At 74.5% G+C, this 57,497-nt stretch carries 46 protein-coding genes and 1 pseudogene (2 of these 47 only partly in view); 24 read left to right on the top strand and 23 right to left on the bottom strand.

Annotated features, from left to right (window positions below; genetic code table 11):
* Positions 1-931 carry the 5' portion of an acyl-CoA desaturase gene (locus tag ACIQWA_RS10645; protein ID WP_402480779.1) on the bottom strand. Its footprint begins 209 nt before the window's first position, so the window shows 931 of its 1,140 coding nt (coding positions 1-931); the start codon lies at positions 929-931; the stop codon falls past the left edge of the window.
* 387 nt (positions 932-1,318) lie between these two features.
* On the opposite strand from ACIQWA_RS10645, the gene ACIQWA_RS10640 reads away from it, so the two are divergent.
* Positions 1,319-2,449: a hypothetical protein gene (locus ACIQWA_RS10640; protein ID WP_402480777.1), complete on the top strand. Its 1,131-nt coding sequence runs from the start codon at positions 1,319-1,321 to the stop codon at positions 2,447-2,449.
* Between the two features lie 146 nt (positions 2,450-2,595).
* Here the strand turns inward: ACIQWA_RS10640 and ACIQWA_RS10635 are convergent, their stop codons facing one another.
* From ACIQWA_RS10635 to ACIQWA_RS10620, 4 genes are all read right to left on the bottom strand, one after another.
* Positions 2,596-5,247 (bottom strand): TIM-barrel domain-containing protein, encoded by a 2,652-nt coding sequence (locus ACIQWA_RS10635; RefSeq protein ID WP_402480774.1) that lies wholly within the window; start codon positions 5,245-5,247, stop codon positions 2,596-2,598.
* A 75-nt stretch (positions 5,248-5,322) separates the two neighbouring features.
* Positions 5,323-6,153 (bottom strand): carbohydrate ABC transporter permease, encoded by an 831-nt coding sequence (locus ACIQWA_RS10630; RefSeq protein WP_402480771.1) that lies wholly within the window; start codon positions 6,151-6,153, stop codon positions 5,323-5,325.
* Positions 6,153-7,025, bottom strand: a complete 873-nt coding sequence (locus ACIQWA_RS10625) for a carbohydrate ABC transporter permease (RefSeq protein ID WP_402480768.1) — start codon at positions 7,023-7,025, stop codon at positions 6,153-6,155. Before ACIQWA_RS10625 ends, ACIQWA_RS10630 begins: the two co-directional genes overlap by 1 nt.
* Positions 7,026-7,164: 139 nt before the next feature.
* Positions 7,165-8,445, bottom strand: a complete 1,281-nt coding sequence (locus tag ACIQWA_RS10620; RefSeq protein WP_402480765.1) for an extracellular solute-binding protein — start codon at positions 8,443-8,445, stop codon at positions 7,165-7,167.
* A gap of 372 nt (positions 8,446-8,817) precedes the next feature.
* Between ACIQWA_RS10620 and ACIQWA_RS10615 the strand changes: the two genes are divergently transcribed.
* The 5 genes from ACIQWA_RS10615 (at position 8,818) to ACIQWA_RS10595 (ending at position 18,913) form a co-directional block, all read left to right on the top strand.
* Positions 8,818-9,264 carry a CU044_2847 family protein gene (locus ACIQWA_RS10615; protein ID WP_402480764.1) on the top strand — a complete coding sequence of 149 codons (447 nt, stop codon included), beginning with the start codon at positions 8,818-8,820 and terminating at the stop codon, positions 9,262-9,264.
* Entirely contained in the window at positions 9,261-10,217 is a 957-nt protein-coding gene (locus ACIQWA_RS10610; protein ID WP_402480761.1) for a trypsin-like peptidase domain-containing protein, read from the top strand. The genes ACIQWA_RS10615 and ACIQWA_RS10610 overlap by 4 nt, the downstream gene beginning before the upstream one ends.
* 4 nt (positions 10,218-10,221) lie before the next feature.
* Positions 10,222-11,751: a hypothetical protein gene (locus ACIQWA_RS10605; RefSeq protein WP_402480758.1), complete on the top strand. Its 1,530-nt coding sequence runs from the start codon at positions 10,222-10,224 to the stop codon at positions 11,749-11,751.
* Positions 11,752-11,867: 116 nt separating this feature from the next.
* Positions 11,868-12,905 (top strand): AAA family ATPase, encoded by a 1,038-nt coding sequence (locus ACIQWA_RS10600; RefSeq protein WP_402480755.1) that lies wholly within the window; start codon positions 11,868-11,870, stop codon positions 12,903-12,905.
* 56 nt (positions 12,906-12,961) lie between these two features.
* The gene (locus tag ACIQWA_RS10595) at positions 12,962-18,913 is read left to right on the top strand and encodes an SAV_2336 N-terminal domain-related protein (protein ID WP_402480754.1); all 5,952 of its coding nucleotides are present in this window, start codon (positions 12,962-12,964) and stop codon (positions 18,911-18,913) included.
* Positions 18,914-18,952: 39 nt separating this feature from the next.
* Here ACIQWA_RS10595 and ACIQWA_RS10590 read toward each other — a convergent pair whose 3' ends face one another.
* The 6 genes from ACIQWA_RS10590 to ACIQWA_RS10565 form a co-directional block, all read right to left on the bottom strand.
* Positions 18,953-19,966: a class I SAM-dependent methyltransferase gene (locus ACIQWA_RS10590; RefSeq protein WP_402480751.1), complete on the bottom strand. Its 1,014-nt coding sequence runs from the start codon at positions 19,964-19,966 to the stop codon at positions 18,953-18,955.
* Positions 19,963-20,604: a cysteine hydrolase family protein gene (locus tag ACIQWA_RS10585; RefSeq protein ID WP_402480749.1), complete on the bottom strand. Its 642-nt coding sequence runs from the start codon at positions 20,602-20,604 to the stop codon at positions 19,963-19,965. The genes ACIQWA_RS10590 and ACIQWA_RS10585 overlap by 4 nt, the downstream gene beginning before the upstream one ends.
* A gap of 93 nt (positions 20,605-20,697) precedes the next feature.
* A complete protein-coding gene (locus ACIQWA_RS10580) occupies positions 20,698-20,943 on the bottom strand; it encodes a hypothetical protein (protein ID WP_402480747.1) in 246 nt (81 codons plus the stop codon).
* A gap of 248 nt (positions 20,944-21,191) precedes the next feature.
* Positions 21,192-21,971, bottom strand: a complete 780-nt coding sequence (locus ACIQWA_RS10575; RefSeq protein ID WP_402480745.1) for an FAD:protein FMN transferase — start codon at positions 21,969-21,971, stop codon at positions 21,192-21,194.
* A gap of 6 nt (positions 21,972-21,977) precedes the next feature.
* Positions 21,978-22,454 carry an FMN-binding protein gene (locus ACIQWA_RS10570; RefSeq protein ID WP_402480742.1) on the bottom strand — a complete coding sequence of 159 codons (477 nt, stop codon included), beginning with the start codon at positions 22,452-22,454 and terminating at the stop codon, positions 21,978-21,980.
* 78 nt (positions 22,455-22,532) lie between these two features.
* A complete protein-coding gene (locus ACIQWA_RS10565) occupies positions 22,533-23,900 on the bottom strand; it encodes a ferric reductase-like transmembrane domain-containing protein (protein WP_402480740.1) in 1,368 nt (455 codons plus the stop codon).
* Positions 23,901-24,284: 384 nt separating this feature from the next.
* Here ACIQWA_RS10565 and ACIQWA_RS10560 point away from each other — a divergent pair, with 384 nt between their 5' ends.
* Positions 24,285-25,457: a macrolide family glycosyltransferase gene (locus ACIQWA_RS10560; RefSeq protein WP_402480737.1), complete on the top strand. Its 1,173-nt coding sequence runs from the start codon at positions 24,285-24,287 to the stop codon at positions 25,455-25,457.
* A 62-nt stretch (positions 25,458-25,519) separates the two neighbouring features.
* Here the strand turns inward: ACIQWA_RS10560 and ACIQWA_RS10555 are convergent, their stop codons facing one another.
* On the bottom strand, positions 25,520-26,509 hold the full coding sequence (locus tag ACIQWA_RS10555; RefSeq protein WP_402480735.1) for an ArsR/SmtB family transcription factor: 990 nt from the start codon (positions 26,507-26,509) through the stop codon (positions 25,520-25,522).
* A 264-nt stretch (positions 26,510-26,773) separates the two neighbouring features.
* Positions 26,774-27,397, bottom strand: coding sequence for an isochorismatase family protein (locus tag ACIQWA_RS10550; RefSeq protein ID WP_402480733.1), 624 nt, complete (start codon positions 27,395-27,397; stop codon positions 26,774-26,776).
* Between the two features lie 236 nt (positions 27,398-27,633).
* Between ACIQWA_RS10550 and ACIQWA_RS10545 the strand changes: the two genes are divergently transcribed.
* On the top strand, positions 27,634-28,740 hold the full coding sequence (locus ACIQWA_RS10545; protein WP_402480731.1) for a GlxA family transcriptional regulator: 1,107 nt from the start codon (positions 27,634-27,636) through the stop codon (positions 28,738-28,740).
* Here the strand turns inward: ACIQWA_RS10545 and ACIQWA_RS10540 are convergent.
* The 3 genes from ACIQWA_RS10540 to ACIQWA_RS10530 all read right to left on the bottom strand — a co-directional run bounded on the left by ACIQWA_RS10540 (position 28,688) and on the right by ACIQWA_RS10530 (position 32,511).
* Positions 28,688-30,172, bottom strand: coding sequence for a sensor histidine kinase (locus tag ACIQWA_RS10540; protein ID WP_402480729.1), 1,485 nt, complete (start codon positions 30,170-30,172; stop codon positions 28,688-28,690). The two genes, ACIQWA_RS10545 and ACIQWA_RS10540, sit on opposite strands and share 53 nt — an antisense overlap.
* Before the next feature lie 20 nt (positions 30,173-30,192).
* Positions 30,193-30,936 (bottom strand): response regulator transcription factor, encoded by a 744-nt coding sequence (locus ACIQWA_RS10535; RefSeq protein ID WP_402480726.1) that lies wholly within the window; start codon positions 30,934-30,936, stop codon positions 30,193-30,195.
* Between the two features lie 222 nt (positions 30,937-31,158).
* Positions 31,159-32,511, bottom strand: coding sequence for a citrate synthase (locus ACIQWA_RS10530; protein ID WP_402480723.1), 1,353 nt, complete (start codon positions 32,509-32,511; stop codon positions 31,159-31,161).
* 158 nt (positions 32,512-32,669) lie between these two features.
* Here ACIQWA_RS10530 and ACIQWA_RS10525 point away from each other — a divergent pair, with 158 nt between their 5' ends.
* Positions 32,670-33,821 carry a citrate/2-methylcitrate synthase gene (locus ACIQWA_RS10525; RefSeq protein WP_402480721.1) on the top strand — a complete coding sequence of 384 codons (1,152 nt, stop codon included), beginning with the start codon at positions 32,670-32,672 and terminating at the stop codon, positions 33,819-33,821.
* Between the two features lie 163 nt (positions 33,822-33,984).
* Here the strand turns inward: ACIQWA_RS10525 and ACIQWA_RS10520 are convergent, their stop codons facing one another.
* Positions 33,985-34,836: an alpha/beta hydrolase gene (locus ACIQWA_RS10520; RefSeq protein ID WP_402480718.1), complete on the bottom strand. Its 852-nt coding sequence runs from the start codon at positions 34,834-34,836 to the stop codon at positions 33,985-33,987.
* A gap of 225 nt (positions 34,837-35,061) precedes the next feature.
* On the opposite strand from ACIQWA_RS10520, the gene ACIQWA_RS10515 reads away from it, so the two are divergent.
* Positions 35,062-35,868 (top strand): mechanosensitive ion channel family protein, encoded by an 807-nt coding sequence (locus ACIQWA_RS10515; RefSeq protein ID WP_360234447.1) that lies wholly within the window; start codon positions 35,062-35,064, stop codon positions 35,866-35,868.
* Positions 35,869-36,335: 467 nt separating this feature from the next.
* On the opposite strand, the gene ACIQWA_RS10510 is transcribed toward ACIQWA_RS10515, so the two are convergent.
* The gene (locus tag ACIQWA_RS10510) at positions 36,336-36,689 is read right to left on the bottom strand and encodes a DUF6401 family natural product biosynthesis protein (protein ID WP_360234444.1); all 354 of its coding nucleotides are present in this window, start codon (positions 36,687-36,689) and stop codon (positions 36,336-36,338) included.
* A gap of 142 nt (positions 36,690-36,831) precedes the next feature.
* On the opposite strand from ACIQWA_RS10510, the gene ACIQWA_RS10505 reads away from it, so the two are divergent.
* On the top strand, positions 36,832-37,758 hold the full coding sequence (locus tag ACIQWA_RS10505) for an LLM class F420-dependent oxidoreductase (RefSeq protein ID WP_360234441.1): 927 nt from the start codon (positions 36,832-36,834) through the stop codon (positions 37,756-37,758).
* A gap of 239 nt (positions 37,759-37,997) precedes the next feature.
* On the opposite strand, the gene ACIQWA_RS10500 is transcribed toward ACIQWA_RS10505, so the two are convergent.
* On the bottom strand, positions 37,998-38,465 hold the full coding sequence (locus ACIQWA_RS10500) for a HEAT repeat domain-containing protein (RefSeq protein ID WP_402480715.1): 468 nt from the start codon (positions 38,463-38,465) through the stop codon (positions 37,998-38,000).
* 278 nt (positions 38,466-38,743) lie between these two features.
* Here ACIQWA_RS10500 and ACIQWA_RS10495 point away from each other — a divergent pair, with 278 nt between their 5' ends.
* The 4 genes from ACIQWA_RS10495 (at position 38,744) to ACIQWA_RS10480 (ending at position 41,996) form a co-directional block, all read left to right on the top strand.
* Positions 38,744-39,346: an AAA family ATPase gene (locus tag ACIQWA_RS10495; protein ID WP_402480712.1), complete on the top strand. Its 603-nt coding sequence runs from the start codon at positions 38,744-38,746 to the stop codon at positions 39,344-39,346.
* 114 nt (positions 39,347-39,460) lie between these two features.
* Entirely contained in the window at positions 39,461-40,480 is a 1,020-nt protein-coding gene (locus ACIQWA_RS10490; RefSeq protein WP_402480710.1) for a zinc metalloprotease, read from the top strand.
* A 146-nt stretch (positions 40,481-40,626) separates the two neighbouring features.
* On the top strand, positions 40,627-41,079 hold the full coding sequence (locus ACIQWA_RS10485) for a universal stress protein (protein WP_360234429.1): 453 nt from the start codon (positions 40,627-40,629) through the stop codon (positions 41,077-41,079).
* Positions 41,080-41,141: 62 nt separating this feature from the next.
* Positions 41,142-41,996, top strand: coding sequence for a DNA-formamidopyrimidine glycosylase family protein (locus ACIQWA_RS10480; protein ID WP_402480709.1), 855 nt, complete (start codon positions 41,142-41,144; stop codon positions 41,994-41,996).
* A 14-nt stretch (positions 41,997-42,010) separates the two neighbouring features.
* Here the strand turns inward: ACIQWA_RS10480 and ACIQWA_RS10475 are convergent, their stop codons facing one another.
* Together ACIQWA_RS10475 and ACIQWA_RS10470 are read right to left on the bottom strand one after the other, a co-directional pair.
* Positions 42,011-42,646, bottom strand: coding sequence for a uridine kinase (locus ACIQWA_RS10475; RefSeq protein WP_402480707.1), 636 nt, complete (start codon positions 42,644-42,646; stop codon positions 42,011-42,013).
* A gap of 41 nt (positions 42,647-42,687) precedes the next feature.
* Positions 42,688-44,013, bottom strand: coding sequence for a PQQ-binding-like beta-propeller repeat protein (locus tag ACIQWA_RS10470; protein WP_402480704.1), 1,326 nt, complete (start codon positions 44,011-44,013; stop codon positions 42,688-42,690).
* 148 nt (positions 44,014-44,161) lie between these two features.
* Here ACIQWA_RS10470 and ACIQWA_RS10465 point away from each other — a divergent pair.
* From ACIQWA_RS10465 to ACIQWA_RS10430, 8 genes and pseudogenes are all read left to right on the top strand, one after another.
* Positions 44,162-44,697 (top strand): annotated as a pseudogene (locus ACIQWA_RS10465) (Uma2 family endonuclease).
* 134 nt (positions 44,698-44,831) lie between these two features.
* The gene (locus ACIQWA_RS10460) at positions 44,832-47,441 is read left to right on the top strand and encodes a SpoIIE family protein phosphatase (RefSeq protein ID WP_402480701.1); all 2,610 of its coding nucleotides are present in this window, start codon (positions 44,832-44,834) and stop codon (positions 47,439-47,441) included.
* Between the two features lie 36 nt (positions 47,442-47,477).
* Complete coding sequence (locus tag ACIQWA_RS10455) at positions 47,478-49,145, top strand: sensor histidine kinase (RefSeq protein WP_402480699.1); 1,668 nt, start codon at positions 47,478-47,480, stop codon at positions 49,143-49,145.
* A gap of 172 nt (positions 49,146-49,317) precedes the next feature.
* The gene (locus tag ACIQWA_RS10450) at positions 49,318-49,986 is read left to right on the top strand and encodes a response regulator transcription factor (RefSeq protein WP_360234489.1); all 669 of its coding nucleotides are present in this window, start codon (positions 49,318-49,320) and stop codon (positions 49,984-49,986) included.
* Positions 49,987-50,540: 554 nt separating this feature from the next.
* On the top strand, positions 50,541-51,314 hold the full coding sequence (locus ACIQWA_RS10445) for a transglycosylase family protein (protein WP_402480696.1): 774 nt from the start codon (positions 50,541-50,543) through the stop codon (positions 51,312-51,314).
* A 147-nt stretch (positions 51,315-51,461) separates the two neighbouring features.
* Positions 51,462-52,190, top strand: a complete 729-nt coding sequence (locus ACIQWA_RS10440; RefSeq protein WP_402480694.1) for a methyltransferase domain-containing protein — start codon at positions 51,462-51,464, stop codon at positions 52,188-52,190.
* 144 nt (positions 52,191-52,334) lie between these two features.
* A complete protein-coding gene (locus tag ACIQWA_RS10435; protein ID WP_402480691.1) occupies positions 52,335-53,090 on the top strand; it encodes an SDR family NAD(P)-dependent oxidoreductase in 756 nt (251 codons plus the stop codon).
* A gap of 117 nt (positions 53,091-53,207) precedes the next feature.
* Entirely contained in the window at positions 53,208-53,831 is a 624-nt protein-coding gene (locus ACIQWA_RS10430; RefSeq protein WP_402480689.1) for a TIGR03086 family metal-binding protein, read from the top strand.
* 27 nt (positions 53,832-53,858) lie between these two features.
* Here ACIQWA_RS10430 and ACIQWA_RS10425 read toward each other — a convergent pair whose 3' ends face one another.
* Positions 53,859-54,323: a (2Fe-2S)-binding protein gene (locus ACIQWA_RS10425; RefSeq protein ID WP_402480686.1), complete on the bottom strand. Its 465-nt coding sequence runs from the start codon at positions 54,321-54,323 to the stop codon at positions 53,859-53,861.
* A 15-nt stretch (positions 54,324-54,338) separates the two neighbouring features.
* Positions 54,339-56,591 (bottom strand): molybdopterin cofactor-binding domain-containing protein, encoded by a 2,253-nt coding sequence (locus ACIQWA_RS10420; protein WP_402480683.1) that lies wholly within the window; start codon positions 56,589-56,591, stop codon positions 54,339-54,341.
* A 622-nt stretch (positions 56,592-57,213) separates the two neighbouring features.
* Here ACIQWA_RS10420 and ACIQWA_RS10415 point away from each other — a divergent pair.
* On the top strand, positions 57,214-57,497 hold the 5' end (the start) of the coding sequence (locus ACIQWA_RS10415; protein WP_402480680.1) for an MFS transporter. Its footprint extends 1,003 nt past the window's final position; only the first 284 of its 1,287 coding nucleotides appear in the window; its start codon is at positions 57,214-57,216; its stop codon lies off the right edge, out of view.

Here is a 57,497-nt window from a genome sequence, read left to right as displayed (position 1 = left end):
CGCAGTAGGCGCGCACGATCCGCGAGGCCGGGCGCAGCGCCGGTACGGGCATGGCCGGGAAGAGGTGGTGCTCGATCTGGTAGCCGAGGCCGCCGAAGAGGAAGTGGGTGAACCGCCCGGCGCGGAGGTTGCGGGTGGGCAGCACCTGGCGCCGGAGGTAGTCCGCGGGCTGCTCGTCCGGTCCGGTCATCGGCATGCCCTTGTGGTTGGGCGCGAAGATGCAGCCCAGGTAGACGCCGAGCACGGCGCCGCACAGCACGGCGAAGGCGAGCGCCTGGAGCGGGGTGAGGACGGCCAGCAGCAGGCCCGCCGCGAGGGCGTAGTGCAGGACGGCGAGCGTCCGTTCCAGCACCGGGTGGCGCAGCCGGCCCCGGGTCAGCGTCAACGCGGTGGCGACGACCAGGCCGAGGGCCTGGAGCGAGAGCAGCGGGAAGAACAGCTCCGCCTGGTACTTGGCGACCGTCCTCCGCAACCCCCTGGTGCGGACGGCCTGTTCGGCGGTGCGGACGAAGAGCATGGCGTTGGCGGCCGGGTCGCGGCCTTCGCGGTTCGGGTGGGCGTGGTGGCGGTTGTGGTCGCTGACCCACCAGCCGTAGCTCATCCCGACCACCAGGTTGCCGAGCAGGATGCCCGCGAGGTCGGTGCTCCGCCGCCCGGAGAACACCGCGTGGTGCGCGACGTCGTGGCCGAGCAGCGCCAACTGGCCCAGGACGAGGGCGAGTACGGGCGCCAGCGCGAGCTGCCACCAGCTCGCGCCGACGGCGGCGAACCCGGCCAGCCACAGGGCGAGGGCGGCCAGCAGGGCGGTGGCCCGGCAGCCGTAGTACAGCGGGCGCTTGCGGAGCAGTCCGGCCTCGCCGACGCGTCGGCGCAGCTCGGCGAAGTCCCCGTGCGGGGTGGGTCCGGCGGTCGGGGTGTCCTGAGGGGTCATGCCACCATCCCGGTCTCGGGTCGCTCCGGCCGGTCGTGGCCGCAAAGCCACCCGTCCCGGGGCCACGTGCGGTGGCCCCGGGACGGGCGGCGGCCTCACCCTTCCGTACCCGACCGGCCGGTGTGCCCCGGCGGGCCCGTGTCGCGGTCGGAATGGGCTCGAACGGGCGGGTGGCGGCGGGGGTTGTTCCGTCGGGTATCCGAAGGTCGAGCGTTCTTGCGAGGCTTCCGGCCGGTCCCCGGCGGGATCCACCCGGTGGTCCATCCGGTGGTCCACCCGGGGTCCGCTCGGGGACCACCCGACCTCGGGTCGGGGCGGCCGGTCCGGTGCTCTAGCCTTTGGCCAATGACCGGGACGACCGATGTACACGCTGCCGATGTGCCAGACGTGCGCTCTGTGCACGATGTGCCCGACGGGGTCTGGACCAGGCTGACCGCGGCCACCGACCTCGATCGGGCGGTAGCCCGCTCCTGGCTCTTCGGGCTCGGTTTCAACCGCGCGGCGCCCGTCGACGTGCTCCTGAGCCTCCTGGATGCCGGGGAGGCCGGCTTCCTCTGGCGGGAGGACCTACCGCCCGAGGTGATGGACGCCGCGGTCGTCCACGAAGCCAGGCGGGTGCGTGTCATCGCCGCGGAATCCGGTCACCTCTCCGCCGCACAGTGGGACCGGCTCGTCGCCGCCACGCCGAATGCGGGGCTGCGAGGGCTCTTCACGGAGCTCGCGGCCGAGCACCTGGCCGCCCGGCGGCTCTCCCGTGGCGGCCGCGGCGTCGGCAGCGCGCCGCACGCCGACGCCACGCCGCCCGGGACGCCGGAGGAGATCGCGGTGATGGCCGCCGACGTCCCCGACATCGATCCGGAGGGCCTGACGACGGCGCTCTGGTGGATCGGCGCCCTGTACGGGGACGCCGACGCCATGCGTCAGCTCGCGGCCTCGCCGAAACTGCTGATCCGCCGCAGCGTCGCCAGAGCGCCGCGCCTGCCCGCGGACGTGGTGGCCGGGCTGGCCCGCGACCGGGACCGGGTCGTGCGGCTCTTCCTCGCCGAGTCGTGCGACGACGCTCCACCGGAGCTGCTCCTGGACGTGGCCGCGTGGTGGGACGGGAGCCTGTCCTTCCCCGGCCGACCGCACAACCACCCCAACTTCCCCCGCGAGGGCCTGCTGCGCTTCGCGACGGACCCCAACCCGCGCCTGCGGGCCCTCGCCCTCGACGACCCGGCCTCGAGCGGCGCCCTTGTCGAGCAGCTGAGCCGCGACCCCGATCCGCTCGTACGCGCGGCCGCCGGGCGGGACCGGCGCCTCTCGCCGGAATCGCTCCGAGGGCTCGTCACCGACCCGGACGGAGGCGTGCGCCGGGGGGCCCGGCTCAACCCCGCCCTGCCACCGGATCTGCTGGTGACGCTGCTGCTCGAAGCCGGCAGCGCCGAGCACGCCGTCCGTAACCCCGCCATCCCCGTCCCCGTCCTGCGCCGGATGGCCGCGCTCGGCAGACTCCGGGCCGCGACCGGAACCTCCTGAGCACCTGAGCACCTGAGCACCGGCGGAGCCGGGGCCGACGCCGGTGAGGCCCCCGGCGTGCGCCGGGGGCCTCGGTCGGTCGGTCGGCGGATCAGTGTGCCGGCCGATCAGCCAGCCGGCCGATCAGCCGGCCTCCGGACCAGTGTTCAGTGGATCAGGTGGAGCGAGAACTGGTCGTCGGTGGGGACGGACGGGGTCTTGACGTGGGTCACGCCCGTTGCCGGGTCGTGGTACCAGCCGGAGGCGGCGGTGTCGAGGTCGGCGGCCGACTCGAGTTCGGGCAGCCGCCCGCCCTGGGTGACGACCAGGCGCGGGGCGGACTGGCCGTGCACGGTGAAGCGGTACGAGCGGGCGTCCGGCTTGCCGGTGTAGCTGCCCTCGCTGGCACCGACCTCGACGGTGGTGACCGGCCCGTGGGAGTGGACCTCGACCTGCTGGGTGGCGGAGGACCCGGCGTCGTACTGGCGGGTGACGCCGTCGTCCTCGTACAGGGTGTACGAGGAGTCGCCCTGCGGGTAGAGGTCGTAGTCGAGTTCGCCGCGGTCGCGGTTCTGCCAGGACAGCGTGCCCTGCGGCCACATCGGGACGATGGCGCCGCCCTTGACGAACAGCGGCAGCGTGTCCAGCGGGGCGGAGTAGTTGTCGATGGTGGTGGGTCCCTGGTACGTGCGCCCGGTCCAGTAGTCGGTCCAGGTGCCCTCGGGCAGGTAGATGCCGTTGCGCACCGAGGTGTCGGAGTAGACCGGGGCGACCAGGAAGTCCGGCCCGGCGAGGAACTCGTACTTGGCGTTCGGGCCGAGCGCGGCCTTGTCGTGCGGGTACTCCAGGGCGAGCGGGCGGACGGCGCCGATGCCGGTGCGGGTGGCCTCGGCGGACAGGGTGTACATGTACGGCAGCAGGCGTTCCTTGAGCTGCAGGTACTTGCGGTTGATCGAGGTGTAGGGCTCGCCGTCCAGCCAGGGCTGCTGGTCGCGCTGCTCCTTGCCGGTCATGTCCTTGGCCCAGCCGTCCATGGTCATGATGGTCGGCAGGAAGGCCTTCCACTGGAGGTCGCGGGTGTACATCTTGGGGTCGCGGCGGAAGATCGAGCCGACGTCCCCGGTGTTGTAGGCGATGCCGGACATGGTGGCGCCCGCGTAGGTGGGGATCTGCCAGCGGATGTAGTCCCAGGACAGGCTCTGGTCGCCGCTCCACAGCACGCCGCAGCGCTGGGCGCCGGCCCAGGAGACCGGCAGCCAGACGAAGCCGCGGGCGTCGCTGTTGTCCTCGATGCCGGCCTTGGCCTGGTCGCAGGCGTTCAGCGCGAAGTCGTAGCCGTTGCCGACCCAGGCGACGTCGAGCTTGCGCACCCGGACCCCGGCCTTGACCTCCTCGGCCTGGTTGGGCAGGCCGTTCTGGGTCCACAGGCCGAGCTGGGCGTGGTCCTTGCGCAGGCCCTCGCCGGTCTGCGGGAGGTTCTCGTAGCCGCAGCCGTAGCCGTCGTTGACCAGCATCCAGCCGAGCGGCATCTGGTTCTGCACGTAGCCGTCGGCGACCTTGAGGGCGTCGGTGGTGTGGCGCTCGCCGCGGTTGGCGTTGTGCAGGTAGCAGTCGGAGTCGCCGGGTTCCAGGCCGTAGACCGGCGGCATGAAGGGCTTGCCGACCAGCGAGGTGTACTGGCCGATGACGGACTTGACGTCACCGGTGAAGTAGTAGGCGTCCAGGCGCCGTTCCTGCTGTCCGGTGCGCACCGGCGAGCCGAAGTCGTAGATCCCGGGGGCGAAGGTGTTGCGGAAGACGCCGTAGCCGCCGCTGGAGACGTAGAACGGCTGGGAGTTGTTGTAGCCGCCCTCGTTCCAGTTGGTGCTGTTGGCGACGTGGACGGTCTGGTCGCGGTGCGAGAAGCTGCCGTTCTGCTCGCCGCCGCCGAAGAACTGCTCGTCGGCGCCGCGGGTCAGGCTCTGCCGCAGGCCGCTGGTGGACCAGCGCAGCGGGGCGTTCTCCTGCCAGATCGCGGTGCGGTTGTCGGCCTGGTAGAGGCCGAACCGCAGCGGGTGCTTGTAGACCCGCAGGACGACGTGGCCGGACCGGACGCCGTAGTAGTCGCCGGCGTCGAACGAGGAGGTGCGGGGCTGGAGTTCGGGCTGCTTGCGGATGATGGTGCTGCCCGCCGGGTCGGTGATGGTGCCGTCCGGCGCGGCGCGCAGCCGCAGTTGGTCGTCGGCGAGGAAGTCGACCTTGGCCTTGAGGGTGCCCGCGGCGATGTCGTAGCTGCCCTTGCCGCCGCTGAACGAGGTGAGGTCGCCGGCGTCGGCGGTCTGCGGCAGGTAGGCGCGGCCGGTGAAGGAGCCGCCGTGCACGTCGTACGGGACGACCAGGACGTGGTAGGTGCCGGAGGCCTTGGGGATCACCGTCGCCTCCGGGTCGGCGGTGCCCGCGCTCTCGGCGACCTCCTTGCCGTCGGCGTCGTAGATGTACAGGTCGAAGTCGTCGGTGGGGTTCTGCCACTGGACGGAGATCGGGACGCCGCCCTCGGGGTTGTCGTCCCAGTAGCCCTTCGGGACGTTCACCGTCAGGTCGAAGCGGGCGCAGACCGCGCCGTCCGGGTCCTGGGCGACGGCGGGGCAGGAGGTGGCGCCGCCGAGGGTGCCCTTGGCGTAGGTGGGGCTCTGCCAGGTGACGCTCTGGTGGCCGTCGTCCAGGACGGCGGCGGGCGGGCCGGCGGCGTGGGCCGGTACGACGGGGCCGGTGACGGCGGCGAGGCTGGTCAGGGCCGCCGCGAGGGCGGCCCTGCGGAGCTGGGGTCGGAGCAGGCGCACGGGGGTTCTCCTGTCGACTCGGGTGCTCGGTGGCTTGTTGGAGGGGGCAGGGGCGCGACTCGGTCGTTCGGAGCGCTACTTGACGGATCCGGCGGTCAGGCCGGAGACCACGTGCCGCTCGATCACCGCGAACAGCACCACCACCGGCACGATCGCGACGACCGAGCCGGCGAACAGGTAGTTCCACTGGACGGTGTAGTTGCCGATGAAGCTGTTGATCCCGACGGTCAGCGGCTGGCTGCCCGGATCGGTGGACAGCGTCAGGCCCATGACGAACTCGTTCCAGGCGGAGATGAAGGTGAAGATCACCGCCGTGACCACGCCCGGCAGGGCCAACGGCAGCACCACCCGGCGCAGCGCCCCGATCCGGCCGAGGCCGTCGAGCATGGCGGCCTCCTCCAGCTCCACCGGGATCGAGGAGATGTACGCGGTGAGGATCCAGACCGCGAAGGCCAGGTTGAACGCGGCGTTGCAGAGGATCAGCGTCCAGACCGAGTTGAGCATGGACAGCTGGTAGAACTCCCGGTAGAGGCCCACCAGCAGGGAGGTCGGCTGGAACATCTGGGTGACCAGCACCAGCAGCAGGAACAGCCGGCGGCCCCGGTAGCGCACCCGGGCGGTGTAGTAGGCGGCGGGCAGCGCGACCAGCAGCGCCAGCAGGGTGGAGCCGCCGGCCACCAGCAGGGTGACCCGCAGGTTGTCGCCGAGCGTTGACTCCTGCCACACGCCGACGAAGTTGGACCAGGCGAAGTGCCGTGGCAGGTACGTCGCGTCGCGCAGCTCGTCGGCCGGGCGCAGCGCGGTGACCACCATCTCCAGGTACGGGAACAGGAAGACCACCGCCAGCAGCCAGGCCGCCCCGGCGAGGGCCAGGGTGCGCGGCCTCCAACGGTTCTGACGCAGCATCAGCTCTCCTCCTGGTTCCAACCGCTGACCTTGAGGAAGGCCAGCACCATCAGCACCACGAGGGCGAAGTTGACCACCGACATCGCCGCGGACTCCCCGATGTCGGTGGACTTCAACTGGTACATGAACACCGTGCTGGTGGCCGTGTCGCTGCTCGGGCCGCCCTGGGTCATGCCCCAGATCACCGGGAAGGAGTTGAAGACGTTGATCAGGTTGATCACCAGGCCGACCAGGAACGCCGGGCGCAGCAGCGGCAGGGTGATCCGCCGGTACGCCTGCCAGGCCGAGGCGCCGTCCACCCGGGCCGCCTCGTACACCTCGGCGGGGACGGTCTGCAGGCCGGCCAGCAGGGTGTAGGTGGTGAACGGGAGGGACACGAACACGGCGACGAAGACCATCCAGGGCCAGGCCGTCGACGGGTCGCCCAGCCAGTCCCGCGGGCCGTCGACCAGCCCGAGGTCGGTCAGGAGGGTGTTCAGCACGCCCGCCGTCCGGTCCAGCATCCAGCGGAAGCCGATCGCGGTCATCAGCACGGACGCCGCCCACGGGGCGATCAGCGCCCAGCGGGCGTAGCGCCGGCCCGGGAACCGCTGGTCGAACAGCTGGGCCAGGGCGAGCGACAGCAGCATGGTCAGGCCGACCACGGCGAGGGTCCAGGCGACCGTGGCCAGCAGGACGTGGCCCAGGTCCGTCTCGCCGAACAGCTTCCGGTACTTGTCCGGTCCGGCCGAGCCGCGGACGAAGCCGCTGGTGCTGACCCGCAGGAACGAGGTGCGGACCATCTCGTACACCGGCCACAGCACCACGGCGAGGATCAGCAGCACGGCCGGGGCGATCCACGGCAGCGGGCCGAACCGGCGGCCTCTGCGCACAGGGGGGTTGGGAGTCACGGGGGTGCCTTTCACGGCCTTCGACGGGAGCCGGCCGTCAACTGTCCGAGGTGGGCCGTCATTCGCGCGGGTCGGGCCGTCATGCGCTCGGAGCCGGCCGTCAACTGTTCGGGGTGGGCCGTCACTTGTTCGCGACCGCGTCCTGGGCCTTCTTCTGGAGGTCGCCGAGCACCTTGGCCGGGTCGCCCGAGACGGCGCTGCCGACCGACTTCTTGAGTTCGGCCGAGACCGCGTCCCAGGTGGTGTCGCCGAGCGGGTAGAACACGGCGTGCGGCAGCAGCGCGAAGAACGGCGCGAGGTCCTGGTGCTTGCCCCCGGTGGTGAGTTCGCCCAGCGCGCTCTGGGTGACCGGCATCAGGTTGTACGTCTCGTCGAAGGCGACCTGGTTGTCCTTGCTGTACGCGAAGTCGAGGAACTTCCGGATCTGGTCGCGGTGCCCGTTCTTCTTGAACGCCATCATCCAGTCCGCCACGCCGAGGGTGGAGGCCAGCGGGCCGTTCTTGCCGGGGATGGGCGCGACCCCGTAGTCGACCTTGCCGTCCTGCGCCATCTGGATCAGCGACGGGTGCCCGTTGAGCATGGCCGCCTTCCCGGCCGCGAAGTCCGCGAACGCGGTCTTGCGGTCGGTGGTGGCCGGGTTGGCGTAGGTCAGCCCCGGGTCGACCAGGTTGGACCTGAGCCAGCGGAAGGTGTCGATGTTGGCCTGGCTGTTCAGGGTGTACGCGCCGTCCTTGCCGGTCGGCCCGCCGTCGTCGCCCAGCTCCCAGATCATGCTCTCGCCCTGGGCCTCCTCCGGCCCCAGCGGCAGCGCGTACGGCGTGACCCCGGGCACCTTGGCCTTCACCAGCTCGGCGTCCTTGCGCAACTCGTCCCAGCTGGTGGGCGGTTGGCCGATCCCGGCCTGCTGGAACAGCGCCTTGTTGTAGAACAGCGCCCGCGCCGAGGAGACGAACGGGATGCCGTACTGCACGCCCTTGACCTGCCCGGCCCGGGCGAAGCTGTCGATCAGGTCGCCCCGGGTGTCGGGGGAGAGCACGTCCTCGGCCTTGTACAGCAGGTCGTCGGCGACCTTGTCGGCGTACCCGCCGGTCTGCAGCACGTCCGGCACGTTGCCGCTCTGGATCATCGTCTTGACCTGCTTGTCGATGTCGTTCCAGTTCACCACCTGGACGTCCACCTTGATGCCGGGGTTGGCCGCGGTGAACGCGGTGGCGACCCGGTTCCAGTAGTTCTTCGAGCTGTTGGACTCCTTGTCGCCGTAGTCGGCGGCCACCAGCTTGAGCGTCACCTTCCCGTCGGCGTCCGCCCCACCACCGCCGCTCCCGCCACCGCTGCCGCAGGAGGTGAGGGCGAGCGCCCCCAGGGCACACGCCGAGACGAGGGCCAGCACACGTTTGTCCACCGCAGATACCGCCTTCGTGCGTGCTTGATCGGATGATCCAAGATGCTTGAAGAGCACTGGTTTTGAGCAGTTTCGAAAGAGCAGCTTGCTGCTCCGGGCGGTTCATGTCAATCGTGACTGCAGTTTTGAGCAACCCGTCCCCTCGTTCTCGGCCCACCGCGACCCGCTCTGCGCAGAAACGCTCAACGCCTAAGGCCTCCTCCCCGAGCCAGGGGTGAGCACCCGTCACCCACGAAGAGGGGAGCCGCCGGACGGGCGGAAGACGATCGAGCGGGCCGCGCGGTCGCGGTATTGTGGCGCGCGCGGTCGGGGAGGCCGCAGGTGAGGACGGCGGTTCGGGCGTACGGCCCGGACGTTCGGGAGGGGAGCGGCATGGCCGGGGATGTGACGGTGGAGACGATCGACCTGGGGGACGGCACCACGGTGCGGGCCGAGGTGATCGGCGAGGTGGGCTTCGCCGCCGCCGGGGGCGAGGACGAGTTCGGCGACGTGGGGCTGCGGGACCGGGCCGCCCGGGTCGGCTCGGCGGTGGCGCTGTCGCTGGACCAGGTGCGCGGCACGGTGCAGGGCATCGGCCGCTGGGCCGCCGAGACCATCACCCAGGGCGGGGCCGGGGCTCCGGACACCTTCGAGGTCGAGTTCGGCCTCAAACTGGCCGTGAAGTCCGGGCAGTTGCTCGGGATCATCGCGGAGGCCGGGAGCGAGGCCGGGCTGACCGTCAAGCTCTCCTGGGACCTCGCGGCGCGCCGGGAGCGGGCAGGCGCGGCGCCGAGCGCAGGAGACGGCGCCGAGGCCGCCACCCCCGCCGCCGCGGAGTGACCGGCCCGCACCTCGACCGCGCCCGGGCCGAGGCGCTGCACCGCTGCGCCGTCCGGATCGAGGCCGCGGGCGCCTTCCTGGGCAGCGGCTTCCTGGTCGCCCCGGGCCTGGCCGTCACCTGCGCGCACGTGGTGCTGGACCGGCGCGGCCCGGCCGAGGCCCTGGTGGTGCGGCACGGCGCGAGCACCCACCCCGTACCGCCCGGCGCCGTCCGGGCCGAACCCGCCGGCCTGGGCACCGGCCCCTTCGAGGCGTTCCCCGACCTCGCGCTGCTCGACGTCCCGGCCGCCGCCCCCGGCCACCCGGTGGCCCCGCTGGCGGGCGCCGAGGCCGAGCCGGGCACGTGGCTGACCGCCCTCGGCCACTCCACGGCCACCCCGACACCGGGGGTCAACGAGGACACGGTGGCCCTCCAGGTCGTCGGCCGGTCCGGGGAGTTCATCGCCGTCACCGGCTTCGTGCAGCCCGGCCTCAGCGGCAGCATGCTGGTCGGAGCGGACGGGCTGGTGCGCGGCGTGCTCAAGGGCAGCCGCTCGTACAAGCAGGACCTGGGCGGCTGGTACGTGCCGCTGGCCGCGCTGCTCGCCTTCCTCGGCCCGGTGGTCCGCGCGGCCGCGCCCCAACCGCCGCCCACCGACGCGGACGTGGTGACGGCGCTGATGGCCCTCCCGTACACCGCGCGGGCCGACGGGCGGTTCGACCTGCTGGAGCGGATGGGCGAGCACCTCGGCCTGCCGCACTCCTTCGAGGTCGAGGAGCGCTCCGACCGCCGCGACCACCTGTTCCGCATCGTGCGCCGCTGCCGCGGCCACCGCGACGCCCCGGCGGCGCTGCGCGCGCTGTACACGGCACTGGAGGAACTCGCCCCCCACGACGGCGCGTTGCCGCAGCTGCGGGACGTACTGGACCGGGCCGCCGGGGACCACCCCGCCGACCGTCCGGGAAGCTGGTAGGCCGATGCACACGGGCGCGTACGGCGGCCGGCCGCCGTGGGCCGGCGGCGAACCGGGCACCCACCTCGCCGCCCCGTTCGAGGAGGCCGAGGGCCTGCTGGCCGACATCCTGTTCGGCTTCCGGGGGATGCAGCGGCGGGAGTTCCGGCAGGGAGTGCTGGAGACGATGGGCCGCTCCCCGTCGTCCAAGCACTTCCACCTGGACGTCAAGGAGGCCGACACCGCGCGCGAACACGTCCTGGAGATCCTGCGGAGCATCCGCTGCGCCCGCGACCCCCGGGCCGTACTCGGCTCGCTCCGCGAGGCGCTCAGGGACCACGACCCGTACGGCGGCGCCCTGCCCTGGCTGGAGGTGACCGTGCTCGCGCTCACCGCCGAGACCGGACTGCCGGCCGGCGTCCTGCTGCGCGCCATCACCCTGCTGCGCACCCTGGACCCGGCCCCCGGCCCGCACCGACTGCTCCTCCACGTGCCCCCGAACGCGCCCGGCCGCCACCGCGTCGACGAGCGGACCACCCTGCCCGAGGTCCTCACCCGGCTGCTGGACCACTTCGGCGGCCCCGACGCCGGTCACGCCCTGGCCTTCCTGGACAGCCTGGCCCGGGACCAGGACCTGCTGCTCCGGCACCCCCGGCTCGCCGACCTGGGCACCCTGCTGAGCAGCCTCCCGGTCGCCCGCCCCACGCCCCCGGAGAAGGCCGCCGCCCGCCTGATCGTGCAGATCCGGCTGGAACCCGAGACCCCGGAGCACATCGAGGCTGGCCGCTACCACCTCCGGGCGTCCTGCTACCGGCAGCCGCTGGCCGGCGGCCCGATCGAACGCCTCCACGACCTGGTCGCCACCGACTCGCTCGCCCTGGAGGACCTGGTCGCCGAGGGCAGCGCCCGGCTGGCCGGCTGGCAGACCCTGGTCTCCGAGCTCGGCCGGCACAAGCGCAGCCCGGTCCGGATCGAGTTCCTGCTGCCCAGGGAACTGCTCGGCCACAGCGCCGAACTGTGGTCCCCGACCCTGGACGGACGCCGGATCGGACTGCTGCACCCGGTGGTGGTCCGCTACCTGGACCGCTACATCAACCCGTGGCTGCAGACCGAGGCCTGGTACGACCGGTGGGAGCACCTGTTCGCCGACACCCTCGACTGCGAGGCCGTCGACCGGATCGGCTGGCCGCCCCTGCACCCCGAACGGGTCGCCGACCTGCCCGGCTGGCTCGACGGCCGCCCCACCGTCGCCTGCCTCGGCCTCGACACCCCGTACGACGAACTCGACCCCCGGGTGCGCGCCGCCGTGCTCGACGCCGTGGAGATCGACGGCGTCCCGGCCATGCTGTGGCGCCGCTCCCCGGGCGCCCCGACCGACGTGGTCGACGCCCTGCGCCGCGACCGCCCGCGCTCACTCGCCCACCTGCCGGAGGCCGTCCACCGGCACCGCAAGGTGACCCGGCAGGCGCCCGCCCAGGACGGCGTCACCCTCTTCTGGGACGACCCGAACTGCCTGGACCCGGATCAGGACGCCGGGTTCCCGGGGATGGTGTGAGACGGATGGCGTGAGGCGGGCGGTGTGAGGCGGACGGCGCGAGGCGGACGGCGTGAGACGGATGGTCGGCAGTGGAGCGGGAACCAACGGCAGACGATGAGGACGAGGCGGTAACCATGCCCGAGAACTGGTGGATCTACCGGGGCACCGGCGTGCCCCACGGCGGCATCGCCGCGCTCCCGCCCGCCCCCGCCTGGCGCTCCTTCGGCGACTGGGTCGACAACGACGAGGAACTCCCGCCACCCCCGGCCGAGGAAGCCGCCGGGCTGACGGCCCGCCGACTCGGCCGCGTCCAGCAGGCCACCGCCTACCAGGCCGACGAGCGCGAGATCCACCTCGTCAACCTGGCCCTCCACCTGCGCCGCCCGCTGCTGATCACCGGCAAGCCCGGCGTCGGCAAGTCCACCCTCGCCTACGCCGTCGCCCACGAGCTGGGCCTCGGCCCGGTGCTGCGCTGGCCGATCAGCAGCCGCTCCACCCTGCGCGACGGCCTCTACACCTACGACGCCATCGGCCGCCTCCACGAGGCCGGCCTGCACGCGCCACAGGACGGCACCCACCACAGGCCGCCCGCCATCGGCCGGTTCCTGCGCCTCGGCCCGCTCGGCACCGCCCTGCTGCCCTGGCGCACCCCCCGCGTCGTCCTCGTCGACGAGATCGACAAGAGCGACATCGACCTGCCCAACGACCTCCTCAACGTCTTCGAGGAGGGCGAGTTCGAGATCCCCGAACTCCAGCGCCTCGGCCCTGGCCCGCAGGAGGTCGCCGTCGCCGACCCCGGCCGGCACGCCGTCGTCCGCGGCGGCCACGTGCGCTGCGCCCACTTCCCGCTGGTCGTCCTCACCAGCAACGGCGAGCGGGAGTTCCCCTCCGCCCTGCTGCGCCGCTGCGTCCGGCTGGAGATCCAACCGCCCACCGAGGAACGGCTGGCCGCCATGGTCGCCGCCCACCTCGGCCCGGACGGCAGCCCGGACGGCGCCCAACGCGCCGAGCTGATCACCGAGTTCCTGCGCCGCCAGCGCGAGGACGGCGCCGACCTGGCCAACGACCAGCTGCTCAACGCCCTGCTGATGGCCGAGCGCGGCCTGTGGGGCAGTGGGCCGGGGCGCGACGTCATCCAGGACGTCCTGCTGCGCCCGCTCAACGAGGGCTGAGGCGGCGGCCGGTGGACGGGTTCGGTACGGGCGGGCGCGGTACGGGCGGGTCCGGCGTGGACGGGAACGGTACGAGCGGGAGTGGTACGGGCGGGCCCGGCCCGGACGGAGCGTCGGCGGCGCACACCGCGCTGCGGCAGGCGCTGGCCGCCCTCGTCGCACCCGAGGACGGCGCGTCACGGCCCCAGGACCTGGCCGACGCGCTGTGGATCTCCCGGCTGGCCGGTCTCGGCCCGCTCCCCGATGCCGACGACGATGCCGATGCCGGTGTCGACGCCGACGCCGACCCTGAGCCGCCGGGCGGCCACCCCGCGCCCCCGACCACCCCGCACCCGCACCAGCCGTCCGCCGACCCCGACCGTCCCCGACCGCCCGCCCCCACCACCCCGCGGCCCGGCCCCAAGGTCGAACTCCACCCCCGCCACGCCCCCACCGACCCCCACCACCCGGGCGGCCCCGCCCGCGGCGCCGAAGTCGTCCAGGTCACCCGGCCCCCCGCCCTGCCCGGCGCCCTCGCCATCGCCCGCGCCCTGCGGCCACTGCGCCGACCGCTCACCCCACGCCCCGGCGGCCGCCGGCCGTCCCACCTCGACGAGGAGGCGACGGCGGAGGCCACCGCCGAGGCCGGGGTGCTGTTGCCGGTCTGGCAGCGGACCCGGCCCCGCTACTCCGTCGACCTGCTGGTCGACACCGGCGCCACCATGGCCGTCTGGCACGACCTCGCCGGTGAACTCGCCACCCTGCTGGAACGCCACGGCGCCTTCGAGGAGGTGCGCACCTGGTCCCTCGACACCGACCGGCAGACCCCGCACCTCACCCCCTTCCGCCGCCGTCGCACCGCCGCCCCGCCGCCCGCCACCCCCGACCGGAACTGGTCCCGGCCGCTCACCGACCCGCACGGCCGCCGGATCCTGTTCGTCCTCACCGACGGCGTCGGACCGGCCTGGTACGGCGGCGAGTTGGTGCCCTTCCTGGCGCGCGCCGCCGCCACCGGACCGGCCGCCGCCCTCCAGGTGCTGCCCCGCCGGCTCTGGCACCGGACGGCCCTGCGCCCCGCCCCGGTCGAGGCCCGGGCGGCCACCCACGGACGGCCCGTCCCCGTACTGCGCACCGAGAGCACCCTGCCCGGCATCCCGCGCGGCCGGGCCGGCGAATCGGCCCGGGCCTCGGTCGGCTGGCTGCCCGTGCTGGAGATCGACGCCGACTGGCTCGCCCCCTGGGCCGACCTCACCGCGGGCCGCACCACCGGCTGGACCCCCATGCTCGCCGCGCCGCTCAGCGGGGTCCCGCGCCCGCCGCGCCCGCGCACCAGGGAGACGGCCGCGCGCCCGCCCGCCGACCGGGTCGCCGCCTTCCGGGCCGGCAGCTCCCCGAACGCCTACCGGCTCGCCTGCCACCTGGCGGCGGCGCCGCTCAGCCTGCCGGTGATGCGGCTGGTCCAGCGGTCGACCGTGCCGGAGTCGGGTCAGCGGGAACTGGCCGAGCTGTTCCTGTCCGGGCTGATCGAGGTGCGGGAGAAGGCCGCGGACCCGGACGAGGTGGTGTACGACTTCGTCGACGGCGTCCGGGAGGAACTGCTGGGGGAGTTGACCCGCACCGAGTCGGTCCGGGTGCTCGAGCACGTCCTCGCCAAGGTCTCCGGCCGGGTCGCCGCGACCTTCGGCGGCACCCTCGACTTCCGCGCCCTCGCCGCCGCGACGGAGGACTCCCGGCACCGGATCCCGGAGCGCAGCCGCCCGTTCGCCGAGGTCGCGGCGCGGGTGCTGGCCGGGGCGGGCGGCCAACACGTCACGATCGCCCGGCACTTGAGCAGCGCCGTCGGCGACCGGACCCTCCGGCGCGACCTGCTGACCCCACCCCCGCCGATCACCAGCCCACCCGACCCGCCCCGGATGATCGGACGGCAGGAGGAACTCGACCGGCTCGCCCAGGCCTGCGAACCGGGTGGCGTACACACCCGGCCGGTGGTGATCGAGGCAGCACCGGGCATGGGCAGGCGACGACTCGTCCAGGAGTACGTCCAGCGCCACGGCGACCGGCACTCCTTCGTTCACTGGATCAACGGGCGGACGGCGGACGGGCTGGCGACCGGGTTCGTCCAGCTGAGGTCTGCCCTCGGGGCGTGGCCTCGTGTCCCCCTGGGCGAGGCGGTCGCCGGCCACCCCGACTGGCTGATCGTCGTGGACGCCCTGCGCCCGGGATCCGGGCTCCCCCGAGAACTCGCGGCACTGCTCGCGGACACCTCGGGCAGCCTGATCGTCACCACCAACTCGCGCGAGGGGATGCGCTACCTCGACTCCGCGACCACTGTCACCCTCACCTTCCTCACCGAGGGGGAACTGCGCGAGGAGATCCGCGGCCGCCTCGGCGACGCCTACCGACGGATCGAGTACGCCCAGGAGTTCCAGTACCTGCTCGACCGGATGCCCCGCCGCCCGGACGAACTAGTGACCTGGCCCCTCGACGCCCAACTGGCCGCACTGGTCGGGCCGGAGGGGGCGGGGGACTCCTACTCCAACGTCCGCAGCTTCCGCCTGCCCAGCCCGGCCGTTGCGATTGCGACGGTGCGAAATCCAGATGGTGCTGGCCCCAACTGTGTTGCTGTCTACGGTGTAGACGGCCTACTGCGCTACATCGACCCCACGACCGGTCTTGAGGCGAGGCCTCCTCATTCCCTTCCGGTTTCGGCTGTAGAGATTGTCGCCATAGCTGAGCTGGGAGGCTACCCCTCGATTCTCTGCACTGTGGATTCTTCTGGGGCATTGCGCTATTGGGAAGGCCGTGACGGCTCCTTCGTGGCGGGTCAAGTAAGCGCCGGAGTCTCACCGACGGCTATGGCGTCCTTCATTCACGCAGATAGGACCGAGTACCTCTGGACGTCTGACCTCCAAGGTCGGATGACCTTGTGGGATCCAGGTGACGGCTCTGTAGCTTCGGACCTGCCCGGGCCTCCCGGCGGACAGCGATCCTGGGCGATGACCACCCTGCCGCAGCCGGACGGGCCCTCGTACCTGGTCGGCGTCGACCCCACCGGGCGCCTCCACCGCTGGCAGCCCGAGGACCCCACGACCGCAGAGTTCTTCGCCGCCGCGGTGGTCGACCCAGGCCGCGCGCGGACGATCGTCGGGATCTCCGGTGACGAGACCCGCTGCGTGATCGCCTCGATCGGCGACCGGGACACCCACGTCCACATCTGGGAGTTCGACGGCCGTTGGCGCCAGGACCGTCGGCGCGACGCCGAACAGCCCCTGCTCGCCCGTCGCTTCCGCCTCATCGAGCGGATCGCCCAGGGGCTGCGCAGTGAGGTCTGGCGCGCCCGGGACGACCTGCTCGGCTCGAGCGTCGCGGTCAAGACCTTCGACCGGGAGAGCCCGCCCGCCGTCCTGGAGGCGGAACCGTTCCTGGAGCAGGCAGGGAGGCTCGCACTGCTCGACCACCCCGGCGTCGTCGCCTGCCGCAGCTCTGGCATCGACGCCGAACGTGCCTATCTGGTAATGGAGTTCATTGACAACCACGATCTGCGGACCGCGTTGGAAGGGGGGCCGTTGCCCCCGTACGAGGCCGCCGCGATCGTGTACGGCGTCGCCAGGGCACTGACCTACCTGCACGGCAACGGGATCGCGCACGGCAGGATCGAGCCCGCCAACATCCTCGTCCGCCCGGACGGCACCCCGGCGCTCTGCGACTTCGGGATCGAGTTCACCGGCGACGCCCCGGCGAACCCCTCCGACGACCTTCACGCCCTCGGCAAACTCCTCCAGGAGACCGGAGCCCCCGAGACCCTGCACGGTCTCGCTTCCGAGCTGCTGCACTCCGACCCGAGCCGACGCCCGTCCGCTGCCGAGGTCGCCCTGCGGATCGAGTCCTCGGGCGCCCTGCGGCAGCCCGACCGGACGGCGGCGCCACCACTGAGGTTCACGCTGCTCGGCGAGGTGCGCGCCTGGCGCGGGGACGAGCACGTGGACCTCGGCCCGGCGGAGCGCAGGGCGGTGCTCGCAGCCCTGCTCAAGTACCGGGGCCGCCCCGTCCGGGCCGAGGTGCTGATGCAGGCGGTACGGCCGCAGCACACCTCCTCTACCCAGGAGGTCGACGAAGTCTGGCTCCACGTACAGGAGCTGGAGCGCGTACTCAACTCGTACCCGGCTCCCCGCGAGGTCCTCGAGGAACTGGCGGACGGATACACCTGGGTCCTGAACGTCGTCTCCGAGCAGATCGACGCCGTGCTCTTCGAACGGGCCGTGGAGCATGCCGAGTCGGTCCTGCTGGCCACCGACCCGGTGGCGGCCCGACGACACGTCGAGGAGGCCCTCGCCCTCTGGCAGGGGCCGCCACTGACCGGCCTGCCGGGGCCGTTGGCAGAACGGGAGCGGACCAGGCTGGAGCAGTTGCACGAGCGCGCCCAGGAGTTGCTGCGCGAAGCGGCGCCGCCGCCCGGCCCGGGCGACACCCGCCTCAGCTACCGGCTGCTCGGCCGGCTGCGCGTCCTGCGGGGCGGGGAGCCGCGGCCCGCAGGCTCACCGCAGCAGCAGGCCGTCCTGGCCGCCCTGCTGCTGCACGCCCCGGCGCCGGTGCCGATGGCGAGCCTGGTCAACGCCGTCTTCGGCGACGCCCCACCGGCCCAGGCCCTGGCTGCCGTGCGCACCTACGTCGTTCGGCTGCGCAACGTCCTGGCGGACCGCACCGGGCCGCGCGGCGCCGCCGAGATCCTCCAGTCGGTCAGCGGCGGCTACCGGCTGACCGTCGATCCGGGGTCGCTCGACGTGGCCGTCTTCGAGCAGCGCCTGGTCGAGGCCCGGCAGGCCCAGGAGGCCGGGAGCCTGTCCGAGGCGCACGCCCTGCTGCGGTCCGCACTCGACCTCTGGGAGGGGCCCGCGCTGGACGGGGTACCGGGGCCGTACGCCTCCTGGGAGCGCACCCGGCTGACCGAGCGGATGAGGGCGGCCGGCGAGGAGCTGTACGTCACGGGGCTGGCGCTCGGACGGCACCTGGAGTTCCTCACGGAGCTCGAACAGCTGGTCTCCGAGGACCCGTTGCGCGAGCGGCTGTGCGCCCTGCTGATGCTCGCCCAGTACCGCTGCGGGCTGCGGGACGACGCGATCGAGGCCTACCGGCGGCTCCAGGAGGGGCTGAGCACGGAGCTCGGCATCGAGCCCGGGCCGGCCGTGCAGCGGCTGTACCGGATGATCCAGGCGGCCGACCCCGAACTCCACCGCCTCGGTCTCGCCGAGGCGCTGGTCGTGCCGCAGGGCGGAACGGCCGCCCCCGCCGGGGTGGACGTCGACCGCCTCCCGCGCGGCGACGACCCGCGGGGTGTGGCCATCGGGACGGACCCGGCCGAACAGGCGCCCGTCTTCGTCGACTTCGAGCGGGATCCGCTGTTCGCCGTGTTCGGCGACCCCGGATCGGGGAAGACCGCGCTGCTCCGGCTGCTGGTCAGGCAGCTCACCGAGCGCTACAGCGCGGAGGAGATCGGCTTCCTGGTCTTCGACTTCCGCCGCACGCTGCTGGACCGGCTGCCGCCCGAGTACCTCGTCCACCACGCTTCCGGCGTGTCGGGTCTTGCCACCCTGGCCCGGATCGTGCGCGTGGCCGCCGCCAGTCGTACGCCGGACGCCGACCGACGGCGGCAGGGCCGGCGGGGGCACAAGGACATCTTCCTCGTCGTGGACGACTACGAGCTGATCGCCGAGGCCCTCGCCGAGGGCGAGCCGCACCCGCTGGCCTCCCTGGCCGAACTCCTCGATCAGGCGGGGAGCGTGGGCCTGCGGGTGATCGTCGCCCGCCGCGCGGAGGGCGCCGGCCGTGCCCGGGCCACCGACCCCTTCCTCCGCGCGGTCTGCGACCTCGGCCCGCACGGGGTGGTCCTCCCCGGCGGCGCGGGGGAAGGCCCGCTGCTGGGGTCCGTCGCCCCCCGGGTCCTCCCCCCGGGCCGGGGGGTCCATGTGACGCCGGGCCGCCCGTCCGGAACGCTGATCCGGACCGGCTGGATGCCCGACGGAAGCGGCTGATGACGACTGACGACCCGTCAGAATCGGGTCGGCGGCGGCTCAGGGCCGGACGGCGAAGACCCAGCGGTTGGCCGCGAGGGTGTCGTCCGGTTCGGGGAGCGGGCCGCGGCCGTAGTGGCGGGTGAACTCGAAGGGGGTGTGGTCGGTGGTGGACCAGCCGTGTGCGCGGAGGTCGGCGGAGGTGTCGGGGCGGGGTTCGGCGTCGAAGAGGGCCGGCAGGTCGATGCCGGTCCGGTCCCGGGTGGCGGTGTAGACGGGGTTGCCGCGGACGGCCGCGGACTCGAAGCCGAACTTGGCCTCGTAGGCGAGGGTGGAGCCGGGCGCGCTGAGCCGGTCGACGCCGGCGAAGAGTTCGCGTTCGGCGGTGCCGGGCAGGAAGAGCAGCAGGCCTTCGGCCAGCCAGGCCGTGGGCCGGTCGGGGCGGAAGCCGGCGGCGGTGAGCGCCTGGGCCCAGTCGGTGCGCAGGTCGGCGCCGACGGCGACGCGGTGCGGGGTCGTCGGACGGGCTTCGATGCCGTCCAGGACGCCCTGTTTGAAGGCCAGCACCTCGGGCCGGTCGATCTCGTAGAGGGCGCAGTCGGACGGCCAGTCGAGCCGGTACGCCCGGGCGTCCAGCCCGGCGCCGAGCAGGACGACCTGCCGGGCGCCCAGTTGCACGGCGCGCAGCAGCTGGTCGTCCAACGCCCGGGTGCGCAGGGCGAAGTAGCGGCCGAGCCGGCCCCACAGCGGGTCGGCCTCCCCGGCCGGGACGTCCCGGGGGTGGAGCGGCCAGTCGGCGGCGGCGGGGACGGCGCGGACGAAGTGCTCCGCGTACGGGTCGCGGGCGAGGGCGTCGGGGCGGTGGGTCTCGATCGCCCGGGCGGCGGCGACCAGCACGGCGGTGAGGCCCACGCCTTCGCTGACGGGGTGCTCTCCGGCCACGGCGTGGTCATCGACGGCGGCATGGTCTTCGATGGCGGCATGGTCTTCGACGGCATGGTCTTCGACGGCGGCGTGGTCGTCGGTGGCGGGGGTACCGGTCGGGTCGAGGGTCTCGGTCGCGCGGACGCTCATGTGCGCTCCTGCGGTCGGGGGTCGGGGGTCTCGGGAGGGTTGGTCCAGACGTCGAGCCGGTCGCGGGTCGTGACCCGGGCGCCGTACACCCGGCGCATGAAGCCGAGGACCGCCTCGTCGGGCAGGTGCAGCGCCGCGGTGCAGTCGGCGAGGACGGTGATGTGGAAGCCCTTCTGGAAGGCGGTGCGCGCGGTGCTGTCGACGCACACGTCGGCGAACACACCGGCCATGGCGAGGTGGTGGACGCCGCCGTCGGCGAGGTGCCGCTCGAAGCCCGCGCTGAGGAAGGCGTCGAAGCAGGCGTGCTTGGTGAACACGGCCTCGTCCGCCCTCGGCGTCACGGCGTGGAACTCGGCACCCCAGCTGCCGTCGAGGCACTTGGGGCGCTTGCCGAGCACGGCGTCCCGGTGGCGCCAGCTCGCGCCCTGGTGGGCGGGGTCGCCGAGGAAGCGGACGAAGACCACCTCGGTGCCGTGGGCCCGGGCCGCCTCGACGGCGCGGGCGGTGTTGGCGGCGACGGTGGTGAGCCGGGTCGGGTCGCCGGGGTAGCGGGCGGCGGCGACCGGCCCGGCGCAGAAGTCGTTCTGCAGGTCGACGACGACCAGGGCGGTCCGGCCGGCCGGCTGCGCCGCGCTCACGCGGCCGACCCGGGCCGGGCGCCGACGGTGGCGTCGACGGCGGCGTGGCCGACGGCGAGTGCGACGACGGGTGTCACGGTGCCTCCGTAGGGGTCAGGCGGCCGGGGTGCCGACCAGGCGGTCGCCCGGGATGCCGGCCTGGTCCGGGGCGTGGAAGTCGCGGATCCCGTCGGCCCAGGTGGCGTCGGCGTCCAACTCGCCCTCCAGGGTGGCCCGGTAGCGTCGGAAGGCGGCGCGGACGGCCTGCTTCGCCGGTCCGTCGGAGTCCTCGGCTCCGTTGCGGCTGGCCTCGAAGAGGGTGAAGACCGGTTCGACCCGCTGGGCGGCCTCGCTCGGCATGAACGGCTCCTGGGGGGTGGTGCGTCGGGGAACGGGACGCCTCGGCGCCCGGTGGTTCCCCCACTATCGACGACCGGGCCGGTGTGGGCGGGGGCATGATCGTCGGGTTCACCTGATGGGATGAAATCGTCCGAATGGCCCGGAGGTTGCCGGTGCCGCGCGCACCCGGGCGTGCGCGCTCCTGGGCGCGCGCTCGTTGGGCCCGCGCGCGCGTGGTCCCGTGCGCGCGTGGTCCGTACGCGCGGGCGTCAGGGCGCCGTGGCGAGCTGCCAGTCGGCGGGCCCGGCCGGCGGCAGGTGGCCGGGCAGGCCGGGGGTCCAGCGCTTGGTGCCGTCCGGCAGGACGGCGAGCGCCTCCACCCCGGGCCGGCGGGCCGCCCAGGCGAGGGCCCGGTCCGGGCCCATCGCGAAGGCGGCGGTGGCCCAGGCGTCGCTGCGGGCGATGCCGGTGCCGGGGGCGCCCACCAGGGTGAGCGAGGCGAGGCCCTCCGCCGGTCGGCCGGTGTGCGGGTCCAGGATGTGGGCGCCGCGTTCGGCGGTGCCGGAGGTGGCGATCGCGAGGTCGCTGCCGCCCAGGACAGCGGCGAGCGCGCCCGGCCGCCCGGGGTGGGCGACGCCGATCCGCCAGTGCCCGCCGCAGGTCTGCACATCGCCGCCGCCGTTGACGCAGAACTGTCGGGCGCCACCGGCGCGCAGCAGCCGGGCCGCCTCCTCGACGGCCCAGCCCTTGACCCAGCCGCTGGGATCGAGCCGGCCGCCGGGGCGCTCGGTGAAGTAACCGTCGGTCTCGGCCGCGACCTCGCGGCAGGCGTCCAGCACTGTGCGGACCTCGGGATCGCAGCCCGCGAGGGCCAGTTCGCCCCGGTCGAGCCGGCTGATGTCGCTCTCCGGCCGGTACGGGGAGAACACCGCGTCGATCCGGTGCAGCCGGTCGGCGATCCGCCGCAACGCCTCGCGGGTCCCGGGGCCGGGGTCGCGGACGGCGATCGAGAACACGGTGCCCATCACGGGCTCGGCGTGCCGCAGCACCGGGCGTCAGCCCTTCGCCCGGTCGAGGGCGCTCTGCAGCGAGCGGGTGTAGCCGTCGCTGGTGTAGGTCGCGCCGCTGACTGCGTCGATCAGGGCGCTCTGCGCGGCGATCGCCTCCTGGTTGAGGGTGGGGAGGGCGTCGGCGTTGATCTCGCGGTCCCGGCGGTCCTCGGTGGGGTACTTGACCACGTCGATGCCGGTGATCCGGCTCCCGGCGAGGGTGACCTGCACCTGGACCGGGCCGTACCGGGTGTTGACGGTGTCGCCGCTGACCTTCCGGGTGGCGCCGCCCGCCGCCGGTGCGGGCGCGGGGGAGGCGGAGCCGGAGCCGGAGCCGGACGATGACCCGGACCCGGACCCGGGCGAGGTGCCCGCCCCCGAGCTGATCACGGGCGCGTTCCCGGCCGCCTGGTGCGGTTTGAGGGAGAGCAGCAGCACCACCCCGGCGGCGGTGGCGGCACTGGTGACGACGGCTCGGCGCATGACCGGACGACTCCTCCGATGAGTGGACGATTCCGATGAGTGGACGATGACTGGACTATGAGTGGCAGCGGTGCGGGCTCAGAAGGCGAAGGACTCGTGGTGGATCCGCCCCGGCCGCACCCCGGCCGCCCGCAGCGCCCGTACGGCCTCCGCGGTGACGGCCTCGGGCCCGCACAGGTACACCTCGTGCTCCGCGAGCCCCGGCACCAGCCGGGCCAGCGCGGCCCCGAGGTCCCCGACCTGTTCGCGCGGGCCGAGCAGCTCGTGCACCACCGCGCCGCGCCGCCGGGCGACCTCCGCCAGCTCCGCCCGGAACAGCACGTCCTCGGCGCGCCGGGCCCGCTGCACCAGGGTCAGCTCGCCCGGCAGGGTCTCGAACAGGGCCCGCAGCGGGGTGATCCCGACGCCCACCCCGAGCAGCAGCACCCGGCGCCGGCGCTGCTGCCGTCCGGTGAACGCCCCGTACGGCCCCTCGGCCCGGACCAGGGTGCCCGGGCGCAGCCGGGCGACGGCGGCGCTGTGGCCGCCGAGGTCCTTGACGGTGAACCGGAGGAAGTCCGGGCGGGCCGGCGCGGACAGCGAGTACGGGTTGGCGGCCCAGCGCAGTCCGGGGGCCTGGAACTGGAGGCGGAAGAACTGGCCGGGCTCGGCGCGGAGTTCGTCCAGCCGCCGCCCGGACAGGAACAGCGACACCACGCCCGGCCCCTCCGGCCGGACCTCGGCGACCCGCAGTCCGTGCCGCCGGTCGAGCAGCCAGGGCCGCAGCAGCCGGAACCAGCCGAGCAGCGCCGCCGTCCCGAAGTAGAGCGCGTACCAGGCGGCCCGGCCGGGCCCGCCGCCGAGGTCGGCGCCGGTGGTCAGCTGGTGGGCGAAGGCCAGCGCCACCGCCAGGTAGGTGGCCAGGTGCAGGTAGTACCAGGCCTCGTAGGAGAGTCGGCGGCGGGCCGTCCGGGCGGAGACCGCTCCGGTGCCGAGCATCAGCAGGGTGCCGAAGGAGGCCTTGAGCATGTCGGGGTAGTGGAAGACGATCTCCACGCCCTCGGCGAGCGCCCCGCGCCCGTCGGTGAGCGCATAGCCCCAGACCACGGTCAGCAGGTGCACGGTGACCAGGCCGACCAGCCAGCGGCCGCCGTACGCGTGCCAGCGGGCCAGCCGGTCGGCGCCGACCCCGCGCTCCACCGCCGGCAGCCGGGCCATCAGCAGGAGCAGCACCGGCGCGGCGTACCCGGCGAGCAGCCCGGTGATCCGCCCGGCGCCGGTCAGCCAGCCGGCCGCCCCGGCCACCGAGGCGGTGTCCGCCCACCACAGCCCGAGCACGCCGAGCGCACCGGCGGCGACCAGGCCGAGCGCGCCGCCCGGCGGCAGCGCGAGCGGCGGGCGCTCGGCCGCCCGGTGACGCGGTCCGGCCGGCGCCCGCCGGGACTTCGGTGCGGTGGCAGTGACCATCGGGGAACCTCCTTGACTCCCGACGGCGGCACGGCCCCGCCGGGGCGGTCCACGATGGCACCGCAAGCTCTGAGTCACCTCTGAACGGGCTCGGCCCCGACGCCCGCCATTAGGGCCGTTTTCCCTGGTCAGAGGCCATACGATGGCTACGGACGACCTCCGCTGATCTCACGGCTTTCTCATCGTGGCACCCCGGAACGAACACCACCCGCCCCGACCCGAGGGACCACCCCGGTGCGGGGCGCGTTCGCGCGGCAGCTGGAGACCTGCGCGCGGGCGCTGACCGAGGCCCGGGCCACCCTGCCTGCCCTCCCGCCCCGGCACATGACGTAACGTCAGAAGCTCACGCACAGGATTCTGCTGACCACGCGGAGAGGTACCGACATGCCCCGTCCAGCACACATCGCGATGGTGAACATCCCGGCGCACGGCCACGTCAACCCCAGCCTGGACGTGATCCGGGAGCTGGTCTCCCGTGGCCACCGCGTCAGTTACGTCAACGACCCGGCGTTCGCCGAGCAGATCGGGACCACCGGCGCCCGGCTCGTGCCGTACCAGACCGGCCTGGAGGTCCTCAAGGGCCGTGCGGTCGCGCCCGGGACCAACATCCACGGCATGGTCTTCGGCGAGGCACAGGCGATGCTGCCCCGGATGCGGGAGGCGTTCCACGACGACCGGCCCGACCTGGTGCTGTACGACTTCATGGCGTACGCGGGACGGGTCCTGGCCGACGGCTGGGGCGTGCCGTCGGTGCTGGTCCTGCCGTCCCGGGTCGCCCAGGCCGACCCCCGGGTGGAGCCGTTCCGGACGGTCATGGCGGCCCTGGAGGCGGAGGGCGTTCCGGAGCGCTTCGCCAAGTGGCTGGCCGAGAACGGGGTGGCGTCCCAGGACATGTTCTCGTACATGCTGCGGCCCGACCGCGGGGTCGCGCTGATCCCCCGGGCGCTGCAGAGCGCGCTCGAGGAGATCGACCCCGAGGTCTTCTCCTTCGCCGGCCCCTGCCTGGACAACCGCGAGCACCAGGGCAGTTGGACCCGGCCGCAGGGCGCGCAGAAGGTCCTGCTGGTCTCGCTCGGCTCCGCCTTCACCCACCAGCCGGCCTTCTACCGGGCGTGCCTGGAGGCCTTCGGGGACCTTCCCGGCTGGCACGTCGTGCTCCAGGTCGGCAAGGCGACCGACCCGGCGGAGCTGGGGCCGATCCCGGCCAACGTCGAAGTGCACCCCTGGGTACCGCAGTTCGCGGTGCTGCGGCAGGCCGACGCCTTCATCACCCACGCTGGGATGGGCGGGTGCAGCGAAGGCCTGTACTGCGGGCTGCCCATGGTGGCGGTGCCCCAGGCCGCCGACCAGTTCGAGAACGCGGACCGGCTGGTCGAACTCGGCGTCGCCCGGCGCCTGGACACCGAGCAGGCCACCGCCGAGGCGCTGCGCTCCGCCGTCCTGGAGCTGACCACCGACCCGGCGGTGGCGGCCCGGCTGGCCGAGCTCAGTGCGGAGGTCCGCGCGGGCGGCGGCGCGTCGAGGGCCGCCGACCTGATCGAGGCCGCACTGGTCTGACGCCGCGCCGGGGTCCGGCCAGCCGTCCACTCCCGCCCCCCCGGGGGGCGGCAGTGGACGCCCTACGCCGGGTCGGGGGACGGGGGAGGGAGGTGGCCGGCGAGGAGGGCGCGGCCGAGCGGGGTGGGGCGGTGGGTGACGGTGCGGCCCTCGCGGTCCTTGGTGGTGAGGCCGGAGTCGGCGAGGACGGTCGCGTGTTCGCTGGCGGAGGCCGTGGAGATGTCCAGCATCCCGGCCAGGTCCTTGGTGGAGCACGGGCCGTGGGTGGCGATGGCCTCCAGGGCGGCGGCGCGGGTCTGGCCGAGCAGCGCGGTGAGGTTGCGGCTCGGGGTGGGTTCGGGCTCGGGCTGCAAGGGGCCGCCGATCCTCGCCGGGTAGAGGAGGACGGGCTGCTGCCGGGGGTCCTCGAAGCGGGCGATGACGGGGCGGCGGGGGCCGAACACGCAGGGCTGGAGCAGGAGTCCGCGACCGTCCAGCCGGATGTCGTGCCGGCAGGACCCCACCAGCGGGAAGCTGAGCACCGGGCGGCGCCAGGAGACCGACGGGTGCAGCGAGGCGAGGACCCGGTCCGGTTCGCCGAGCCGGCGGCGCCGGCCGTGGTCGGTGGTGACGATGGTCTCGATCTGCCGCCGGTACGGGTCGATCGCGCGGGTCTGGTAGTCGGCGGTGACGTTGCCGAGCAGCCGCCGGGCCCGCCGGTCGCCCGCCGCCACGCCGCGCGCGAAGGCGCTCAACTGCCGGGTCCCGCCGACCGATCGCAGGTGGTCGCGGAGCGGCTCCTCGGGCGCCTCGGCGGTGGCGCTCTCGGTGGCGCCGGGGTCGCGGCGCACGGTGAGGAACTCCGGGATGGCCGAGGGGGTGTAGAGGTCGAAGAGCAGCGCGGTCCGCGGGTTCCAGGACGCCCGCAGCCGGTTGCGCCACACCTGGAAGCGTGGATCGCAGTGGCCGCTGACCAGGCCGTGGACGCTGAGGGACAGCTCCATCGACATGTCAGGACGCTCCGCCACCCGGACGCGGTCCAGGTCGTCCGCACCGAAGATGATTCGCAGCACGGACAGGATCGTCACCCCGTGGGCGGCCGGTCCGCAAGACCGTTCGGCGAGGGCCGAATCGATTGCCCGGCGGCCCTCGGACCCGGCAGGCTCGGAGGGCCGGCGGGGCGGCGGCCCGGCGGGGGCGGCCGTCGTCGCCTCGCCCGGGCGGGGTGCCCCGGGTGACGGACCGGGGCGCCCCGCCGGTGCGGGCGCCGGTGGACGAGCAGCGGGCGCGGTCGGCGGACGGGCCGCGGGCGCGGTGGGCGGACGGGCCGCCGGCACTCAGCCCAGCTCGGCCGCCGACTCGACGACCACGCCGTACAGGTCCCCGACGGTGGCGAGCGCGCCGCGGTGGACCTGGGCGGCGGTGAGCTCCTCGGTGCCGGAGGTCAGCGGGCGGGTCGCGCAGGCGTCGGCGACCACGGTGGGGCGGTTGCCGCGCAGGAAGGCGCCGGCGGCGGTGAAGGCGACGCACATGTGGGTCATGAACCCGGCGACCACGACCTCCGGCCGGCCGGCCGCGTCGACCAGTTCGCCCAGCTCGGTGCCGACGAAGGCGTCCGGGGCCTGCTTCACCACCACCCGCTCGCCCTCGGCCGGGGCCACCGCCGGGTGGATCCGCCCGATCTCCTCGCGGATGTCGTACGGGGTGCCGGCGCCGCCGTCGTTGACGACGTGGATGACGGTGGCGCCCTCGGCCCGGGCCCGGGCGAGCAGGCGGGCGGCCGCGTCGAGGGCCTCGCGCCAGCCGGTCAGCTCCATCACGCCGCGGGTGTAGGTGTTCTGGTAGTCGACCAGGAGGAGGGTGCTCGCGCCGAGCCGGGCGGGCTTGTCGTCGAGGCCGGTGAGCGTGCGCAGGGTGAGGGTGCGTGGGGTGGTGCGGGTGCTCGGGGTGGTGCCGGGCATGGCTGTACCGCCTTCGGGGCTGGGATGGTATCGGGGCAGGTCACGCGTGGTGCGGCCCGCCCCAGGAACGCTACGGGCGGGCCCGGCATGGCGGCAATGCCGTCCAACGTGCAGAATCCGACATCGGCGTCGGGTGCCGGCGCCGGTGTCGGTGTTGGCGTCGGTGGCGGTGTTGGCGTCGGCGTCGGTGGCGGCGCATCCGCGTCGGCGGACGTCGAGCGAGAGGGGGAGGGCCCGTGGAGAGCGCGCAGCGGCTGGTCGTCATCGTCCTGTTCGAGGGGGTCGACCTGCTGGACGTCACCGGACCGCCCGAGGTGTTCGCGCTGCTCCGGCGGGAGACCGGTGACGCGGTCGGCTACCGGGTGGCGCTGGCCGCCGCCACCGCCGAGCCGGTCACCACCGCCGCCGGGGTGCGGATCCTGCCCGACCTGACCTTCGACCGGGCCGCCGCCGAGGGCGGCATCGACACCCTGCTGGTGCCCGGGTCGGTGGAGGTCGACCAGGCCGGGCGGGTCCGGGCGGTGGCCGACCCGGAGGTGGTCGGGCAGGTGCGCCGGCTGGCGGCCCGTTCGCGCCGGGTCGCCTCGGTGTGCGTCGGCGCGCACCTGCTGGCCGCCGCCGGGCTGCTGGACGGCAAGCGGGCCACCACCCACTGGTCGACCGCGGGCCAACTCGCCGCCGAGTACCCGCAGATCGAGGTCGACGCCGACCCGATCTTCATCCGCGCGGGCGAGGTCTGGACGGGCGCGGGCATCAGCGCCTGCCTGGACCTCTCGCTCGCCCTGGTCGCCGAGGACTTCGGCGAGGAGCTCGCGCTGCGGGTCGCCCGTCAGCTGGTGATGTACCTCAAACGCCCCGGCGGCCAGAGCCAGTTCAGCGTCCCGCTGGAGCCGGTCTCGACCACCCGGAGGATCGAGGAGCTGCGGCACCACGTCCTGCGCAACCTCACCGGCCGGCTCACCGTGCCCGAGCTCGCGGCCCACGCGCACCTCAGCGAACGGCAGTTGGTCCGGATCTTCAAGTCCGAGCTGGGCACCACCCCGAGCGCCTACGTCGAGTCGGCCCGGGTCGAACTCGCCCGGCACCGGCTGGAGTCGGGCGACGACACCCTCGAACGCATCGCCACCGCCTGCGGGTTCGGCACCACCGACACCCTGGTCCGGGCCTTCCGCCGCCGGCTGGACACCACGCCGACCGACTACCGCCGGCGCTTCCGTACGGCGGTGCCGGATGCGACGGCCACGACGGACCCGACCGCCACGACGACCGCCACGACGGCCGTCACGCCCGTCACGCCCGAGGCGACCGAGGCGGCCGTACGGGCTGACGCAGCCGCACCGTGAAAGTGGTGCGGCCGGGCCGACTGGTCGCCTCGACCGTGCCGCCGTGCGCCTGGACCACGGCCCGGACGATGGCCAAGCCCAGTCCGGTCGAGCCGGTGGTCCGGGAGCGGGCCCGGTCGCCCCGGACGAAGCGTTCGAAGACCCGCTCCAGCAGCTCCTCCGGGATCCCCGGGCCCTCGTCGGTGACGCTCAACTCGACGTGCTCGTCGCCGGGTTCCAGGCGCAGCTCGACCGCCGTACCGGCCGGGGTGTGGGTACGGGCGTTGGCCAGCAGGTTGGCCACCACCTGGCTCAGCCGGTGCTCGTCCCCGCGCACCAGCACCGGCTCCTCGGGCAGCGCCAGGCGCCAGCGGTGGTCGAGGCCGGCCGCCCGGGCGTCGGCCACGGCGTTCAGCGCGATCCGGGTGAGGTCCACCTCGTCCCCGGCCAGTGGGCGGCCCGCGTCCAGCCGGGCGAGCAGCAGCAGGTCCTCGACGATCGCGCCCATCCGCAGCGCCTCGGCGTCGATCCGCTCCAGCGAGTGCCGCACCTCGCCGGGCACCTGGCCCGGGTGGCACAGCGCCAGTTCGGCATGGCCGCGGACGGCGGCGACCGGGGTGCGCAGTTCGTGGCTGGCGTCTGCGGCGAAGTCGCGCAGCCGCTCCTCGACCGCGTGCCGGCGGGCCAGCGCGTCGCCGACGTGGCCGAGCATCCGGTTGAGCGCCGCGCCGACCCGGCCGACCTCGGTGCGCGGGTCGTCGTCCGGGACCCGCTCGGCGAGCATCACCGCGCCGCTGGCGAGCGGCAGCGCGCTCACCCGCTCGGCCATGCCGACCACCCGGCGCAGCGGGCGCAGCGACCAGCCGACCCAGACCGCCCCGGCCCCACCGGCCGCGGCGACGGCGATCGCGAAGACGGTCAGCTCCAGGGTCTCCAGCCGCGTCACGGTGTCCTCGGCCGGGCCCATCGGCAGCCCGCTGACCAGCACGTCGCCGTCCCGGCCTGCCACCGCCCGGACCCGGTAGCGGCCCAGGGTGCCGCCGAGGTCCAGGGTGCGGGCCGGGCCACCCGGTGGCAGGGCGGCCAGCCGGCGCTGTTCGTCGGGCGTGAAGGTGACCCGGTCGTCCGCGTCGTCCGGGTGGTCGACGTCGTCGGCGTCCCCGTCGACCACCCCGGCGGCGGTGACCCGGCCTCCGAGCAGCCGGACGCCCAGGGTGCCGGGGGTCTGGGCCCGGGTGTCCGGACCGGTGCCGGTGCCGGTGTGCTCCAGGCTGGCGGCGTAGCGGCCGCCGGCCTCGGCGAGCTGCTGGTCCAGGCGGTCGACCAGGAAGTGCCGCAGGGCGGCGGCGGTGGCGAAGCCGACGGCGGCGCAGGTGACCACCAGCAGCACCAGCAGTCCGGCGATCAGGCGCGCTCGGAGCGTACGGGGCAGCAGCTTCCGCAGGGCCCTCATGACCTGCGCGGCGGCCCGCCTCATTGCGCGGCCTTGATCAGGTAGCCCGCGCCCCGGACGGTGTGGATCATCGGGCTGCGGCCCGCGTCCAGCTTCTTGCGCAGATAGCTGATGTACAGCTCCACGATGTGCGCCTGCCCGCCGAAGTCGTACGACCAGACCGCGTCCAGGATCTGCGCCTTGCTGAGCACCTGCCGGGGGTGGCGCATCAGGTGGGCGAGCAGCGCGTACTCGGTCGGGCTGAGCTCGACGGTCTCGCCGTCCCTGGTCACCTCGCGGGCCCGGTCGTCCAGGACGAGGTCGCCGAGCACCAGGGCGTGCGCGGGCGGCCGGCGCGGCCCGTCCGTCGGGGCGGCCCGGCGCAGCAGCCCGCGCAGCCGGACCACCACCTCGGCCAGGCTGAACGGCTTGGTGACGTAGTCGTCACCACCGGCCGCGATCCCCGCGATCCGCTCCTCGACGGCGTCCCGGGCGGTGAGGAAGAGCACCCGTACCTCGGGCTGCTCGGCGTGGATCCGGCGCAGCACCTCCAGTCCGTCGAGGTCGGGCAGCATCACGTCGAGGACCACGGCGTGGGGCCGCCAGTGCGCCGCCTCCCGGACGGCCTCCAGGCCGGTGATCGCGCCGCGGGCCTGCCAGCCCTCGTAGCGGACGGCGCCGCAGACCACCTCGACCAGGTCCGGTTCGTCGTCGACGACCAGGACGCGCCAGTCCGGGCGGTCGCCGCTGCGGGCGGCGTCGGGGCGGGCGGCGGTGTCGTCCATGGTGCTCCCTCGGCTCGGCGGTGGACGGCGTCCACCTCCGCGGCGTTCATTCCTGCGGCGTCCACTCCGCGGCGCCCATTCCCTGTGGCGTGCATTCTGGCCTGCCGCGATGAGAGACCCGTGAGAGCACCGGAACCGGTTCGTGGCCCCCGAGGCGACTGACCTGGGCGAACACGGTGGGGAGCGAGCGCCGGCCACCACCCCGTGACAGCGGCGAGGACTTCACCGACTGAGCGCGGAGCCCGCCCCGTAGTCCGTCCCGTAGTCCGTCCCGTAGTCCGTTTCGTAGTCCGTCCCGGAGTCCGCCTCGGCGCCCTGCGGGCGCGGCCCGGTGTAGGTGGCCCGGGCCCGCATCCGCAGGGGCTCCTCGCGGTACTCCTCCATCGCGTGGGCGAGCCAGCCGGGGGTGCGGGCCACGGCGAAGACCACCTCGCCGGCCTCCGCGGGCAGTCCGGCGGTCAGTGCCATGGCGGCCAGCGCCAGGTCGATGTTGGCCCGCTGGGCGGGCCGGCCGGCCGGGCCCGCGGCCGCCTCCACCGCGGCGACCGCCGCCACCACCTCCGCTCCGCCGTCGAGTCGACGGACCGCGTCGAGCAGGGCGACCGCCCGGGGGTCGCCGTCCGGGTAGAGCCGGTGGCCGAGCCCCGGGATCGGTCGGCCGGTGCGCAGGTAGTCGGAGACCACGGGCACCGCGCCGTCGGCCAGTACCTCGGCGAGCATCCGGTGCGCCAGCGGGCTGGCCGCGCCGTGCAGGGGGCCGTCGGTGGCACCCAGTCCGGCGGAGACCACCGCGTACGGATGCGCCCGCGCCGAGGCGGCCACCCGCGCCGCCACGGTGGAGACCGCCAGTTCGTGGTCGATCAGCAGCACCAGGGCCCGGTCCAGGCAGGCCAGCTCCCCGGGCGCGGCGGCGGCGGTCGCCAGCCGGCTCCACAGCCGTGCGGCGAGCGAGGCGTCGGGCCCGGGGTCGGGCGCGGTGCGCGGCAGGGCCTCCACCATCCCGGCGATCAGGGCGGCCCCGGCGGCCCGGACGGTCTGTTCGCGCAGGTCGAAGCGGAGCGGGTCGAGCGCGGCGGCGACGGTGACCGCGATCCGGAGCCGGTCGGGCAGCCGGATGCCGTCGGGCAGCGTGGAGGCGGCACGGGCCAGCGCCTCGGCGGTGGCCGGCGGCACCCGCAGCTCCACCGGGGCTTCGGTGCCCAGCCCCCAGAACCAGCCGATCACGGCCTCGAAGCCGTGCTCGGCGGCCAGCTCGACGGCGTCGCGGCCGCGGTAGTAGAGCCGGCCGTCCTCGATCAGGGTCAGCCCGGTCCGGACCCCGACCGGTTCGGTCCCCCATCCCGGTTCGGTCCCCCACCCCGGTTCGGCGCCCGACGGCGCTGCCGCCGCTGGTCGCACCGGCGCGCGACGGCCGCGGTTGGCCAGCTCGGCGACCTCGCGGGCGTCGAAGGTGCTGCCCTTGCCTCCCGGGGCCCGCTCGCTGCTGAGCTGCCCGCGGCTGGCGTAGGCGTACACCGTCTCCACCTTCACGCCGAGCTGCTCGGCGACCTGCTGGGTGGTCAAGCGTTCGGCCATCGTCCGCCCTCGTCGTCCTGGGGCGCCTCCGCGCCTTGATGATCCACAGTATTACACATTGATTTCAATCAACATTGACAACATGGATCAAGGGTCGGAGAGTACAGAACGTCGCCGGAAGCACGCAGCCGGGAAGATCCACGAGAAGGGCCACTGCCATGCCGAGCACCACCGAGATCGAGGTCCCCCGCGGCCTCAAGGGCGTCGTGGTCACCGAGACCGAACTCGGCGACGTCCGCGGCCTGGAGGGCTTCTACCGCTACCGCCAGTACTCGGCGATCGACCTCGCCGAACAGCGCACCCTGGAGGACGTCTGGCACCTGATGCTCCTCGGCGAACTGCCGGACGCAGCCGCTCGCGCCGCCTTCCTCGCCCGCACCACCCCGCTGCGCCGCCTGCCGGACGCACTGCGCCCGCTCCTGCCCGCGCTGGCGGCGGGCACCGCGCACGGCGGCCCGCTCGCCACCCTGGGCGCCGCGCTCTCGGTCGCCGCCGCCGACCGCGGCCTCCGCCCCCTCTACGACACCGCGCCCGAGCAGCGGATCGAGGACGCGCTGTTCGCCACCGCGCTGGTGCCCACCGTCCTGACCGCGCTGCACCGACTGCAGCAGGGCCGGCAACCGGTGGAACCGCGCGACGACCTCGGCTACGCGGCCAACTACCTCTACATGCTGACCGGCGAGGAGCCCGGGCCCGCCGAGGCCCGGGCGATCGAGCAGTACCTGATCTCCACGGTGGACCACGGCTTCAACGCCTCCACCTTCACCGCCCGGGTGATCGCCTCCACCGGGGCCGACCTCGTCGCCTGCCTGGTCGGCGGGCTCGGCGCTCTCTCCGGGCCACTGCACGGCGGCGCGCCCAGCCGCGCCCTGGACACGCTGGACGCGATCGGCACCCCGGACCGGATCGACGGCTGGATCCGCGAGCACGTACTGGCCGGCGACCGGATCATGGGCTTCGGCCACGCCGTCTACCGCACCGAGGACCCGCGGTCCCGCATGCTCCGCGGCGTCGCCGAATCCTTCGGCGGTGAGCTCGTCGACCTCGCCGTCCAGGTGGAGGCCCGGGTCGAGGCGATCCTGGCCGAGCTCAAGCCGGGTCGCGAACTGCACACCAACGTCGAGTTCTACGCCGGTGTGGTGATGCACCTCTGCGGCCTGCCGAGGGAGATGTTCACGCCCACCTTCGCCGCGGCCCGGGCGATCGGCTGGAGTGCCAACATCCTGGAGCAGGCCGCAGACCCCAAGATCATTCGCCCGGCCGCCCGCTACACCGGCCCCGCGGCTCCTCAGCCGCTGCCGACGGCCTGACCGCCCGCCTGCCGCGGGCCGTCTCGTCCCACTCGCAACGGCGGGGCGTGGAGCAACTTCGGGGGCGCGGAGCAACTTTGGGGGCGCGGCGCAGCGGCGGTGCTCCGGCACCGTGCGGAGGGGAGGTCCGGCGTCGGCCCGCAGGGCCCTGCGGGCGTCGGCGTCAGGGGGTGGCGGTGCGGGGCTGGCGGGGGAGCGGGAGGGCGAGGGCCTCGGGGGAGGCGGGCGGGAGGGCCAGCGCGGAGGTGGTCTCGGCCGGGAGCGGGCGGAGGCCGAGGAGGCCGGTGGTCAGGCGGGTGGTGGCGCGGTGCCAGTCGGGGATGCGCTGGAGCATGGCGTGGCCGCTGCCGGTGACGGTGTAGCCGCAGACCCGGGCGCCGGCGGCGCGGCTGCGGGCGGCGAAGGCGCGGGTGTCGGCGGGCAGGGTGACGGTGTCGCGGTCGCCGTGCAGCAGCAGGACGTCGCGGTCGGCGAGCTGCTCGCACGGGTCGGAGGCCGGGCACCAGGGGGCGAGGGCGACCAGGCCGGTGACGGACGGGTGGCCACCGACCCGCAGCGCGGCGCGGCCGCCCATGGAGTGGCCGACCAGGACGGTGGGCATCGGGCCGAGCGCGGCCGCCAGGTCGTCGAGTGCGGCGGACGCGTCCCGGGCGGCGTCGGCGCGGGCGCCGTTCCAACCGCGGTGGCGGTAGCGGACGGTGGCGACGGCGACGCCCTGACCCGCGGTCTCCCGGGCCAGGGCACGCAGGAAGCCGTGCATCCGCAGCAGCGGGAGGTTGAGCCGGCGGGGCCGGGCGAGGTTGTGCTCCTCACCGCCGTGCAGGACCAGGACGGCGGCCCTGGCCGCCGGGGGCCGCACCTGCCAGCGCAGCGCCCGGTGCGCGCTACCCGGACCGGTGCCCGGACCGTTACTCGTACCTGCGCCCGTGTCCGGGCCCGTGTCCGTGCCCGTACCTTCGCCCGCGGTGGCGTCCGAGCCCGCACCGCCACCGCTCACCTTCGCACCGTCCAGCACAGTCCAGCTCCGTCCCGCCCCGTCATTGTGGATCCGTAGTCCGTGGCCCCGGTCCCCGCCGCCGTCGGCCCGGACCGCCACTGTACGCGTGCGGATGGCCGGACCGTTCACCCGACGGAACCATCCCGGACACTCCGGCGCGCGCGGCCGGGGTGGGGTGCTGCTATCCACAAAGGGGGGTCGCCTGCGCCGCTCGTGGCGCGGTGTCACCGAGTGGAGGACTTCGTGGCTCAGCAGCTCGCACTCTCCGTCGACTTCGGGTCGGGTTTCACCCAGGCCTGGGGCAAGATCGCCAAGGTCGTCCCGCAGTTCATCGCCTTCCTGGTGATCCTGGCCATCGGCTGGTTCGTGGCCAAGGCGATCGCCCGGATCCTGGACCGCGTGCTGCGCCGCGTGGGCTCCGAGAAGGTCGCCGCACGGGCCGGGATGGCCCGGTACCTGAGCGGCTCCAAGTACGACATGACCGGCATCATCTGCAAGATCGTCTACTACGCGGTCCTGCTGATGGCGCTCCAGCTGGCCTTCGGCGTCTTCGGGCCGAACCCGATCAGCGTGATGATCCACAGCATCGTCGCCTGGCTGCCCAGGGGCATCGTCGCGGTCGCGATCGTGGTGGTGGCGATGGCCATCGCCAACGGCGTGCGCGACATCGTCGGCAACGCGCTGTCGGGTGCCTCGTACGGGCGCACCGTCTCCACGGTGGCCTGGGCGTTCATCGTGGGGCTCGGGGTGATCGCGGCGCTCGGCCAGGCCGGGATCGCGACCGCGATCACCGGACCGGTGCTGATCGCGGCGCTGGCCACCGTCACCGGGGTGCTGGTGGTCGGCGTCGGCGGCGGTCTGATCATGCCGATGCGGCAGCGCTGGGAGCGGTGGCTGGACAGCGCGGAGCAGGAGACCGCCCGGCTGCGCGGCACCGCCTACCAGGCCGGCCGCTCGGACGCGCTGGCCAACCAGCCGATCCGGCCGACCACCCAGACCGGCCCGGGCAACCCGCCGGTGCCGGGGATCGACCCGGGTGAGAATCGGTAGACCGGTCTACCTGGCTTCTTCGGTCCACCCGGTCCACCCGGTCCGCCATCCACCCGGGTCTCCTCGGTTGCCCCTCCCGGTTCAACCGGTCCCCGGGGTCTACCCGGTCTACCCGGTCCCCGGGGTCTACCCGGTCTACCCGGTCCCCGGGGTCTACCCGGCTCCTCCGGTCTACCTGGCCACCCGGCCTGACGGGAGATCTCTAGACCGGTCTACATATCCATCGGGCTCAATGCGAGATAGGTAGACCGGTCTACAGGGCTCAGCGAGACGCCCTGTAGACCGGTCTACCTATTTCTGTCGCGATCAGTGGACCGGTCTGCATATTTCCCCCACGACCCGCGATTCCGCTGTCCGGGATCGGCGGACCGGCATCGGCGGACCGGCATCGGCGGACCGGGTCCACCGATCCCGCCCTCCGCCCGCGTCGCCCCCTCCGCCCCTGTCACCCCGCCCGCCCCCTCGGATCAGACCTCCAGCAGGCCCTGGTTGCGCACCAGCCAGCAGATCGCCGTCAGCCTGGTCACGGCGTAGTCGTAGCCGACCGGCTCCCGCCAGCCGATCTCGGTGAGCGCGTCCAGGAAGCCGAGCGCGTAGTCCGACAGTTCCTCACGGTCCAGCGGCCGGGGCGCGAGCTCCGGTCCCTGCGCGTACAGCAGCTCGCGCAGCATCGCCGCGTGCTGGTCGACGGCCGCGACGAAACCGGGCTCGAAGGCGAACTCGGCCAGCCGGGGCGTGAAAGCGGCCACGATGCCCGGCAGCGGGCAGCCGGCCGGCTCGTCGGGGGAGTGCCGGAAGGACTCGTCGGGGGTCGCGAACATCCGTCCACGGTAGGCGAGCCGCTGTGGCGGCGAGCCGGGACGTGACGGTTCCGTGTTGAGACCTTGGCCACCTTCGGAACGTTCCGTGGCATGGCCGATTCCCTGCGTTCCCGAGCGGGTGATCCGTACCAGAATGGCCCGCATGGATCTCCGCATCTTCACCGAGCCCCAGCAGGGCGCGAGCTACGACACCCTCCTCAAGGTCGCCCGCACCGCCGAGGAACTCGGCGTGTTCAGCGCCTTCTTCCGTTCCGACCACTACCTCAAGATGGGCGACGTGGACGGCCTGCCCGGCCCCACCGACGCCTGGATCACGCTGGCCGGCCTGGCCCGCGACACCAGCACCATCCGGCTCGGCACCCTGATGACGGCCGCCACCTTCCGGTTGCCGGGCGTCACGGCGATCCAGGTCGCCCAGGTCGACGCGATGAGCGGCGGCCGGGTCGAGTTCGGCCTCGGCGCCGGCTGGTACGAGGCCGAGCACGCCGCGTACGGCATCCCGTTCCCGAAGGAGAAGTTCGGGCGGCTGGAGGAGCAGCTGGAGATCATCACCGGGCTGTGGCGGACCAAGCTCGGCGACACCTTCGACTTCGCCGGGGAGTACTACACCCTCACCGACTCGCCCGCGCTGCCCAAGCCCGCCCAGGAGCGCATTCCGGTGCTGGTCGGCGGTTCGGGCCCGAAGCGAACCCCGGCGCTGGCCGCCCGCTTCGCCGACGAGTTCAACCTGCCGTTCGCCTCGCTGGACGACACCGCCGCCCAGTTCGGCCGGGTCCGGGCCGCCGTCGAGCAGGTCGGACGCTCGGCCGACGACCTGGTGTACTCCAACGCCCTGGTGCTCTGCGTCGGCCGGGACGACGCCGAGGTGGCCCGTCGGGCCGCCGTGATCGGCCGCGAGGTGGCCGAGCTCAAGGAGAACGGCCTGGCCGGCACCCCGGGCGAGGTGGTGGAGAAGCTCGGCCGGTACGCGGCCGTCGGCAGTGAGCGGGTCTACCTCCAGGTGCTCGACCTGAGTGACCTCGACCACCTGGAGCTGGTCGCCGCACAGGTGGCCCCGCAGCTCGGCTAGGCCGTCTACGAGCGGTTCGCCCGCTGGGAAACGGACGGGACCTGGGCGAAGCTCCTCGAGCACGTCCAGGTCCGGGACGACGCGACGCCACCACCTTCGGCCGGGTCCGTGACGCCACCCGGAGCGCGCGCCGGCACCGGCCGTCCGCGCACGACACCGGACCGGACCGACTCCTGGGTGGCAAGTCCCGCGCGATAGCCGCCCGCTACCGCGCCGGGGTCGACATCTCCCGGCTGCCGTTATTCGACCTGCTCGACTTGCTCGACCTGCTTGACCTGCTTGACCTGCTCGACCTGCTCGACTGCCCGGTGAACGGCGGCGCGGAGTTCCTCGTCGGGCTCGTTCCGCCTGAGCACGGCTTGGAGGGAAACCTGCGCTGCCTCCCGCACATCGGGATCCGGGTCGGAGAGCGCGGTGGCGATGATCGGCGCGTGCGCCACAGCATCGGGGCCGAAGATGCCGAGGCCTTCGATCCCTGCGCGCCGCAGCATCGGATCCTGTGTCGCCGTAGCCGCGACGAGGAGTTCCAGAGCCTCAACAGGTGCCTTCGCGCACAGCAGCGCCAGGCCGAACAGCGCCTGCTCGAACTCTGCGGTGTCGTGGCGTCTGGCTGCGGCGAGCCGCTTGAGCGCCTCGCTCACCACCGACGGGCAGGCCGCACGATGGCTGACCTCGTCGGCCCGGGTGGGGGCGGTGCCGTCGTCCATTCGGCCATCCTGCCAGCAGCTGAAACCCGGTTCCGCTGGGGAGCGACCCGCTGGCCCTCTCCCCGCCTCCACCGAGGCCCTCATACCCGCTCTGACCACGGGTCTTTACTCGTTCTTGGCCATACGCCATGCTCGTGGCAGGAACGCGAGTGGAAGCGGCGGGCGGAGGGCCGGTGACGGGGACACGAATACCACGGGCGGCGGCGCCACGGGTGCCGCCGCCCCGCGCTGCCGAGGACCGCGCTGCCGAGGACCGCACTGCCGAGAGCAGTGCTGCCGTGGACCGCGCGGCCCACGGCCGGACGGTCCGCGCCGGCGTGCACGAGCTGCGCGGCCCCGGCCCGGCCGCGCTGCGCTACCCCGCCGACGACCTGCTGGTCGTCACCGGGCTGCCCGGCAGCGGCAAGAGCACCCTGATGCGCCGCAGCGTCCGCGCCCCGCTGGTCGACTCCCAGCTGGTCCGCGAGGAGTACGCGTCCCGGCTGCCCGGCCGCCTCCCGTACGCGCTGTACCGGCCGCTGGCTCGGCTGGCCCACTACCGCCGGCTGCGCCGGGCGGTGCTGGACGGCGGGCCGCTGGCCGTGCACGACTGCGGCACGCTGCCCTTCGTCCGGTCCTGGCTGGCCCGGGCCGCCGCCCGGCAGGGGCGCCGGGTGCACCTGCTGCTGCTCGACGTGGACCCGCAGGAGGCCCGGGCGGGCCAGTGGCGGCGCGGCCGGTGGGTCTCGCGCTACGCCTTCGCCCGGCACCGGGGCGCGGCCGCCCGGCTGCGCGGGCAGCTGCTCGGGGCGGGGCGGCCGCCGGCCGGCTGTGCGTCGGCCGTGGTACTCGACCGGGGTGCCGCGCGCGCCCTGCGGGAGATCGACTTCTCGGCGTCGTAGTCTCGGGCCGGTCCGCGCCGGGCGCCGGTCACCGGTGGGCGGGCCCGAGGCGCGGCCGGTGCCCCGTCACCTCCCCCCGCCACCTCCCTGGTCACCTCCCCGTCAGGAGCGCTGATGCGCCGTACTGCCCGGGTGCGCTCGCGTGCCCCCCGCCTGTTCCCCTGCGCCGCCGCGCTGGTCGCCGCGGCCGGTCTGAGCCAGTTCGCCGCCCCGGCCCCGCACCGTACGGTGGCGGCCATCTGCGACGGCACCGCGGCCGAGACCGCCGCCGAGACCGCCGCCACCGGTGCGGACGCCATCGGGGCCGCCTCCACCGGTGCCGCCGCCCGGAAGCCGGCGGGCAGTCAGGCGGGCCGGGACCCGAACGCCGTGAGCGCCGGTGAGGCCCGGGCGATGCAGGCGGACCTGGACCACCGGCTCACCGAGCTCGGCCCCGCCCACGTGCAGCTGGCCGCTGCCCCGACCACCGTCCCGGTGTACGTCCACGTGATCCACTCCGGGGACGCCGGCCGGCTGGACGAGGGCGTGGTGGCCGCCCAGATCGACCACCTCAACGCCACCTACGGCGGCCAGGGCGAGGGCAACACCCCCACCCGGTTCCACTTCGAGCTGGCCGGCACCGACTGGACCGACAACGCCGGCTGGTACTCCGGCATGACCCCCGGCTCCGCCGCCGAGCGGTCGATGAAGAGCGCCCTGCGCAAGGGGGACCAGGGCACTCTCAACCTGTACACCGCCCACCTCGGCCAGTCCCTGCTCGGCTGGTCGACCTTCCCGAACGCCTACCGCTCGGCTCCGACGGACGACGGCGTGGTGATCCTGGACGACTCGCTGCCCGGCGGCCCCGCCACCCACTACAACGAGGGCAACACCGCGACCCACGAGATCGGCCACTGGCTCGGCCTCTTCCACACCTTCCAGGGCGGCTGCCTGCTCCCGGGCGACTACGTGGACGACACCCCGCCCGAGCGCAGCGCCGCCTACGGCTGCCCCGAGGGCCGGCACACCTGCCCGGGCGGCGGGCTCGACCCGATCCACAACTTCATGGACTACGGCTACGACTCCTGCATGTCCCAGTTCACCCCGGGGCAGGCCCAGCGGATGTCCAACTCCTGGGACGCCTACCGCAGTTGACCGCAGCCCGGAAACCAGGAAACCAGGAGGCCGGGTCGAAAGCCATCCCGGGCGTCCTGGAAGCCGCCGGGTGAATGCCCGATTTGATCTATGTTCGGACGATCCGTGCCGAGCAGCCGAGCAGGAGTGACCGAAGGAGCAACCGCATGAGTGCCAACCCCCGGATCGTCGTCGGCGTCGACGGCTCGCCCGCCTCGGAGCAGGCGCTGCGCTGGGCGCTCGACTACGCGAAGGCCGTCGGCGGGACGGTCGACGCCGTCACCGCCTGGGAGTACCCCGCCTTCTACGGCTGGGGCGGGACGGCCGTCCCCACCGGGGAGTCCTTCAACCCCGAGGAGCTGGCCGGCAAGACCCTGGCCGAGAGCGTCGCCAAGATCGTCGGTACCGACCCGGAGGTGTCGATCAGGGAGAGCGTGATGCCCGGTAACGGGGCCGGCGTCCTGCTGCAGGCCGCCAAGGGCGCCGCGCTGCTGGTCGTCGGCAGCCGCGGTCTCGGCGGCTTCTCCGGCGTGCTGCTCGGCTCGGTCAGCCGCCACGTCACCGAGCACGCGCCCTGCCCCGTGGTCGTGGTGCGGGAGGGCCAGGTCGAGGCCGGGTAGCGGCTGGGTAGCGGCGAGGGGCCGGTGGCGCACCGGGCCGCCACGCGGACCAGAATGGAGACATGCCAGAAGGTGACTCCATCTACCGCGTGGCGGCCCGGCTGCACGAGGCCCTCGCCGGTCAGCAGCTGACCAGCGCCGAGCTGCGGGTGCCCGCGCTCGCCACCGCCGCGCTCGCCGGGCTCCGGGTGCTGGAGGTCCGCCCGCGCGGCAAGCATCTGCTCACCCGCCTCGAGGGCGGGCTCACCCTGCACACCCACCTGCGGATGGACGGCCGCTGGGAGGTCTACCGCCCCGGCGAGCGCTGGACCGGCGGCCCCGCCTTCCAGATCCGTGCCGTCCTCGGCACCGAGCACGGCACCGCCGTCGGCTACCGGCTGCCCGTCGTCGAACTGCTGCGCACCGGCGACGAAGGGCGCGCCCTCGGCCACCTCGGCCCCGACCTGCTCGGCCCCGACTGGGACCCGGTCGAAGCCCTCCGCCGACTCCTCGCCCGCCCCGCCCGGCCGCTCGTCGAGGCCCTGCTCGACCAGCGCAACCTGGCCGGGATCGGCAACGTCTACGCCAACGAACTGTGCTTCGTCGCCGGGGTCACCCCGTGGACCGAGGTCGGACAGGTGCCGCACCCCGACCGGCTGGTGGAGCGGGCCCGGCAGATGCTGGAGGCCAACAAGCTGCGCCCCGGCCACATCACCACCGGTGACACCCGGCCCGGCTACCAGCACTGGGTCTACGGCCGGGCGGGCCGCCCCTGCCCGCGCTGCGTCACGCCCGTGCTGACCGGGCGCCAGGGCGAGGCCCCGCGGGACCGGGCGGTGTTCTGGTGCCCGTACTGCCAGCGCGGGCCGGCCCCGACGGCCGCCTCCGCCCCGGGACCCCAGGACCGTTACACCCGTCACACCCGTTACGTCCGCTAGGTCCGCTAGGTCCGCTAGGTCCGCTCGACCAGGGCAGGGTGCCGCGGGTCGTCCGCCCGTACGGTGAGGTCGGCGGCCTCGGCCGGCCCGGTCTCCGCCTCGTAGCGGGCGAAGGCGGGCAGGGTCCACTGCTGGTCCGCCGGAGTGCGGCGGGCCAGCGCGGCCGGGGTGAGCGCCAGGTGGACGCTCAGTTCGAACGGCAGCCAGCGGCCGAGCAGCAGGGCTCCGTCCAGCAACAGCACCCCGCCGGGCGGGACTTGGACGTACGGGGCGCGGGTCGAGCGGTCGGTGACCGGGTCGCGCAGCGAGGGCAGCACCCGGCCGGTGCCGCCCGGCTCCAACGGGTCCAGCACCTCGCGCAGCAGGGCGCCGTCGTCCAGCCAGAGGTCGTGGAAGGCGTCCGTGTCCTGGTGGCCGTACTCCAGCCGGATCGAGGCCGGGCGCAGGAACCCTGCCGCCGACACCCGCAGCGCCGGGCGGCCGCGCAGCCGCAGCGGCTCCACCAGGGCGTCGGCGAGCAGCTCGGGCCGGGCGGCCGCGGCGCCGTCCACGGCGACCCGCAGCCACCGCTCGCCGGCGCCGGGCAGTCCGGTGATCCGGTCGGCGAGCAGCTCGGCCAGCTTGTCGGGAGAGATCGGGTGTACCTGCACCAGGACATCCTGCCGCCCGGGGCGCTCGCGGCCCAGCGGTTTCAGGTCAGCGGGAGCGCGTGCAGGACGTCGTCGTGGCCGGCGTAGAGGTGGGAGCCGTCGGCGGCGAGGTTCCAGACGTCCCGGCCCGGGCCGGAGTCGTGGAAGGTCCACCCCGGCGTGCCGGTCGCGGTGTAGATCGCGGCCACCCCGCCCGCCGCCGGACCGGGCACGTACAGCGTGCCGCCGACGACCAGTGGACGGCTGCGGCTGTCCAGCAGGAACGGCAGCCTGACGGACCAGAGCACCGCGCCGGTCCGGGGCTCGAGGCAGGTGACGACGCCGTCGTTGCGCAGCACGAGGACCCGGGCGACGTCCGGGACGGGGGGCAGGGCCCGCCACGACTCCCCGCGGGCGGCGGTGTGGTTCCAGACCGGCTTGCCGTCGGGGCCGAGCAGGGACACCCCGCCGTTGCTGTCCGGCACGAGGAAGGACGCCCCGGAGGCGACGCACCAGCCGAGGTCCTGGGTGACGGCGGCGGTCGAGAGCTGCTCGCCGGTGGTGGCGTCCCGGACCACCAGCTCAATGCGTTCGCCGGTCGACCGGACGCAGGCCAGCAGGTTCTTGTCGTAGGGGGCGGTGGCGGCGACGGGCCGTTCCTGGTGGTCGACCGCGACGGACCAGAGCAGGGAGCGCCGGTCCAGCCGCACGGCGAAGATCCGGCTGCTCGGCACCGAGCCGTCCGAGCGCGGCCAGCTCGACAGGCAGCCGTAGAGGACGCCCGCGCTCAGGCAGGTGAGCTGGACCTGACCGTCCAGCTCGTCGGGCAGTGCCAGGCTCCAGTCGGCGGTCGGGTCGGTGAGGTGGTGGGCGTCCAGGTGGCCCCGGGAGGTGGCCGTGTACAGGTAGTCGCGCCAGACCGCGACCTTTCCGGCGGGCAGTTCCCGGTCGCTCGGCCAGTCCTTGGGCGCCGGCGGGTCGAACACCAGCAGCCGTCCGGGGCGACCGGTGTCCGGGTCGAGGGCCTGCCACCCCGCCTTGGAGAGGAACGCCGCTCCCTGTGGCGCGGCGAGCAGCCGCTCCGGGGTCATCGCCTGCGGGCCCCGGTACGTCCACAGCGGCGTCGGCCCGGAGGTCGCGGTGGGCTGCGGCCCGCTCGGCGACGGCGACGGCGTCGGCCCGTCGCCCTCCACCCGGCCCAGCGCCCACGCCGCCCCGCCGGCCGCCAGCACCCCGGCCCCGATCAGCAGCCCGCGCCGGCTCAGCCGGGGACCGCCGCCGTCCGGGCCCCCACCGCCGAGCACGTCCCCGGACACCGCGTCCGCACCGTCCGCCTCCCCGTCCCACTGCCAGGCGGCGTCCTGCACGGGCCCCTCGGGCGACTTCATCCGGTCCTCACTCCCACCCCCGGCGGCCACCGTGCCACCACCCGCCGGGGAGGATATCGAACAGCCCCCGAACCATCCCAGGCGGCGAGGGCCGGGGTACTACGCTGCGCCCGACGGAACGAGTATCGGCGGCCCAGGAGGCCCGAGGATGCCCACCGTGACGGCCGAGCAGTACGACGGCTGGACCGAGGAGCAGTGCGCCGAGGTGGAGATCGTCGGCGGGGCGGTGGTCGCCCGGCCGAGCCGCTCCGCCCGCCACAGCCGGATCGCGCGCTTGGTGGCGAACGCCCTGGACGAGGCGGGCGGGGCCGCCCGGAACGCCGACTGCGGCTTCGACCTGCGGCTGCGGGACGTGCCGCTCGACAACCGCCGCCCGGACGTGGCGGTCTACCGGGCCGACCTGGTCGACGAGGGGCCGGCCCGGCCGGAGCAGGTGCTGCTGGTGGTCGAGGTCGTCGCGCCCGGCTCGGAGACCACCGACCGGGTGGTCAAGCCCGACCAGTACGCACAGGCCGGAATTCCCTTCTACTGGCGGGTCGAGCAGGCGGCGGGCCGGGTGCCGGTCGTCCACACCTGTGTGCTGGACGAGGCGAGCCGGGTGTACCGGCCGGTGAGGTGTTCACCGGACTGGTGAAGGCCGCGGTGCCGTACCCGGTGGAGGTCGACCTCACCGGTCTGCCGTAGCGCGTCACCTGCCCGGTGGAGTGGTTCGGCCGGGCGAGCGGGGCGTCCGTGCCGGTGCGGCTGGGGCCGGTGGGCCGCCCGGGGCGGGCGGGGCTCGCCTTGACACGGTTCCGGGCCGGACGTAGCAAGGGAGCATGCGCGATCCGCGGCCGACCGGCGGGGACGCCGAACCGGTCCGTGCGGCGGGCCCGGAGGCGGCGCACGCGCGGGACGAGCTGTTGGCGGAGGCCGTCCGGGAGGTGTTGGCGTCGACCGGGGCGTACGGGGCGATGGTGCACCTGCGCTCGCGGGACGGGCGGTCGCTGGTGCTGCGGACCCTCGTCGGGGTGCCGCTGTCGATCATGAGTCCGTTCCGCCGAATCGCGGCCGCCGGACCGCTGCCGGTCGCGGTCTGCTTCCGGACCGGGCGGACCGTCACGCTGTCCGACTCCGAGGACGCCCTGCGGCGCTTCCCGCAGCTGGCCGTCGGGCTGCCGTACGACTTCGTCTCCGTCTGCGTGCCGGTGGAGCACGGCGGGGAGCGGTTCGGGGTGCTCAGCGTGCTGTGGCCGGCCTCGGAGGACGGGGTGCCGGCCGGGGACGGCGGGCGGCCGGAGGCGGTCGCCTCCCGGCTGGGCGCGGGGCTCGCCGGGGTGGCGGCGGCCGGGCAGCCGGTGGAGCCGGCCGGGGACGCCGCCGTGGTGGAGCTGGCGCCGCCGTCGGTGCCGACCACCCGGGTCGGGCTGTTCGACTGGGACGTGGCCCGTGGCGTGCTCGCGGCGGACGTGCGGTTCCGGGAGATCTTCGGCTTCGCGTCCGGCGAGTTCGACGGCACGGTGCGCTGCCTGACCCGCCGGATCGCCCCCGGCGACGTGCCCGAGTTCCGGGCCGCCGCCCGCACCGCCCTGGAGCACGGCGAGGTACTGGCGGCCCGGGTGCGGGTGCTCGGACCGGGCGGCCGCCCGTACCCGGTGGAGCTGTGGGCCCGGGTGCCCGGGGCGATCACCGGCGGCGGGACCCACCTGGTCGGCGCCGTTCTGGACGTCCGCACCCTGACCGCGGCCGCCGCCGCCGTCGAGCGGCTGCACGAGGGCCTGGTCTCGCTCGACCCGGACGGCCTGATCGGCTACGTCAACCGGGCCGCCGAACCGCTGCTCGGGGCCGGCGCCGAGGAGCTGGTCGGCCGCCATCCCTGGGAGGTGCTGCCCTGGCTCGCCGACCCCTTCTACGAGAACCGCTACCGCGCCGCCCTGATCTCCCAGCAGCCCACCGCCTTCCTGGCGGCCCGCCCGCCGGACGGCTGGCTCGCCTTCTCGCTCTACCCCGACCCGCACGGCGTCACCGCCCGGGTGGTCGCCGCCGAGGCCCCGCCGGGCGCGGCCGAGCCGCCGACGGCCGTGGCGCCGCCCGCCGCCACGGCCGGTGCGGGCAGCGGTAGCGGCGGCGGCATCGGCGGCACCCACCACCTGCTCCAGCTGGCCGGCGCGCTCACCGAGGCGGTCACCGTGCGGGACGTCTGCCGGGCGGTGGCCGAGGAGCTCCTGCCGGCCTTCGGCGGCCAGGAGCTCGCCATCTACGCGGTGCGCGACCAGCGGCTGCACCTGGTCTCGCAGAGCGGCTACCCCGACGGCTTCCTGGACGGCTTCGAGGGCACCGCGCTGGACGCCCGCGTCCCCGGCGCGGAGGCGCTCAGCACCGGCACCCCGATCTTCTTCGAGTCGGTGCGCGAGCTCGCCGCCGCCTACCCGGGCCTCGCCCTGGACGAGATGGGCGCCTGGGCCTTCCTGCCGCTGATCGCCTCCGGGCGTCCCGTCGGCAGCTGCATCCTCGGGTTCGACCGGGCGCACCCCTTCACCGTCGAGGAGCGCGGACTGCTCACCGGCCTCGGCGGCTTCATCGCCCAGGCCCTGGAACGGGCCCGGTTGTACGACGCCGAGTTCACGCTGGCCCGCGGCCTGCAACAGGCCCTGCTGCCGCACCGGCTCCCGCAGGTGCCCGGCATCCGCACCGCCGCCCGCTACCTGCCCGGCACCCAGGGCATGGAGATCGGCGGCGACTGGTACGACGCGATCGTCACCGGCGACGACCTCACCCTGGTGATCGGCGACGTCGAGGGCCACAGCGTCGGGGCGGCCGCCGCGATGGGCCAACTGCGCAGCGCCGTACGGGCGTTCGCCAGCGGCGGCGAGCCGCCCGGCGAGGTCCTGGCCCGCACCAACCGGCTGCTGCTCGACCTCGACCCGGGGCTGCTCGCCAGCTGCTGCCTGGTCCGCCTCACCCCCGCCGACGGCACCGTGCGGATCGGCCGGGCCGGCCACCTCCCGCCGGTGCTGCGGCACCCGGACGGACGGGCCGAGGCGCTGTACGTGCCGGGCGGGCCGCTGCTGGGCGTGGCGGACGGGGCGGCGTACCCGGTCAGCGAGCTGCGGCTGCGGCCCGGGTCGCTGCTGGTCCTCTACACCGACGGGCTGGTGGAGGACCCGGCGCTGGCGATCGACCAGGGGGTGGACCGGCTGCGCGCGGCGCTGGCGCACGGCCGGGCGGGGGAGGAGCTGGAGGAGCTGGCCGAGCGGCTGTTGCGCGAGGTCGGCTCGACCGGGCGGGTGGACGACGTGGCGCTGCTGCTCACGGCCTTCGAGCCGGACGGCGGCGGGGCGGGCGGTATGGACGGCGGCGGTGCGGGCGGCGTGGACGGCGGCGGGCCGGGCAGCCCGGACGGCGGCGCAGCGGCGACTTTCGTCGGTCCGGGCGGCGACGAAGGGTGACCGCGGCCGGGGCGGTCACCCGGTTAGCCTCGACGGGTGGAAGCAATCGCACGGGCCTGGTCGAAAGCGGTACGGACGGCCCTCCCGGGGCCCTGGCGCCCCCGCCGGGTGGTCGGCGAGGCCGTGGCGGCCCTGCTGATGGGCCTGCTGGCGGCCCTGCTGGAGATCCTCGCCGCCACCGACCTGGCGGTGCCCTTCGGGCTGGCCGTCGCCGCGCTGTGGCTGCTGCGGCGCGGGTTCCCGGCGACCGTGCTGGTGCTGGCCGGGACGCTGGCGGGCTGGTCGCTCGGGCCGTTCCCGCTGCTGGTGTGCGCGGGCTGGGTGGCCGGGGCGCGGATCGGCCGGGTGTGGCGGCTGGTCGGCGCCTTCGTGCTGAGCTACCTGATGTTCTCCATGTTCGGGATGCTCAAGGACGGCGCCTCGTACTCGCCCAAGCTGATCATCGGGTTGTCGCTCGGCGTCTTCCTGGTCTTCGCCGCGCTGCCCGCCCTCTACAGCCGCTACCGGGCGCAGCGCCGCGCCCTGCTGGACGCGCTGCGCGAGCGCAACGACCAGCTGGTGCGCGAGCGGGCGATGGTGGTGCACCAGGCCCGGCTGCGGGAGCGGCACCGGATCGCCCAGGACATGCACGACAGCCTGGGCCACCAGCTGGCGCTGATCTCCGTGCACTCGGGCGCGCTGGAGGTGGACCGCACCCTCGGCGACCGGCAGCGGGAGGCGGTCGGGGTGCTGCGGCAGGCGGCGGTCGCGGCCATGCGCGAGCTGCGCGAGGTGGTCGGGGTGCTGCACGACGAGTCGACGGCGCTGCCGCCCGCGGTCGTCGGCGCCCAGGGGTCGGCGGCCCCGCGCGGCGGGGTCGACGGGATCGAGGGCTTGGTGGAGTCCTCCCGGGCGCCCGGGGCGGTGGTGGAGCTCGGCGTCGAGGGCGAGCGGCGGCCACTCGCGGCGGCGGTCGACCACGCGGCGTACCGGATCGTGCAGGAGGCGCTCACCAACGCGCACAAGCACGCCCCCGGCGCGCCGATCGCGGTCGCGCTCCGGTACGAGCCGGACGCCCTGGTGGTGGAGGTCACCAACCCCCGCGCGCCGGAGCTCGTGGGCGCGCGCGCCGGCGCGGGGTCGGTGGTGAGCGGCGGACAGGGGCTGACCGGCCTGCGGGAGCGCGCCCGGCTGGTCGGCGGCATGGTGCACGCCGGCCCGACGCCCGACGGGGGCTTCCGGCTGGCCGCCGTCCTCCCGTACGAGGGGGCGGAGGCCGAGGGCGCCGCCGCCCTGGCGGCCGAGGAGGACTGGGCGGTCGGCGGGCTGCCGCCGGTGGACGGCGCGGAGGGCGCCCGGCGCCGCCCGGCGCTCGGCTGCGCGGCCGGGGTGGGCGCGGTGACGCTGATCCTGGCGGGCCTGGTGGCCTGGGGCGTGGTGGCCTTCGTCCGGGGCGCCAACGACGCGACGGTGCAGCAGTCGGTCTACGACCGGATCCAGGTGGGCGACTCGCGGGGCGAGGTGCTGCGGCAGCTCCCGCCCGGCAACGACTTCTTCACCTCCGACTTCCAGTCCGCCGGGCCGCCCCGGCCGGAGGACTCGCACTGCCGCTGGTTCTCGCTGGAGAAGGACGGCCAGGGCGACTCCTGGTCGGACAACCGCGTGGCGCGGTTCTGCTTCAAGGGCGGGGTGCTGGTGGAGAAGGTGGAGTACGTGACCGGCTGACGCCGCCGTGCCGCCGTGCCGCCGTGCCGCCGTGCCGTCCGGGCGTCCGGGCGTCCGGGGCCGGTTCGGGGCCGTGCCGGTCGGTTCCGCCGGGCCCCGGGCGGGAGGCGGGCGCGGCCGGGATGTGAGGATGGGGTTCCAGCCGCACCACCGTTCGAGGGGAATGACCAGCGTGATCCGAGTCCTCGTCGCCGACGACGAGCCGCTCATCCGGGCCGGGATCAGGATGATCCTGGGGTCGGCCGAGGACATCGAGGTGGTCGCGGAGGCCGCTGACGGCCGGCAGGCGCTGGAGCTGGCCCGGGCGCACCGGGTGGACGTCGTCCTGCTGGACATCCAGATGCCGGTGATGGACGGACTGACGGCGCTCGGGGAGCTCGGCAGGGTCGCGCCCGGCGCACGGGCGATCATCCTCACCACCTTCGGGGAGCGCGAGAACGTCCTGCGCGCCGTGACCGAGGGCGGCGCCGGGTTCCTGCTCAAGGACACCGCGCCGAACGAGCTGATCCAGGCCGTGCGGGCCGCGGCCGGCGGGAACGCCTTCCTCTCCCCGGCCGCCACCCGGCACATCGTGGACTCGCTGGCCGCCGGGCGCAGCAGCTCGGCGGCCACCCGCAGCGCGGAGGCGCGGCGCCGGCTGGAGGTGCTCACCGGGCGCGAGCTGGAGGTGCTGGCGCTGCTCGGGGAGGGCCTGTCCAACGCGGACGCGGGGGCCCGGATCCACATGAGCGAGGCGACGGTGAAGACCTACGTCAGCCGGATCCTGGCCAAGTTGGGCTGTGAGAACCGGGTCCAGGCGGCGCTGCTGGCGCGGGACGCGGAGCTCGACGGTCGTAGCTGAGCGGGGTCACGCGGTCGCTGAGCGTGTCGCCGGTGACGGATCCCACTCGACCGGTGGTCCGAACCGGGAACTCCGGATGTCCTGGTGACGATCCGTCACTTCCCGGTCGCGGACGGTCGATGGTGTGCGGGAGTTCACGAACGGACAGATGTGAGCGAGGGCACGGAAATTGATCGTCCGATCCCTGAAATGCGGTCAAATGCGGTCGAACCGGGCTCCGTTTCTTGATCGATACCGCCGGTAACAGTCAACTGACCTGCGAGAACCAAGAATTGCTTGCTGAGCCCCGGATGTGCCCCTAGCTTTCTTGGCGGCGCAACGAGCGCCACCCGGGTTCACCCCGACGCACGGCCCGCCGACTGACCCCCGGCGCGAGGGCGGTGCCCGCCGACGAGACCGGCTCGAAGAGGCCGTCGGCGAGTGGAGGTGGCCGGGGCGGCACGGCACGTCCGACACGTGGCCGGCCGCCCGACGAGTGAGGTGAGCGCAACCGACCGGCCCGTGTCCCGGGCCTGGTTCCGCCTGCCCGCCCGGGGCTTGTCGAGAGGACATTCATGACTTCCCGTCACGAGACCGCCGCTGCCACCGAGACCACCACCAGCAAGCGCAACCGCCTGCGGATGGCGGTCGTCGCAGGCGCCGCCGTCGCGGCCCTGCCGGTGGCCGGCCTCGTCACGGCCACCTCGGCCTCCGCCGCACCCTCCTCCACCTGGGACGCCGTCGCCCAGTGCGAGAGCGGCGGGAACTGGAGCATCAGCACCGGCAACGGCTTCAACGGCGGACTGCAGTTCACCCCCTCCACCTGGGCCGCGTACGGCGGAACCGCGTACGCTCCCCAGGCCCACCAGGCGACCAGGGCGCAGCAGATCGCCGTCGCCGAGAAGGTGCTCGCCTCGCAGGGGCCGGGCGCCTGGCCCGTGTGCTCCCAGAAGGCGGGCCTGAGCAGGGGCGGCGCGCCGGCCGCCGTCGACACCTCGGCGGGCTCGGGTGCTGCGGACCGGCCCGCGACCGCCGCCAAGCCGGCCAAGCGGGCCGCGAAGGCGGCCCCCAAGGCCGCCCAGCAGGCGGCTCCGAAGGCGGCCGCCCCGAAGGCGAAGCCGAACGCCGCGCAGGCCCCGCAGGGCCGTCCGTCGGCCAAGCCGGTGCAGTCCGCTCCGGCGGCGGCGAAGAACACCGCCGGTGGCGAGTACACCGTCCGCAGCGGTGACACGCTGAGCGACATCGCCGCCAAGTTCGGCGTCGACACCGACGGCCTGTACAGCAAGAACGCCCGCACCATCGGCGCCGACCCGGACCTGATCTTCCCGGGGCAGACGCTGACCGTCTGACGCTCCACCGCCCACCGGTGAGATCCGGTGAGATCCGGCGCGCTCCGGCGGCCACCCCTGCGCGGGGTGGCCGTTCGGCGCGTCCGGGTGCGTCCTCGCGCCGGGGCCCTTCGGCGTGTCGGGCTTCCGCGTCGATAGGGTCGTCCGATGGTCCGACTGATCGATGACAGTGCGCTCACCGCCTCCTCCGTGGTGGCCAACAGCACGATGAACCGCGGGCGCGGGCTCCGTGGCGTCAACAGCTACACCCGTGAGCTGGGCTTCGACCCCGCCGCCTGGCTCCGGGAGCACGGCGGCGCCGCGCCCGGCTGGCTGGACCTGTGCAGCGGGGAGGGCCGGGCGCTGGTCGAGGCGGCCGCAGCGCTGCCCGCCGGCGCCGAGCTGACGGGGGTGGACCTGGTCGGACCGCTGGTCCCGCCGCCCGTCGTGGCGGCCGTCCCGCCGCCCGTCCCGCCGGCCGGGGCCCGGCTCCGCCTGGTGACGGCGGCGCTCGCCGGCTGGGCGCCCGAGCGGTCGTACCAGCTGATCACCTGTGTGCACGGGCTGCACTACCTCGGCGACCAGCTCGGCGCGATCGCCCGCGCCGCCTCCTGGCTGAGCCCGGACGGCCGTTTCGCCGCCCACTTCGACCCGGAGTCGGTGCGCCGCCCCGACGGCTCCGGAGCGGGCCGGGCGGTGCTGGCCGCGCTGCGGGCGGCCGGGTTCGAGTACCGCCCGCGCCGTCACCTGCTGCTCCTGGACGGCGGACGGCCGGTCGCGCTGCCGTTCGAGTACGCGGGTGCCGACCCGTCGGCCGGGCCGAACTGGACCGGGCAGCCCGCGGTCGGGTCGTACTACCGGCGGGCGGTCGTGCCCCGGGGGCGCGCGGAGTCGTAGTTGAACGTTGAACGCAACGTCCGAATACCGCCGGAGACGTCAAGGAATCCGGAACAGGATCGACTCACCCACCGAGAGCGGAACGCCGGCCGGCACCCGGCCGGGACGCGATCGGAACAACGGTGCACGAGGAGATCCGAGGACATGACGATGAACGGTGCGGCAGCGCTCGACGGCAAGGTGGCCCTGGTGACCGGCGGCAGCCGGGGGATCGGGGCCGCGGTCGCGCTGCGGCTGGCCGAGGACGGCGCCCACGTGGCGCTGACCTACCAGGGCTCGGCCGAGCGGGCCGAGGAGGTGGTCGCCAAGATCACCGCGATGGGGCGGACGGGCTGGGCGGTGCGCGCCGACAGCGCCGACCCGGCGGCGGTGGAGGCGGCCGTGGCGGCGGTCGTCGAGCGGTTCGGGCGGCTGGACGTACTGGTCAACAACGCGGGCGTCGGGGCCGGCGGGCCGATCGAGGCGAGCACGGTCGAGGAGGTCGACCGGGTGCTGGCGGTGAACGTCCGGGCGCCGTACCTGTACGCCCGGGCGGCCGTCCCGCACCTGACCGCGGGCGGGCGGATCGTCAGCATCGGCAGCTGCATCGCCCAGCGCGTCGTCTTCCCCGGTGCCGCGCTCTACGCGACCAGCAAGGCCGCGCTGATCGGTCTGACCAAGGCGCTGGCCAGGGAGCTCGGCCCGCGCGGGATCACCGCCAACCTGGTCCACCCGGGCCCGATCGACACCGACATGAACCCGGCCGACGGTGAGTCCGCCGACTTCCAGCGCGGCTTCGTCGCCCTCGGCCGCTACGGCACGGTGGCGGAGGTCGCGGGCGCCGTCTCCTACCTGGTGGGCGAGGACGGCCGCTACGTCACCGGCGCGGAACTGTCGGTGGACGGCGGCTTCGCCGCCTGACCTGCGTGGCGCATCTCCCGTTCGGCGGGGGTGGCGGTGTCGTGCCGGGCGGTCGTCGGCGACCACGCTTACGATCGCCCGGCACGGCCCGTGCGCCCCCCGACCGAGAGGTGTGCCATGACCGAGGTGGACGACCCGGCCGAGCCGGTGGACCCGATCGAGCTGCTCGCCCGGGCCCTCGCCCAGACCGCCGGGCTGATCGACGGCACCGGCGTGGAACTGGCCGGCCACCCGACCCCCTGCCGCTCCTGGGACGTCGGCGACCTGATCAGCCACCTCCTGTACGACCTGCGGCAGTTCACCGTCCGGGCCGAAGGCGGGCAGCCGGACTGGAGCCGGCCCTTCGACCGGGTCGAGGAGGACTGGCTGCACGCCTTCGAAGCCGGGGCCGAGCGGCTGGTCGAGGCCTGGCGCGCCGCCGGGGACCTCACCGGTACGGTCGAGCTCCCCGGCGGCGCCACCCTCCCGGCCCGCTTCCCGGTCGACCAGCAGACCGCCGAATTCGCCGTCCACGCCTGGGACCTGGCCCGCGCCACCGGCCGGTCCACCGAGGGCCTGGACCACCAGGTGGCCCGGGCGGCACTCGACTGGGCGCACGGCGCGCTCAAACCCGAGTACCGCGGCGACGAGGCCGACCACCACGCCTTCGGCCCCGAAGTCCCCGCCCCACCGGACGCCCCGGCGTACGACCTGCTCGCCGCCTTCTTCGGTCGCGACCCGGCGGCGGGCACCGGCGCATAGGGTCCTCTGCGGCGGTCCGCAGGTGGGTCAGTGCGCCTGGCCGGTGGTGGCGGCGCGCTTGATGGCCTCGCGGATGCGGGGGTAGCTGCCGCAGCGGCAGATGTTCTGGATCTGGTCGATGTCGGCGTCCGTCGGGTTCGGGGTGCGGCGCAGCAGGGCGACGGCGGTCATGATCTGGCCGGGCTGGCAGAAGCCGCACTGGGCGACGTCGCAGTCGATCCAGGCTTCCTGGACGGGGTGGAGGGTGTCGCCGTCGGCGAGGCCCTCGATGGTGGTGACGGTGCGGCCCGCGCAGTCCTTGACCGAGCGGGTGCAGGGCTGGAACTCCTGGCCGTCCAGGTGGCTGGTGCAGGCGCGGCAGACGCCCACGCCGCAGCCGTACTTGGGGCCGGTGACGCCGAGCTTGTCGCGCAGGACCCAGAGCAGCGGCATGTCGTCCGGGGCGTCGACGTTGACGGGCTGCCCGTTGAGGACGAAGGTGTGGGTGGGCATGGGGAGTCGAGGTCCTCAGAAGTTGATCGGGAAGGAGCGCGGGCTGGTGCCGGTGGCGCGGGCGTAGGCGTTGGCGACGGCGGCGGAGGCGGCCGGGACACCCAACTCGCCCGCCCCGCCCGGGGATCCGCTGGGCGGCATCAGGTGGATCTCGACCGTCGGCGGGGCGTTGCGCTGCCGGGCGTAGTGGAAGTCGGCGTAACTGCCTTCCCGGAAGGCGCCGTTGTCGAGGTGGTTGCCGGCCTGCAGGATCACCGAGATGCCGTCCATCAGCGCGCCGGTCAACTGGGCTTCCAGACCACGGGGGTTGATGACCTGGCCGACGTCGGCGGCGATGACGGCCTTGGTGACCCGGGGGTTGGCGCGGTCGGTGGCGTCGAGTTCGACCAGGTAGGCGGCCCGGCCGCCGTTCTCGTCGTGGTAGCCGACGCCCTGGGCCTGGCCGTCGGGCATCGGGCGGCCCCAGTTGCCGGCCTTGGCGACGGTGTCCAGGAGGGTCCGGCCGGCGGCGTCGCGCACCCTGGCGCGCCGGAAGGCGACCTCGTCCTGGCCCATCCGGCGGGCGAGTTCGTCCATCATGATCTCGTCGGCGACCCGGACCATGCCGGAGTAGACGGAGCGCCAGCTGCCGGTGTGCAGCGGCAGCGGGAGTTCGGCGAGCAGCTGGGTGGGGACGCCGACGTTGTACGGGTTCTTCTCGGTGAGCAGGAAGAAGGCCTGGGCGAGGCTGATCCCGGCGACGGAGAGGTTGAACCCGGCGCCGGTGAGGGCCTCGCCGAGGCCGTGCGAGAGGTCGGTGCGCACGGTGGCGGCGCGGTGCTCCCAGGTGAGCACCTGGCCGAGGCCGTAGGTGGCGCGGATGCGGTGGTGACTGGCGGGGCGCATCCGGCCGTGCCGCATGTCGTCGTTGCGGGTCCACATCAGTTTGACCGGGCGGCCGGCGGCCTGGGAGATCTGGGCGGCCTCCAGGGCGGCGTCGAAGAACAGCCGGCGGCCGAAGGAGCCGCCGCCGCGTACGACGTGGACGGTGACGGCGTTCTGCGGCAGGCCGAGTTCGGCGGCGATGGTCTGCTGGGCGATGATCGGGCTCTGGGCGGCGAACCAGAGTTCGGCGCGGCCGGGCCGGACGTCGGCGACGGCGGTGAGCACCTCCATCGGGGCGTGGTTGACGAAGGCGAAGTCGAACTCGCCGTCCAGGTACGGGGTCAGCAGCGGCGGCAGCAGGAACGGCGCGTGCGCGGCGCGCAGCCGGGCCCGGACGTCCTCGGTGGAGAGGTCGGCGGCCGGGCCGGGGTTCCAGGTGGTGCGCAGCGCGTCGCGGGCCTTGAGGGCCTGGTCGAAGGTCTCGGCGAGGACGGCGACGCCGGTGGGGATCTGCACCACGGCGAGGACCCCGGGCATGGCGCGGGCGACCGAGGCGTCCAGGGACTTGAGGGTGCCGTTGACGGTGGTCGGGCGGGCGACGACGGTGGGCGCGGCGCCCGGGATCCGGAGGTCCCCGGCGTACTTGGCGCGGCCGGTGACGATGTCGCGGGCGTCGATGCGGCCGGTGGGCCGGCCGACCAGGCGGCGCTGGTCGGCCGGCTTGGGGGTGGCGGGGACGGCGGGTACGGCCACGGTGGCGGCGTCGGCGGCGAGTTCGCCGAAGCGCAGGTGCCGCCCGTCGGGGGCGAGGACGGCGGAGCCGGCGGTGCGCAGGGTGGTCGCGGGAACGTTCCAGCGGTTCGCGGCGGCGGTGACCAGCCGGGCGCGGGCGGCGGCGGCCGCGGCGCGCACCGGGTCGTACAGCGAGCGCACCGAGTTGGAGCCGCCGGTGAGCTGGTTGAAGAGCAGTTCGGGGCGGCCGTCGGAGAGCGGCACGTCCACGTCGGTGAGGTCGGCGTCGAGTTCCTCGGCGACCAGCATGGCGATGGCGGTGGTGAGGCCCTGGCCGACCTCCAGCCGGGGCAGGTACAGCGCGGCACGCCCGGCGGGGGTGATTTCGAGCACCAGCAGGTGGGAGGTCGGCAGGCCGGCGAGGATCATCGCGTCGCCGAGGTCGAGGACGTCGGGGATGCCGGGCAGGCCGAGCAGTTGCGGGGGCGCGGCGGCGTCGCGGGTGGCCGCTGCGGTGCGCTCGGCGGCCCGGGCGGTGGCGGGCGCGGCGGCGTCGAGGCCGAGCCGGGCGGCGACGGTGAGGGTGGGGGCGGCCAGCAGGTAGGTGAGGAAGCGGCGACGGCCGGTGGGCTCACCGGGCTCGGCCCGGTCCACGGGTTCGGCACGGTCCACGGACTCGGCGGGGTCGACGGGCCGTACGGGCTCCGCGGGGCCGGTGGGGTCCTCGCGGTCGGCGAGGCCCGAGGGGACGGTGGAGGTACTGATGGGAGGGGCCCTTCGAGCCGGAGACGGCGCCGGATCGGGCGGGCGCGGACGGCCCCGGCCCCAGTGCCGGAGAGCGGACGCCGATGAGCATAGGAGGGCGTTACTGACGGGTCAACACGGCCAATCTTGGCCCTCCGGCCGGGTGGTGGAGGTGTCCGGTCCGCTTCGTCCGGGGGAGTCGGAGCGGGTACGGAGGGGTCTTCGGCCGGGCGGGCCGGGCGTCGGCGGGCCGCTCGGTATGCTGCCGGACGATCAACAGGGCTCCGTCGTACGGGAGTTCACGGATCGTCCGGCGATGCGGCGGGACCACGGAAGTGGACCGGGAAAATTCAAGATCAATGGACCTGTCGGCCGGTCCACTTCTTCCCTAGGCTGGACCCCGTCCCACCGAGGAGCGTCCCGAGCGGTAGCGAACGTCCGGCCCGCGCGCCGCCCGTCCGGCCGGTCCACCGCCTGCGCGGTCGACCGTCCGCAGGGCCGCCCGCATGCCCGTCCGCATGACCGCCCGCCTGGATCCGACAGGAGAGAAGTGCCGAACCAGAGCGCCGCCCGGCCCGCCCTGCTGCCCCCCGCCGGCCCCCAACGCACGCTCGCCGCAGCCCAGTTGGCGAGCGCGGTGGGCGACGGCGCCTACTACACCTGCTCCGCGCTCTACTTCACCCGCGTCATCGGGATGTCGCCGACCGCCCTCGGCTTCGGCCTCGCCGTCGCCTGGGCGCTCGGCTCGCTGGCGGGCGTCCCGCTCGGCGCCCTCGCCGACCGACGCGGCCCGCGCCGCACCGCCGTGGCCCTCGCGCTCGCCACGGCCGGCGT

The sequence above is a fragment of the Kitasatospora sp. NPDC098652 genome (assembly GCF_044760155.1).
Taxonomy (GTDB): domain Bacteria; phylum Actinomycetota; class Actinomycetes; order Streptomycetales; family Streptomycetaceae; genus Kitasatospora.
This window is presented reverse-complemented; position numbering and strand designations above follow the sequence as displayed.

What these genes read in the sequence shown, in the direction of transcription:
- ACIQWA_RS10630 (WP_402480771.1), bottom strand. Translation starts at nt 6,153, where the DNA reads ATGCTGCGTCAGAACCGTTGGAGGCCGCGCACCCTGGCCCTCGCCGGG.
- ACIQWA_RS10615 (WP_402480764.1), top strand. Translation starts at nt 8,818, where the DNA reads ATGGCCGGGGATGTGACGGTGGAGACGATCGACCTGGGGGACGGCACC.
- ACIQWA_RS10605 (WP_402480758.1), top strand. Translation starts at nt 10,222, where the DNA reads ATGCACACGGGCGCGTACGGCGGCCGGCCGCCGTGGGCCGGCGGCGAA.
- ACIQWA_RS10600 (WP_402480755.1), top strand. Translation starts at nt 11,868, where the DNA reads ATGCCCGAGAACTGGTGGATCTACCGGGGCACCGGCGTGCCCCACGGC.
- ACIQWA_RS10590 (WP_402480751.1), bottom strand. Translation starts at nt 19,966, where the DNA reads ATGAGCGTCCGCGCGACCGAGACCCTCGACCCGACCGGTACCCCCGCC.
- ACIQWA_RS10580 (WP_402480747.1), bottom strand. Translation starts at nt 20,943, where the DNA reads ATGCCGAGCGAGGCCGCCCAGCGGGTCGAACCGGTCTTCACCCTCTTC.
- ACIQWA_RS10570 (WP_402480742.1), bottom strand. Translation starts at nt 22,454, where the DNA reads ATGCGCCGAGCCGTCGTCACCAGTGCCGCCACCGCCGCCGGGGTGGTG.
- ACIQWA_RS10565 (WP_402480740.1), bottom strand. Translation starts at nt 23,900, where the DNA reads ATGGTCACTGCCACCGCACCGAAGTCCCGGCGGGCGCCGGCCGGACCG.
- ACIQWA_RS10560 (WP_402480737.1), top strand. Translation starts at nt 24,285, where the DNA reads ATGCCCCGTCCAGCACACATCGCGATGGTGAACATCCCGGCGCACGGC.
- ACIQWA_RS10550 (WP_402480733.1), bottom strand. Translation starts at nt 27,397, where the DNA reads ATGCCCGGCACCACCCCGAGCACCCGCACCACCCCACGCACCCTCACC.
- ACIQWA_RS10540 (WP_402480729.1), bottom strand. Translation starts at nt 30,172, where the DNA reads ATGAGGGCCCTGCGGAAGCTGCTGCCCCGTACGCTCCGAGCGCGCCTG.
- ACIQWA_RS10535 (WP_402480726.1), bottom strand. Translation starts at nt 30,936, where the DNA reads ATGGACGACACCGCCGCCCGCCCCGACGCCGCCCGCAGCGGCGACCGC.
- ACIQWA_RS10530 (WP_402480723.1), bottom strand. Translation starts at nt 32,511, where the DNA reads ATGGCCGAACGCTTGACCACCCAGCAGGTCGCCGAGCAGCTCGGCGTG.
- ACIQWA_RS10525 (WP_402480721.1), top strand. Translation starts at nt 32,670, where the DNA reads ATGCCGAGCACCACCGAGATCGAGGTCCCCCGCGGCCTCAAGGGCGTC.
- ACIQWA_RS10510 (WP_360234444.1), bottom strand. Translation starts at nt 36,689, where the DNA reads ATGTTCGCGACCCCCGACGAGTCCTTCCGGCACTCCCCCGACGAGCCG.
- ACIQWA_RS10505 (WP_360234441.1), top strand. Translation starts at nt 36,832, where the DNA reads ATGGATCTCCGCATCTTCACCGAGCCCCAGCAGGGCGCGAGCTACGAC.
- ACIQWA_RS10500 (WP_402480715.1), bottom strand. Translation starts at nt 38,465, where the DNA reads ATGGACGACGGCACCGCCCCCACCCGGGCCGACGAGGTCAGCCATCGT.
- ACIQWA_RS10490 (WP_402480710.1), top strand. Translation starts at nt 39,461, where the DNA reads ATGCGCCGTACTGCCCGGGTGCGCTCGCGTGCCCCCCGCCTGTTCCCC.
- ACIQWA_RS10485 (WP_360234429.1), top strand. Translation starts at nt 40,627, where the DNA reads ATGAGTGCCAACCCCCGGATCGTCGTCGGCGTCGACGGCTCGCCCGCC.
- ACIQWA_RS10480 (WP_402480709.1), top strand. Translation starts at nt 41,142, where the DNA reads ATGCCAGAAGGTGACTCCATCTACCGCGTGGCGGCCCGGCTGCACGAG.
- ACIQWA_RS10470 (WP_402480704.1), bottom strand. Translation starts at nt 44,013, where the DNA reads ATGAAGTCGCCCGAGGGGCCCGTGCAGGACGCCGCCTGGCAGTGGGAC.
- ACIQWA_RS10460 (WP_402480701.1), top strand. Translation starts at nt 44,832, where the DNA reads ATGCGCGATCCGCGGCCGACCGGCGGGGACGCCGAACCGGTCCGTGCG.
- ACIQWA_RS10445 (WP_402480696.1), top strand. Translation starts at nt 50,541, where the DNA reads ATGACTTCCCGTCACGAGACCGCCGCTGCCACCGAGACCACCACCAGC.
- ACIQWA_RS10440 (WP_402480694.1), top strand. Translation starts at nt 51,462, where the DNA reads ATGGTCCGACTGATCGATGACAGTGCGCTCACCGCCTCCTCCGTGGTG.
- ACIQWA_RS10435 (WP_402480691.1), top strand. Translation starts at nt 52,335, where the DNA reads ATGACGATGAACGGTGCGGCAGCGCTCGACGGCAAGGTGGCCCTGGTG.
- ACIQWA_RS10430 (WP_402480689.1), top strand. Translation starts at nt 53,208, where the DNA reads ATGACCGAGGTGGACGACCCGGCCGAGCCGGTGGACCCGATCGAGCTG.
- ACIQWA_RS10425 (WP_402480686.1), bottom strand. Translation starts at nt 54,323, where the DNA reads ATGCCCACCCACACCTTCGTCCTCAACGGGCAGCCCGTCAACGTCGAC.